At 47.1% G+C, this 57,671-nt stretch carries 53 protein-coding genes (1 of these 53 running past the window's edge); 23 read left to right on the plus strand and 30 right to left on the minus strand.

Annotated elements, in window-relative coordinates:
* Positions 1 to 462 precede the first annotated feature (462 nt).
* Positions 463 to 2,136 (plus strand): WD40 repeat domain-containing protein, encoded by a 1,674-nt coding sequence (locus H6H02_RS11500; protein ID WP_190817693.1) that lies wholly within the window; start codon positions 463 to 465, stop codon positions 2,134 to 2,136.
* Between the two features lie 7 nt (positions 2,137 to 2,143).
* On the opposite strand, the gene H6H02_RS27630 is transcribed toward H6H02_RS11500, so the two are convergent.
* The 8 genes from H6H02_RS27630 to H6H02_RS11535 all read right to left on the minus strand — a co-directional run bounded on the left by H6H02_RS27630 (position 2,144) and on the right by H6H02_RS11535 (position 13,828).
* On the minus strand, positions 2,144 to 2,278 hold the full coding sequence (locus H6H02_RS27630; RefSeq protein WP_277922550.1) for a hypothetical protein: 135 nt from the start codon (positions 2,276 to 2,278) through the stop codon (positions 2,144 to 2,146).
* Positions 2,278 to 2,568 (minus strand): PAAR domain-containing protein, encoded by a 291-nt coding sequence (locus H6H02_RS11505; protein WP_190412623.1) that lies wholly within the window; start codon positions 2,566 to 2,568, stop codon positions 2,278 to 2,280. Before H6H02_RS11505 ends, H6H02_RS27630 begins: the two co-directional genes overlap by 1 nt.
* A 105-nt stretch (positions 2,569 to 2,673) precedes the next feature.
* The gene (locus H6H02_RS11510) at positions 2,674 to 4,779 is read right to left on the minus strand and encodes a VgrG-related protein (RefSeq protein ID WP_190817695.1); all 2,106 of its coding nucleotides are present in this window, start codon (positions 4,777 to 4,779) and stop codon (positions 2,674 to 2,676) included.
* Between the two features lie 267 nt (positions 4,780 to 5,046).
* Positions 5,047 to 5,577, minus strand: a complete 531-nt coding sequence (locus H6H02_RS11515; RefSeq protein WP_190817697.1) for a hypothetical protein — start codon at positions 5,575 to 5,577, stop codon at positions 5,047 to 5,049.
* Between the two features lie 28 nt (positions 5,578 to 5,605).
* Positions 5,606 to 10,438, minus strand: a complete 4,833-nt coding sequence (locus H6H02_RS11520) for a hypothetical protein (RefSeq protein WP_190817700.1) — start codon at positions 10,436 to 10,438, stop codon at positions 5,606 to 5,608.
* Between the two features lie 19 nt (positions 10,439 to 10,457).
* Positions 10,458 to 11,048 carry a phage tail protein gene (locus H6H02_RS11525; protein WP_190817702.1) on the minus strand — a complete coding sequence of 197 codons (591 nt, stop codon included), beginning with the start codon at positions 11,046 to 11,048 and terminating at the stop codon, positions 10,458 to 10,460.
* Positions 11,048 to 11,335 (minus strand): hypothetical protein, encoded by a 288-nt coding sequence (locus H6H02_RS11530; RefSeq protein WP_199329125.1) that lies wholly within the window; start codon positions 11,333 to 11,335, stop codon positions 11,048 to 11,050. The genes H6H02_RS11525 and H6H02_RS11530 overlap by 1 nt, the downstream gene beginning before the upstream one ends.
* A gap of 141 nt (positions 11,336 to 11,476) precedes the next feature.
* The gene (locus tag H6H02_RS11535; RefSeq protein ID WP_190817704.1) at positions 11,477 to 13,828 is read right to left on the minus strand and encodes a substrate-binding domain-containing protein; all 2,352 of its coding nucleotides are present in this window, start codon (positions 13,826 to 13,828) and stop codon (positions 11,477 to 11,479) included.
* A gap of 72 nt (positions 13,829 to 13,900) precedes the next feature.
* Between H6H02_RS11535 and H6H02_RS11540 the strand changes: the two genes are divergently transcribed.
* The gene (locus H6H02_RS11540) at positions 13,901 to 14,110 is read left to right on the plus strand and encodes a Nif11-like leader peptide family natural product precursor (protein ID WP_190817706.1); all 210 of its coding nucleotides are present in this window, start codon (positions 13,901 to 13,903) and stop codon (positions 14,108 to 14,110) included.
* Positions 14,111 to 14,200: 90 nt separating this feature from the next.
* Here H6H02_RS11540 and H6H02_RS11545 read toward each other — a convergent pair whose 3' ends face one another.
* From H6H02_RS11545 to H6H02_RS11560, 4 genes are all read right to left on the minus strand, one after another.
* Positions 14,201 to 16,231, minus strand: a complete 2,031-nt coding sequence (locus tag H6H02_RS11545) for an ATP-binding protein (protein ID WP_190817708.1) — start codon at positions 16,229 to 16,231, stop codon at positions 14,201 to 14,203.
* Entirely contained in the window at positions 16,228 to 17,574 is a 1,347-nt protein-coding gene (locus H6H02_RS11550) for a DUF4255 domain-containing protein (protein ID WP_190817710.1), read from the minus strand. The genes H6H02_RS11545 and H6H02_RS11550 overlap by 4 nt, the downstream gene beginning before the upstream one ends.
* 98 nt (positions 17,575 to 17,672) lie before the next feature.
* Complete coding sequence (locus H6H02_RS11555) at positions 17,673 to 18,350, minus strand: response regulator transcription factor (RefSeq protein WP_190817712.1); 678 nt, start codon at positions 18,348 to 18,350, stop codon at positions 17,673 to 17,675.
* Between the two features lie 36 nt (positions 18,351 to 18,386).
* Complete coding sequence (locus H6H02_RS11560) at positions 18,387 to 19,541, minus strand: HAMP domain-containing sensor histidine kinase (RefSeq protein WP_190817714.1); 1,155 nt, start codon at positions 19,539 to 19,541, stop codon at positions 18,387 to 18,389.
* A gap of 240 nt (positions 19,542 to 19,781) precedes the next feature.
* Between H6H02_RS11560 and H6H02_RS11565 the strand changes: the two genes are divergently transcribed.
* From H6H02_RS11565 to H6H02_RS27885, 8 genes are all read left to right on the plus strand, one after another.
* The gene (locus tag H6H02_RS11565) at positions 19,782 to 20,330 is read left to right on the plus strand and encodes a Pvc16 family protein (protein ID WP_190817716.1); all 549 of its coding nucleotides are present in this window, start codon (positions 19,782 to 19,784) and stop codon (positions 20,328 to 20,330) included.
* A 100-nt stretch (positions 20,331 to 20,430) separates the two neighbouring features.
* Positions 20,431 to 22,149, plus strand: a complete 1,719-nt coding sequence (locus H6H02_RS11570; protein WP_190817718.1) for a phage tail sheath C-terminal domain-containing protein — start codon at positions 20,431 to 20,433, stop codon at positions 22,147 to 22,149.
* Between the two features lie 82 nt (positions 22,150 to 22,231).
* Positions 22,232 to 22,702, plus strand: a complete 471-nt coding sequence (locus H6H02_RS11575) for a phage tail protein (protein ID WP_190817732.1) — start codon at positions 22,232 to 22,234, stop codon at positions 22,700 to 22,702.
* A 102-nt stretch (positions 22,703 to 22,804) separates the two neighbouring features.
* Positions 22,805 to 23,305: a phage tail protein gene (locus H6H02_RS11580; protein ID WP_190817740.1), complete on the plus strand. Its 501-nt coding sequence runs from the start codon at positions 22,805 to 22,807 to the stop codon at positions 23,303 to 23,305.
* Positions 23,306 to 23,427: 122 nt separating this feature from the next.
* Positions 23,428 to 23,934 (plus strand): phage tail protein, encoded by a 507-nt coding sequence (locus H6H02_RS11585; protein WP_190817743.1) that lies wholly within the window; start codon positions 23,428 to 23,430, stop codon positions 23,932 to 23,934.
* Positions 23,921 to 24,280 (plus strand): hypothetical protein, encoded by a 360-nt coding sequence (locus tag H6H02_RS11590; protein ID WP_190534696.1) that lies wholly within the window; start codon positions 23,921 to 23,923, stop codon positions 24,278 to 24,280. The genes H6H02_RS11585 and H6H02_RS11590 overlap by 14 nt, the downstream gene beginning before the upstream one ends.
* 9 nt (positions 24,281 to 24,289) lie before the next feature.
* Positions 24,290 to 24,667 carry a phage tail assembly protein gene (locus H6H02_RS11595; RefSeq protein ID WP_190817746.1) on the plus strand — a complete coding sequence of 126 codons (378 nt, stop codon included), beginning with the start codon at positions 24,290 to 24,292 and terminating at the stop codon, positions 24,665 to 24,667.
* A gap of 14 nt (positions 24,668 to 24,681) precedes the next feature.
* Positions 24,682 to 24,810 (plus strand): DUF6760 family protein, encoded by a 129-nt coding sequence (locus H6H02_RS27885; RefSeq protein WP_347342606.1) that lies wholly within the window; start codon positions 24,682 to 24,684, stop codon positions 24,808 to 24,810.
* Positions 24,811 to 24,861: 51 nt separating this feature from the next.
* On the opposite strand, the gene H6H02_RS11600 is transcribed toward H6H02_RS27885, so the two are convergent.
* Positions 24,862 to 25,668: a DUF928 domain-containing protein gene (locus tag H6H02_RS11600; protein ID WP_190817748.1), complete on the minus strand. Its 807-nt coding sequence runs from the start codon at positions 25,666 to 25,668 to the stop codon at positions 24,862 to 24,864.
* Between the two features lie 545 nt (positions 25,669 to 26,213).
* Between H6H02_RS11600 and H6H02_RS11605 the strand changes: the two genes are divergently transcribed.
* From H6H02_RS11605 to H6H02_RS11615, 3 genes are all read left to right on the plus strand, one after another.
* Positions 26,214 to 28,574: a CHASE2 domain-containing protein gene (locus tag H6H02_RS11605; RefSeq protein WP_190817750.1), complete on the plus strand. Its 2,361-nt coding sequence runs from the start codon at positions 26,214 to 26,216 to the stop codon at positions 28,572 to 28,574.
* Positions 28,575 to 28,699: 125 nt separating this feature from the next.
* Positions 28,700 to 29,026, plus strand: a complete 327-nt coding sequence (locus H6H02_RS11610; protein WP_190817752.1) for an ArsR family transcriptional regulator — start codon at positions 28,700 to 28,702, stop codon at positions 29,024 to 29,026.
* Positions 29,027 to 29,313: 287 nt separating this feature from the next.
* Positions 29,314 to 30,075, plus strand: a complete 762-nt coding sequence (locus H6H02_RS11615) for a MinD/ParA family protein (RefSeq protein WP_190817754.1) — start codon at positions 29,314 to 29,316, stop codon at positions 30,073 to 30,075.
* A 91-nt stretch (positions 30,076 to 30,166) separates the two neighbouring features.
* On the opposite strand, the gene H6H02_RS11620 is transcribed toward H6H02_RS11615, so the two are convergent.
* The 3 genes from H6H02_RS11620 to H6H02_RS11630 form a co-directional block, all read right to left on the minus strand.
* Positions 30,167 to 30,385, minus strand: a complete 219-nt coding sequence (locus H6H02_RS11620; RefSeq protein ID WP_190412601.1) for a hypothetical protein — start codon at positions 30,383 to 30,385, stop codon at positions 30,167 to 30,169.
* A 209-nt stretch (positions 30,386 to 30,594) separates the two neighbouring features.
* A complete protein-coding gene (locus tag H6H02_RS11625; RefSeq protein WP_190817756.1) occupies positions 30,595 to 31,527 on the minus strand; it encodes an SH3 domain-containing protein in 933 nt (310 codons plus the stop codon).
* A 136-nt stretch (positions 31,528 to 31,663) separates the two neighbouring features.
* Positions 31,664 to 31,963 carry a hypothetical protein gene (locus H6H02_RS11630; RefSeq protein ID WP_190412599.1) on the minus strand — a complete coding sequence of 100 codons (300 nt, stop codon included), beginning with the start codon at positions 31,961 to 31,963 and terminating at the stop codon, positions 31,664 to 31,666.
* Positions 31,964 to 32,448: 485 nt separating this feature from the next.
* Between H6H02_RS11630 and H6H02_RS11635 the strand changes: the two genes are divergently transcribed.
* Positions 32,449 to 33,702 (plus strand): FtsX-like permease family protein, encoded by a 1,254-nt coding sequence (locus H6H02_RS11635; RefSeq protein WP_190817758.1) that lies wholly within the window; start codon positions 32,449 to 32,451, stop codon positions 33,700 to 33,702.
* 578 nt (positions 33,703 to 34,280) lie between these two features.
* Positions 34,281 to 34,973: an ABC transporter ATP-binding protein gene (locus tag H6H02_RS11640; protein WP_199329133.1), complete on the plus strand. Its 693-nt coding sequence runs from the start codon at positions 34,281 to 34,283 to the stop codon at positions 34,971 to 34,973.
* A gap of 198 nt (positions 34,974 to 35,171) precedes the next feature.
* Here H6H02_RS11640 and H6H02_RS11645 read toward each other — a convergent pair whose 3' ends face one another.
* Positions 35,172 to 36,188, minus strand: coding sequence for an SDR family oxidoreductase (locus H6H02_RS11645; protein WP_190817762.1), 1,017 nt, complete (start codon positions 36,186 to 36,188; stop codon positions 35,172 to 35,174).
* A gap of 376 nt (positions 36,189 to 36,564) precedes the next feature.
* On the opposite strand from H6H02_RS11645, the gene H6H02_RS11650 reads away from it, so the two are divergent.
* The 4 genes from H6H02_RS11650 to H6H02_RS11665 all read left to right on the plus strand — a co-directional run bounded on the left by H6H02_RS11650 (position 36,565) and on the right by H6H02_RS11665 (position 38,826).
* Positions 36,565 to 37,152 carry a Uma2 family endonuclease gene (locus H6H02_RS11650; RefSeq protein WP_190817764.1) on the plus strand — a complete coding sequence of 196 codons (588 nt, stop codon included), beginning with the start codon at positions 36,565 to 36,567 and terminating at the stop codon, positions 37,150 to 37,152.
* 135 nt (positions 37,153 to 37,287) lie between these two features.
* A complete protein-coding gene (locus H6H02_RS11655; protein WP_190817767.1) occupies positions 37,288 to 37,644 on the plus strand; it encodes a hypothetical protein in 357 nt (118 codons plus the stop codon).
* Between the two features lie 73 nt (positions 37,645 to 37,717).
* A complete protein-coding gene (locus H6H02_RS11660; protein ID WP_190817768.1) occupies positions 37,718 to 37,876 on the plus strand; it encodes a hypothetical protein in 159 nt (52 codons plus the stop codon).
* A gap of 233 nt (positions 37,877 to 38,109) precedes the next feature.
* On the plus strand, positions 38,110 to 38,826 hold the full coding sequence (locus tag H6H02_RS11665) for a class I SAM-dependent methyltransferase (protein ID WP_190817770.1): 717 nt from the start codon (positions 38,110 to 38,112) through the stop codon (positions 38,824 to 38,826).
* A 263-nt stretch (positions 38,827 to 39,089) separates the two neighbouring features.
* Here the strand turns inward: H6H02_RS11665 and H6H02_RS11670 are convergent, their stop codons facing one another.
* From H6H02_RS11670 to purS, 3 genes are all read right to left on the minus strand, one after another.
* Positions 39,090 to 40,202 (minus strand): iron-containing redox enzyme family protein, encoded by a 1,113-nt coding sequence (locus H6H02_RS11670; protein WP_190817772.1) that lies wholly within the window; start codon positions 40,200 to 40,202, stop codon positions 39,090 to 39,092.
* Positions 40,203 to 40,414: 212 nt separating this feature from the next.
* Positions 40,415 to 41,089 (minus strand): phosphoribosylformylglycinamidine synthase subunit PurQ, encoded by a 675-nt coding sequence (gene purQ, locus H6H02_RS11675; RefSeq protein WP_190817775.1) that lies wholly within the window; start codon positions 41,087 to 41,089, stop codon positions 40,415 to 40,417.
* A 108-nt stretch (positions 41,090 to 41,197) separates the two neighbouring features.
* Positions 41,198 to 41,485, minus strand: a complete 288-nt coding sequence (purS, locus tag H6H02_RS11680) for a phosphoribosylformylglycinamidine synthase subunit PurS (protein WP_190817777.1) — start codon at positions 41,483 to 41,485, stop codon at positions 41,198 to 41,200.
* Positions 41,486 to 41,646: 161 nt separating this feature from the next.
* Here purS and H6H02_RS11685 point away from each other — a divergent pair, with 161 nt between their 5' ends.
* Entirely contained in the window at positions 41,647 to 42,054 is a 408-nt protein-coding gene (locus H6H02_RS11685) for a Fur family transcriptional regulator (RefSeq protein WP_190817779.1), read from the plus strand.
* On the opposite strand, the gene H6H02_RS11690 is transcribed toward H6H02_RS11685, so the two are convergent.
* The gene (locus H6H02_RS11690) at positions 42,051 to 43,034 is read right to left on the minus strand and encodes an SPFH domain-containing protein (protein WP_190817781.1); all 984 of its coding nucleotides are present in this window, start codon (positions 43,032 to 43,034) and stop codon (positions 42,051 to 42,053) included. The genes H6H02_RS11685 and H6H02_RS11690 overlap by 4 nt on opposite strands.
* A gap of 45 nt (positions 43,035 to 43,079) precedes the next feature.
* Entirely contained in the window at positions 43,080 to 43,529 is a 450-nt protein-coding gene (locus H6H02_RS11695; protein WP_190818038.1) for an NfeD family protein, read from the minus strand.
* Between the two features lie 248 nt (positions 43,530 to 43,777).
* Between H6H02_RS11695 and H6H02_RS11700 the strand changes: the two genes are divergently transcribed.
* Together H6H02_RS11700 and H6H02_RS11705 are read left to right on the plus strand one after the other, a co-directional pair.
* Positions 43,778 to 45,925: a protein phosphatase 2C domain-containing protein gene (locus H6H02_RS11700; protein ID WP_242040674.1), complete on the plus strand. Its 2,148-nt coding sequence runs from the start codon at positions 43,778 to 43,780 to the stop codon at positions 45,923 to 45,925.
* Between the two features lie 181 nt (positions 45,926 to 46,106).
* Positions 46,107 to 46,331, plus strand: a complete 225-nt coding sequence (locus H6H02_RS11705; RefSeq protein ID WP_190817783.1) for a ferredoxin-thioredoxin reductase variable chain — start codon at positions 46,107 to 46,109, stop codon at positions 46,329 to 46,331.
* A gap of 77 nt (positions 46,332 to 46,408) precedes the next feature.
* Here H6H02_RS11705 and H6H02_RS11710 read toward each other — a convergent pair whose 3' ends face one another.
* The 6 genes from H6H02_RS11710 to H6H02_RS11735 all read right to left on the minus strand — a co-directional run bounded on the left by H6H02_RS11710 (position 46,409) and on the right by H6H02_RS11735 (position 52,088).
* Positions 46,409 to 46,633, minus strand: a complete 225-nt coding sequence (locus H6H02_RS11710) for a hypothetical protein (protein WP_190817786.1) — start codon at positions 46,631 to 46,633, stop codon at positions 46,409 to 46,411.
* Positions 46,634 to 46,695: 62 nt separating this feature from the next.
* On the minus strand, positions 46,696 to 47,487 hold the full coding sequence (locus tag H6H02_RS11715; protein ID WP_190817788.1) for a YdcF family protein: 792 nt from the start codon (positions 47,485 to 47,487) through the stop codon (positions 46,696 to 46,698).
* A 173-nt stretch (positions 47,488 to 47,660) separates the two neighbouring features.
* On the minus strand, positions 47,661 to 48,071 hold the full coding sequence (locus H6H02_RS11720) for a hypothetical protein (RefSeq protein WP_190817790.1): 411 nt from the start codon (positions 48,069 to 48,071) through the stop codon (positions 47,661 to 47,663).
* A 68-nt stretch (positions 48,072 to 48,139) separates the two neighbouring features.
* Positions 48,140 to 49,744, minus strand: a complete 1,605-nt coding sequence (locus H6H02_RS11725) for an AAA family ATPase (protein WP_190817792.1) — start codon at positions 49,742 to 49,744, stop codon at positions 48,140 to 48,142.
* Positions 49,745 to 49,917: 173 nt separating this feature from the next.
* On the minus strand, positions 49,918 to 50,529 hold the full coding sequence (locus H6H02_RS11730; protein ID WP_190817794.1) for a 50S ribosomal protein L25/general stress protein Ctc: 612 nt from the start codon (positions 50,527 to 50,529) through the stop codon (positions 49,918 to 49,920).
* A gap of 218 nt (positions 50,530 to 50,747) precedes the next feature.
* A complete protein-coding gene (locus H6H02_RS11735; protein ID WP_190817796.1) occupies positions 50,748 to 52,088 on the minus strand; it encodes an adenylosuccinate synthase in 1,341 nt (446 codons plus the stop codon).
* Positions 52,089 to 52,258: 170 nt separating this feature from the next.
* Between H6H02_RS11735 and H6H02_RS11740 the strand changes: the two genes are divergently transcribed.
* A complete protein-coding gene (locus H6H02_RS11740; protein ID WP_190817798.1) occupies positions 52,259 to 53,302 on the plus strand; it encodes an adenosine deaminase in 1,044 nt (347 codons plus the stop codon).
* 189 nt (positions 53,303 to 53,491) lie between these two features.
* On the opposite strand, the gene H6H02_RS11745 is transcribed toward H6H02_RS11740, so the two are convergent.
* Positions 53,492 to 56,233, minus strand: coding sequence for an EAL domain-containing protein (locus H6H02_RS11745; RefSeq protein ID WP_242040675.1), 2,742 nt, complete (start codon positions 56,231 to 56,233; stop codon positions 53,492 to 53,494).
* A 507-nt stretch (positions 56,234 to 56,740) separates the two neighbouring features.
* Positions 56,741 to 57,671, minus strand: the final stretch of a protein-coding gene (locus H6H02_RS11750; RefSeq protein ID WP_190817800.1) for an ATPase domain-containing protein. Its footprint extends 1,214 nt past the window's final position; 931 of the gene's 2,145 nt are visible here — the last part of the coding sequence; its start codon lies off the right edge, out of view — the gene reads right to left on this strand; its stop codon occupies positions 56,741 to 56,743.

Consider the following 57,671-nt stretch of genomic DNA (forward strand, 5'->3'; position numbering starts at 1 on the left):
GCTTACTATATACTTTTTACTCATTGGACAGCTCGGTGGTAGTTGGTTAAGACTTTTACCTTAAATACTACCCAATTTATACCCATCGATTTGCCCTTGACAGGCTACTACCCCGTGTTTAGTGGCTGACTAATAGTTGACTCTCTACCCAGTATCCTCTTTTTGATGGGAATGGAAGTTTTACAAAACCGGGATGCTCCTTGTGTGCGAGGCATACTCCAAGAATTAGTAGCGAATTGGTCAGCAGTTGAAGACAGAGGTTATTGTGGATCGGGATGCTTTCGCTCGCGGAGCGTTTAAGGCTTAGGGTGGGGAATTTTAGCGCCTGAACAAGACTTTTGAGGGGTGCTTAGAAGAGATTCTGCTGAAAATTAACATTAGTCTTTAGGAAAGTGCAAGCTAAAATCTGTGGTTTTCTTACAGATACAATTTAGACCTCGGATTTAAGAGTCTTTTATTATTATGACAGAGCAAATAAGGGAAACATTTATTTACAACGGAGAATTTTACTATTTAGCTGGTTTAGAATGTTCCTTAAAATATCCTGTTGAAGGGATTAATTCTATAGCAGAAGAACCTGTAGATTTTGATAAAATAGAAAATGAAATATTTGATTTTTTAAATGAAAAGTTAGTCTTATTAGACCTAAGAAGAGAAGGATTAATTACCCTGCAAAACTATGGGATGGAACCGTATGTATTTTCTACGGCTTGCAAGAGAGGGTTTTATTCAACCTATGAAATTCTTGATGAAGTATTGTTTTTGAAAGAAATGACCGTCGGTCATGTTAGTGGTGGTCATAAACCTATACAAGGAGTTATGCCAATCTACAATAACTATGGTGGTTTTTGTTATCAGAATCTTAAAGTTTTTACCCGTTTTACTGGGAGAATCACCTTAGGTAAAGACTTGATTGATGGAATATTTTTAAAATTTTTTTTGAAGATGACATTTTACAAAGGTCAATTAGTTGCGATTCAAGACCTTTCATTAGACATTTCCATTAGTGTTGCTGTTATCTTTGGCGGGTTAGAAGCTGTTAAGAGACGCTTGGCTAGTGCAGTGTCAGCGCAAAGAATCCTTGCATTAAGCGGTGCCCTCTATTATGGCGAATCAGGCTTAGATTTGGTGATTCCTGCTTTGCTGGATGAATCGGCACAGGTAATGTGGGCTGCGTACTCGCTACTGCGGACAAGGACAGAAACGAAAGTCAAAATTGCCTTGCAAGAATTCAATCCTTATCAATTTTTTGAATGTTTTTGTACCTTTGAGGGGCATTCTGACTATATTAGTTCGGTAGCGATCGCGCCGGATGGTAAAACCATTGCTAGCGGCAGTGGCGATATGAATATCAAAGTGTGGGATATTCTGACGGGCAAGTGCAGGGGCACCTTCGAGGGGCATTTAGCCTGTGTTGATTCCGTAGCAATCGCGCCAGATGGTAAGACTTTTGTCAGTGCTAGTAGGGACAACAACTTCTGTGGTAGAGGGGGCTTAAAGAGTATCAACGTATGGGATATTCTGACGGGCAAGTGTCAGCGCAGCCTACAGATACTAGGAATATTCCCAGATGGTAAAACTTTGATTCATGGTCGTCAGTACAAAACCATCAAAGCGTTGGATATAGAGACGAGGGAGTGCCTCCGCATGGTAAATAGGTTTTTATGGGATGTTTATTTCGTAGCAATAGCCCCGAACGATCAAACGATTGTTAGTAGCAATGATGACAACACCCTCGAAGTGTGGGATATCGAAGCGGGTAAGTGGAAGGGTTCGCTACAGGGGCATTCACGCCGAGTTTATTCCGTAGCAATCGCCCTAGATGGAAGGACGATTGTTAGTGGCAGTAAGGACAATACTATTAAAGTGTGGGATCTTGAGACGTGCGAGTGCAAGGGCACGCTAGAGGGGCATTCAGACTATGTTCTTTGCGTAGCAATAGCGACGGATGGTAAAACTATTGTCAGTGGCAGTAAGGACAACACTATTAAAGTGTGGGATCTTGAGACGTGCGAGTGCAGAGGTACGCTAGAGGGGCATTCAAACGCAGTGAGTTCCGTAGCAATAACCCCAGATGGAAAGACGATTGTTAGTGGCAGTTACGACAACACCATCAAAGTGTGGGGAATTCGATAAGGAAGTTTCAAGTATTCCCTGGCGAGGATGATTTTTGCAATTCAGGGATGCCCTCGTCGGGATTTGCCGACGCACCTTGGAGGCGGGAGCGATCGCTAACCCAAACTAGAAATAACGAATTCCACCTCTTATAGTTGCTCATTAAGGGGCAACTAATACGGTGACTCCTGTAGCAATCACAGGTAAAGAAATCGGAACTGGAGGCACCGTGGGAGTTGCTCCCACTGCCATTGTGCCCATATGCGCCACTGGACGCCCGCAAGCCAGAACGGTGACAGAACAAGGCATCGCGAGAGCGCCAGCAATTGACGGACCCGTGACAGCATCTCCCAGACAAGCGATAGGTCGCCCCATAACTAAAACGGTTGGTGCCCCCGGTCCGATAATGGGACTACCACTAGCGACATCGCCCAATACGGCTACTGGTAACATAGAACCTTCCTTAATCGTTAATCGAGAATGGCTAATTGTGTACCACGTTCCTATGGTTAGGCATTAGCCATTGGTCGCGATCGCAATTTCTTCTCCCCCCAATTGTTAACAATTCAGCCGAATCAGCGGTGCGGTCATACTGGCTGTGGCAGCTGCCATAATCGCCACCGCAGCACCTGCTTGCAGATTCAAAGCTGCGGCAGACTGTACGCTCACAGCAGCACCCGCCTGCGCCGACAAAGTACCGCCAGATTGCAGCGACAATGCCGCACCAGATTTCATAGTGGCAGCACCCCCAGACTTCAAATCTAAAACTCCGCCTGCTTGAGCGCTTAACTTGGCTGCGGTTTGAAGTTCTATGCCAGCAGGTGCGAGTTTTATACTCGTAGGCCCAGATTGCAGCAGAATTTCCATTGGTGCTGAAATACTTACTTTCTGCACTGCCTGCATCGTGATGCTATTAGTCATGTCATTCATCAGCAACTTCTGACCGCCAGTTGTTGTGATATCCAGCTTCTTATTGAGATCGTCGATGAGGATCTTATGACCGCCTTTGGTTTTAATTTCGATCTTCTTATTTTGATCGTCTAGGCGCACATAATGACCGTCAGTCGTTTTAATTTCCACAAACTTTTCGCTGTCATTCATGTGACATTTATGAGCGCCTATTGTCTCAATGTAGACGCCAGCTTTGCTAGTATCTTTATCCTCTTCCACAAACTGTAATTTATGCCCGGTACGGGTTTTAAATGTCCGCAGGCGGACTTTGCCTTCACCTGAAATTGTATTATTGACATCTTCCGGTGGTGCATCTGTACCGTTCCAGACTCCACCAATCACGTAGGGGCGATGAATATCGCCGTGTTCAAAGGCAACTAAGACCTCGTCATTGACCTCCGGCAAACAATCAAACCCGCGATCTACACCAGCTCCAGCTCCCACCACCCTTGCCCAGTTACTTTCGTGTTCCTCTGTTAAGGTGGGAAATTTCACTCTCACGCGACCCCATTTTTTGGGATCTTTGTTATTCGTGACAATCCCTACTAACAACGTTTGTCCTGCTTGGAGATGGGTTCGAGGAGACAGGGTTGCCAGAAGATCGTCCCCCCGCAATCCCCGAACGCTAAATTCGGTGGTGTAGAAACGTTCCTGATAAACGTGACGAGTTGTCGTGACGTAATAGTTGCCGCTGTATTTGCCCATACTTGCCAAGTCCACGACCCGTCCCGGTCGAATTCGCGGATCGCCCTCAGCTTTGGCATCAGCGTAGACAAATTCCCCCGATAACTCGTTATACAAAGCTTGGGCGATCGCGTCTGATTCTTTCTGAGAAGAGACTGGCTGATCGACAACAATCATCTTGGGGGTACTGCTAAAGCTAGTGCTAGTTGCTTTGCCCTTGCCTTGTTTGGTATCAGTAATGACTTGTGTTGTTTGACTGCTTTTAGTAGATGCAATCACCTGTTTACTTTTATAATCCCAAGCTCTTACCTCAACAGAATCTACCTGTTCGGCACTTGTTACCCGAACTTGGAAACTATGTATTTCTTGTAACCACTTGAGAGCCAAAGAAGCACCCGCCACCGGCTTGCGGAAGTGCAGTTTCCCATCTTGCACAAACAACTCAAAACCGTTCCGGGCTGCCCTTTCTCGCAAGAATTCCATGTTGGTTTGATTTTCTTGGAAAATATAGCCAACGGGATCGCCAAAGCCATAAGGCCCGCCACTTTCGTCAATGGTGCCCGCTGTAATCCCCAATTCACCGATAATTTGCCGAACAATATCGGTGTCGGTCATGTTTTGGAAAGAGCGGTTGTAGCGTCCCCGATGTAGGCGATGAGAAACGTCATACCCGCGAATCACGACCGGAGCTTGAGAGCCACTGGTAAAGTGGGTTTCAATTGCTGTAATCTCGCCATTCAGAATGTTGCCCTGCTGTGTATCGTCAAAATCAGCATCTTCTGTAGTGCTAGATTTAAAGCCAATCTGGACGGGTTTACCAATTGTTAATAGGTTTTCATAGCGCCAAAGTTCATCTCCTTCGCGCCCCGGAAAGTAGTCGTTCCGGATCACTAAGGTAAACATGGCTGGAAGATGGAGGCTTTCTTCTACGGAGATTTGAAGAATATCTTCCATCAAACTCGCAGGAGCATCATCTCCATCAATTTTTATTTGAGGATAGGATATGTACTTAACTGTATTCTGTGGCATTTGTAAGCAACACGTAAATGATTTTAGATTCTAAACTTTAGATTTTAGATTAATTAGATTTTAGATTAAAAGCTGACTGGCATTTTTTTAATGTTTGGTATTTAAACCATAGAGGCATTCTGCAATCTAAAATCTAAATTCAAAGTTTAGATTGCAAGTTTCAGCTAGTTTAGAAGAAACTTTACGCCCTCGCCCATTCTCCAAAGGTCGAACTACAATTTTTTTCTAACCGTTCTGCTTCCGCGCCATCCAACAAATGATTACCACTTATGTAGCTCTTCGAGTCCTGCTGTTTCGGCTTTCCCCAGCACGATTCACACTAGAAGGAGGTTCTGGAGAGCCTGGGGGGATGAGTATATCTACTTCGTGGAGGGTCAGGCTAGCTGAAGCACGCACTGGAGTGCCATCAGGTAGAAACATAGTGAGTTCGTAGCTGAGTGATTGCACAAAGCAACGGAGGTATTCTTGGGCACCCCAGGTAAATACATAGACGGGTGGGACATCTTGACCATCGGGAAACTCAACAGCTTTTTTCAATTTGTTGATGTACCAAAGCACACTTGTACCTTCTTCATAGGTATCAAACAAAATCTCTGAGATAGTGAGTTTGTAAGGATCTATACTTTGGAAGCTAACTTTCGGCAGTCCTCTAGCAGTACGTGCGCCTTGAGGGGCATTGATTTGAACGCTCCGGCTGAAGGAAAGCTTGGTGGGGTTGAACATGAACTCAATGGTGTCCACACCCTGCGCTGGAACCTTTGGAATAAGTTTTGCTTTGACCAGACGAGTGGTTGACATATTATTCTCCTTAATAATGGCAGTGACTTTACCAGGGCAGACGGCCTGAATAGTTATTTCCTCGACGTTCTCGTTCTATTTCCAACCGTTGCTGTATAAAACTATAAACCTCACGAGCTAGAAGCTCTAAATTGTCGGCAGCTTCTTCACTAGAGGCATCATCAATGATAGATACGCTTTGATCGATTGCTCCTACTTGGCTATCAGCGTCCCCCATTAACTGTATAAGCGCTTCCATTCCAGAGGTTGATGTGCGACGCGAGGGCATAGAATATGTCTGAATAACATTGCCCAAACTATTGTTTTGTGGGGAATTCATCAAGGGCTGGGAAATATTTGATTGGGAGCTGTTAGAGTCGGATGGTTTGGAAATTGTCGGCTTTTGCAGTGCATCCCACGTTCTCTGTTCTGAGAGAGGTTGTACAACGATTGATTCGCTTGCTTCAGGTGTATTCTCCTCTAGTAATTCAGAAATACTTGACCAAGATGTTGGTATCTCTCTGGTGTTTGTAGAACTGTTTGCGGAAGGTAGAGTGTCAGGAGAAGAGGAAAGGGAAGAAGGTGCCATTTGCACTTGTTCTACGCTGCTTGAAAATGCTGGGGCATCTTGATTTTCCTTCCATGACTCTTCTGGCATTCTCTGGATAGGAATAGACTGCTCCGAAGCAGTCGAGAAGTTTGAGGTACTCGGTGCAAGAAAGGATTCTTCAGCCTTCTTGCTTCCTATGTCTGCAAATGGGGAAGTAAGAAGATTGGATTGTTGAGCTAGAGGGCTGAGAATGGATAGATTTGTCAACACTTGAGGCAATTGAGGCAGTTGTTCACTCTCCTCAATCGACTCTGTTTTCATCAGAGGTTGTATAACGGTGGGTTCTGTAATTTGTGTGCTTTGGGGCACCTCTACAGGGGGATTGGCAAAACCAGCGATCGCTGGTTTTGCCAACTCAGTCAAATCTTCACTGATCGGTGCGGTTTCTCGTTTCGGTTGAAGGACTGTAGCATCTGGCGTTGTTGTACTTTCACGTATCTGTATGGAATCGGTAAAAGCGATCACTGGTTTTGCCTCAACCGGAAAATCTTCACTTGTCGGTGCGGTTGCTAATTTCGGTTGAAGGACTGTAGCATCTGGCGTTGTTGTACTTCCAGCTACTTGTATGGAATCGATGGAAGCGATCGCTGGTTTTGCCTCAACCGGAAAATCTTCACTTGTCGGTGCGGTTGCTAATTTCGGTTGAAGGACTGTAGCATCTGGCGTTGTTGTACTTCCAGCTACTTGTATGGAATCGATGGAAGCGATCGCTGGTTTTGCCTCAACCGGAAAATCTTCACTTGTCGGTGCGGTTTCTAATTTCGGTTGAATGACTATAGCGTCTGGCGTTGTTGTGATTTCAGGTACTTCTATGGAATCGGCGGAAGCGATCGCTGGTTTTGCCTCAACCGGAAAATCTTCACTTGTCGGTGCGGTTGCTAATTTCGGTTGAATGACTGTAGCATCTGGCGTTGTTGTACTTCCAGCTACTTGTATGGAATCGATGGAAGCGATCGCTGGTTTTGCCTCAACCGGAAAATCTTCACTTGTCGGTTCGGTTGCTAATTTCGGTTGAATGACTGTAGCATCTGGCGTTGTTGTACTTTCAGGTACTTGTATGGAATCGGTGGAAGCGATCGCTGGTTTTGCCTCAACCGGAAAATCTTCACTTGTCGGTGCGGTTGCTAATTTCGGTTGAATGACTGTAGCATCTGGCGTTGTTGTGCTTTCAGGTACTTCTATGGAATCGGCGGAAGCGATCGCTTCTGGTGCTAACCCAGTCAAATTTGCATTTGCTGGTTCAGTTTCTAATTTCGGATGAATGACTGTAGCGCCTATAATCGGCGTACTTTCAGGCATCGGTAGAGGAGAGTTGGTCGATTCGGTAGGTGCAATCGCCAAGTTGAAGCCTTCAGGCACTTTTGCAGATGATTCTGTTGGTAGTGGTAATTCAGCGATGGGTGCCAAGAATTCCGGCAACACTTCTCCCTTTGTTTGTGGAGATAATTCTCCCATCGGTTGTATTAACGTGGATTCTGTAGGCGTCGTTTCTTCTTGTACAGATTTTGGGGCGATCGCAGAGGTGGAAATCGGGAGAGACGAGCTTACCTGTGATGGAAATTCAGCCTTTAACTGCACCGTAGGCTCAAATTGTTCCAGGACTTCTGGCACTGGTGTTGTTGTTGAGTCAGACGGCTGTGAATCCAAGCTGGCTTGTACAAGGGTGGATATGTCAGGTGTAGTTTCAGGTAGCGCAGTAGCTGGTGTGGGAATCGAGGGTGCGGGGGCGAAGTTGTCAGTCACTTCTAAAGAGAAATTTTCCTCCATCTTTTGCAGCAGTGGGAGTTCACCTGGTTCTGTGGCTATTGAAAGCGCAGGTGCCTTTTGAACTATGGATTCTACCTCTGTTACAGGGGTTGTGCTGTCCGAACGGTCAACTGTTATATTCTCAGAAGCGATCGCTGGCATTTCAACTGATTCTGCCTCTGTCACCGCAGAAAATGACATTGGTGACTCAATCAATTCCGTAACATTCGATAACGTAGTTTCTGTGTGGTTTGCTGCTTGTGTTTCCGACAGAGGTTGTACAACAACTCGATCTGTAGTGACTTCTGGCACAGCCTTGGAAGTGGTCAAATTAGGGATTGCGGCTAAGTTTTCGTTTACTGCTGAAGTAAGTTTTAACTCAGTCTCTGGTGGCACAGATGCAGCTTGTGGTGCAATTAACGACTGAGGCATTTGTGCCTCTTGAGCCTCTTGAACTTGTAGTTCTGTCTTTGAAAGGGTTTGTCCCAAAGTTGGTTGGCTAGAAATTGTCTCTAGTGGTGCTGATGCTACATTTGGTGCTGTTTGTTCGGCAATCGCTGCTGCCCTTTGAATTGTGCTGGCTGAGGGCGAACTCGCGATCTCGTTGGTTATCTCAGTTACTGGTACTGCTATGGGTGTCGTTGGTTCGTCAATTTCTGCTGCCCGTTGAATTGTGCTGGCTGAGGGCGAACTCGCGATCGCATTGCTTATTTCAGTTACTGGTGCTGCAATAGTGACTGGTGTTGAATCTGGTGCAGTGGAAGCTTCAATCGCTGCTGTCCGTTGAATTGAGCTGGAAGAGGGCGAACTTGCGATCGCTTTGCTTATCTCAGTTACTGATGCTGAATCTGATGTTGGATCTGGTGCAATGGAAGCCTCAATCGTTGGTGTCCGTTGAATTGTGCTGGGTGAGGGCGAACTTGTGCTGGGTGAGGGCGAACTCGCGCTCTCATTGCTTATCTCAGAAGCTTGTGTTGAATCTAGTGCAGTGGAAGCCTCAATCGTTGGTGTCCGTTGAATTGTGCTGGCTGAGGGCGAATTAGCAATCTCGTTGCTTCTCTCAGTTGTTGGTGTTACATCCAGTGTGGAAGCCTCAATCGCTGCTGTCCGTTGAATTGAGCTGGAAGAGGGCGAACTTGCGCTCTCATTGCTTATTTCAATTCCTGTTGCTTCAATGGGTGCCGTGAGAGCATCTATTGGTGACTGAATTGAGCTGGAAGAGGGCGAATTAGCGATCTCGTTGCTTCTCTCAGTTGTTGGTGTTACACCCGGTGTGGAAGCCTCAATTGCTAGTGGCCTTTGAATTGTGCTGGCTGAGGACGAACTAGCCATCTCATTGCTTATTTCAGTGGCTAGTGATTCAATAGGTGTCGTTTGTTCGTCAATCGCTGGTGTCCTTTGAATTGTGCTGGGTGAGGGCGAACTCGCGATCGCATTGCTTATTTCAGTGCTTATCTCAATTGCTGGTGTTGCAATGGGTGCTTGTGCTGCATCTGGTGCCGTGGAAGCCTCAATCGCTGGTGTCCTTTGAATTGTGCTGGCTGAGGGCGAACTAGCGATCTCGCTGCTTATCTCAGAAGCTTGTGCTGCATCTGGTGCCGTGGAAGCCTCAATCGCTGGTGTCCTTTGAATTGTGCTGGGTGAGAGCGAACTAGCGATCGCATTTATCTCAGAAGCTTGTGTCGAATCTGGTGCCGTGGAAGCCTCAATCGCTGGTGTCCTTTGAATTGTGCTGGCTGAGGGCGAACTAGCAATCTCGTTGCTTATCTCAGAAGCTTGTGCTGCATCTGGTGCCGTGGAAGCCTCAATCGCTGGTGTCCTTTGAATTGTGCTGGCTGAGGGTGAACTTGCGATCGCATTGCTTATTTCAGTTTCTGGTGTTGAATTTGGTGCCGTGGAAACCTCAATCGCTGCTGTCCGTTGAATTGTGCTGGATGAGGGCGAACTAGCGATCGCATTGCTTATTTCAGTTTTTGGTGCTGCAATGGTTGCTGGTGTCGAATCTGGTGCCGTGGAAGCCTCAATCGCTGGTGTCCTTTGAATTGTGCTGGGTGAGGGCGAACTTGCGATCTCGTTGCTTATCTCAGAAGCTTGTGCTGCAATGGATGCCGTGGAAGTGTCAATTTCTGCTGCTTTTTGAGCTGGGGCTTCGGTGGCTAAAACGGGTTGTACTAATGTTGAATCGGTTGCCCGCCTGACTGGCAAAGCAGCATCTGCCGAGATCGGTGCCGTGTCAACATCGACTGCTTCGCTTAATTGTGAGCTTTGAGATTCTGCAAAAAAGGGTGAATTCTTGAAAGGATTATCTGGCGGAAATTCATCTGCCATTTCCTCAGAGAAAAAAGCGGAAGGATTGAAAACATTAATCGATCTTGCCCCCAACGGGTGCAAAAATTTAGGACTTAGTAAGTTCTGCCCTAACGGATTAGGTGGAAGCAAGGGGTTTTTGATACCAAGGGGTTCCTGGGGTATCGTTTCTCCATCGGGAAGATTGTTCCTTAGTTCTGTGCCCTCATGTTCCGCCATATTTTTGTTGTATTAATTTCTAGGCGAAGTATCCTAAACTATCGCGTCCACCGGAAATTGAAGAACCGCCAGTGCGTGACTTATCAACCTGTAAACCCTCGTATGACAGCGTTAACTCTTCAATCGCCACCGTATTGGAGTCTGCATTTAATGAGGCTGACTTCCAAGCAACAGGGACGGCACCAATCAGCGTCCAACATTGCATTGTTTCCCCTGCCGGGTTAAATACCAAAATATTAATGTTACGGCGTTCTTTCTTCGGTAGATTATTGCCTTGACTGCGCCCAACATCGCTTAATATTTTACTAATCCAATCCCAAAAAACTAAATCATTGGTGATACCACGCTTGAGGGTCACATCTGAAAATTCTGACTGACCTAGAAAAATTCTCTGTTGATCGTTGACACCGCCTTCATGGTGTTTTTGAGCTTTTATCGTGACACCTAATCCTTGGCATTCTGTGAAACAGGCAGTAATATTACTTTGAATTTCTACATAAAAGCGATTAGCAGTAACGTAGTTCAGTTCGCGGACGCTAGTACCATTTTTATTCTGTCCATTACTACGACTTGACGCAGACGACTGTGCTGGTGGCAGTGGGGTGGGCATCAGAAGTATCCTCCGTAGTTTCTACTGCGTTCCCTTTGACGACGTAAATCTTCAAGCATCAATTCATAAACGCGATCGCTCAATTGCCGCAGCAATAAAGGATCGCGCAGAACTTTAGCGGCTGTCTTTGAAACCGCAGTTTGGTTATCTTTATCGTTACTGGGAACTAAACCAGGTGCTGCGTACCCAGCCGGACGGGCGCTACTCCCAATAGGTTGGAGATGGGATTGTGTCCCCAGATTGGCGATCGCGCCGGGAAACGCTTGTTTGGAAGAATACCTGTTCATAAAAAAACCAGAACTTCCTGTTATTTTAGACCACCCGTTTTGGCTGATTGCTAGACAAAGGTCTAAATTTAGCTAATAGCTATTCGCCATTAACCTCTAGAAATCTAATTTAATCTAATCCAGCAGGTGATTATCTAAAAACTATTCTAGCGGTTGCAACGGCACCAGTCCTGCTTTGCTCAGCAGTCGCTGTGCCTCAAGAGTTCTCAGCAAATCGGCGAACTTTTGACCAGCCGGGATACGACGGTTATCTCCAGAATAAATAACCGTTATCGGATATGCCAAGGGGTAGGTGCTATTCTTGAAAAATTCTATATTAGGACGATAACTTCCTTTATCATCACAAAGGTCAGTTGTTGGCTCTACTGGTTTCCCATTGTCTTGAATTAACGCCTGGATTGCCGGTTTATTTCCATCTTTTAGAGCTAAGGGATAAGCCGAACATTGACCGAAAACTTTGCTGATTGTGCCAAAGGCAATTCCCCCGACCTCATCATCCTCAAAATCCCGAATCACCTGTCGCAGAGTCTCAAAGGTGGACATCGGCTTAATTTCTGGCTCGAAAGAATTTTTAAACAAAGGAGGTGTTTGTTCGCTCTTTTGAATTAATTTTCTAAATAGAGCAATTTTCTGTTCATCTTTGAGAACCCGTTGCTCAAATATTCGTACTGCCTCCGTTTCTTTCGGAATATAGAGTTTTACAGGTAAATCAGGTCCTCCTAAGACCTGCCAATTAGTAATTTCGCCAGTGTAAAGCTGACGCAATTGCTCAAAAGTAATTTGACCCTTGAGAGACTGAGGAAGACTTTTCTCTCTTTTGGCATAGCTGAAGGCAACAAACACGACCAGCCCATCGTAGGCAACTTGTTTATACTTCAATTCGCTGGTCAAATCGCTCACCAAGCTAGAGATTGCAAAGTCTACTTGCTGCGAACTGACTTTCGCGATCGCGTCCTCTCCGGAAGGCTCAGCTTGATAATTCAACTCTAATTTTGGTTGACGTTCTCTGAGTTTGTCTTCTAAAGTTTTATTCTTTGAGATGAGATTGGCGTGGCGCAGGATATAGCTCCATGTTCCGTCTTTTTCTGCTGTGTAAGTAAACTTACCCGCAGGAATACCAGGGATTTCCTTAATGCAACAAACCAGAAAATCATCATCAGCGGCACGATTACCCGCTTGCGACTTCGGAATCAGAAACCAGATGAGTATTCCCAACAAAGTCACTCCCAAAGCACCCAACAGCAGCCAGGGAGGACGGCGCAGCTTGGTTTTTTGCTCTTTTAGCGGCACTGTGTCTAGAACTACCAGATCGACTGGTTTCTCCGGCGGCAATTTCAACAGTGCTTGTCGTGCTTCCTCAGCACTCTCAAAACTGACATCTAGCCCTAAAAGGCGGAAAATGAACAGTTTGAGATGAGGTTCCACCACAGGCCATTGCTGCTCATCCTTGGGGTCAAGCAGTTGACCCGAAACGGGGTCAGTAGAGCGTCCTACTAACAGGTAAAAAGCCACGTATCCCAAAGCAACTAAGTCTTGGGCAACTGTAGGAATAATGGTTTGGGCAGTTGGCAGGTCAAACAGACGTTCCCAAAGCGCCAAATCGCATACATGAATAAAAAATTTCTGCTCGTCTGCCACCATCAGCAGACTATCTAAACTAATATTGCCGTGAGGAATTCCCTGCTGTACCTGACCGGAGGGCAGACTGAACTTTTGACCGTGGAGAAACTCCAGGGTTTGCAGGACTTGGTTGAGGACTTGGCGCACTTGCCGACTGGTCATCGCACCATTGGCAGCAAGGCAGGCATTTAGAGTTGGATGTGTATCTAAATTGCTTGTGGTAACAAGATAGCAGCGTTCCGCAATTGGGTCAGAAATGGCGTCCCAAGGGTGACGTAAGCGAACATCTTGGACTCTTCCATCTGCTAGAGTCAAACCGGCTGCTAACTCGAAGGTTTGCTGACGCAGGCGGGTTTCTTCCTCGTTGAAACAGCGGTCAGGAAGCAGGTACTCTTTAATCACGACTGGCTGCTGATCGGCAACCTGAATTCCCTTGTACAGTCGCCCCATTCCCCGGCGTCCCAATAAGCCTTCGATTCGATATTTTCCCCGACGCCCCCGGATCTCACTTTTCTCGGCTAAGGTGGCTGGGAAACTACATTCTGAGCAATATTTGGCGGTTGGATCTTGCTGAACCGTTTGTAGCGCTAAGGTACAGCTTAAGGCTTCACTATACTTGCAACGGTACTGTCTGTAGAGGTGGTCAACTCCGTGAACCTGCGTAGTAAATTGAGGCGGCGGTACTTCTGTTAGGTCTGATGGAGTCGTTGGTTCCTCTAGCGTTAGCGGATCGAGTTCGGTTTTGATTTCATCAACGACAGGCGCAATCCATTCGTATCGACTCAACCAACCGTATTGGAACAGTCTGAAATGGGGGGGGTTCCGCCGTAGAAACTCTCTCAGAAAAATTTTGGGAATGTTTGTCAGTGCCACCGAAAATTCTCCGGATAAGCGATAAGTGGATGGTAAGTTAACATTGATTTAACGTACTGGGAATATAGAGTGATGGCAAAAGAGGAAGTCATAAAACTTTTTAGAGCTGTTCAAACTGACCCTGCCTTACGGGAAAAGCTCAACTCTGCACCAGACTTGGAAACATTAGTCAAAATGGCTGAAGAATGTGGTTATAACTTTACAGTTGAAGAATGGAAAGATACAACTGGATTTAAAGTAGAAGAGTTGGAAGGAGAATTGTCAGAAATCCCTGGTTTATAAGTTTAATCAGCTGTAGAGAATAATTAAGGCGATCGCGTTAGCGAAGCGAGGCGTTAGCCTAGCGCCGACCTGTCGGTTCGCTTTCTCATTTCACACCCAGCCTTTCACTTCAGCATCGGTGAGAGGTCTTTCCAGTTTGACATATTCGCTTTTGGCCGCTTGCAAAATGTGTTGCATCCCGACCGGCTCATTCGCGTCTGCGGCAATAAAGGCTGCATTGAGGGCAATATTGCGAATATTTCCACCGGCGACATTTAGCCGTGCTAGCTTCACGGAATCTAGCCCTTCAGTAGGCGTTTCTGTGGGGAAGATCCGCTGCCAAATCTCAGCTCTTTGGGTGGCATCGGGGAAGGGAAACTGAACGATAAAACGAATCCGGCGCAGAAATGCCTGATCGAGAGAACCCTTTAAATTAGTCGTCAAAATTGCTAAGCCTCGGTAGGCTTCCATGCGTTGTAGCAGGTAGGCAACTTCAATATTGGCATGGCGATCGTGGCTGTCTTTTACCTCAGAACGCTTGCCAAATAGGGCGTCAGCTTCGTCGAACAGCAGAATGGCTCCACCGGCTTCTGCGGCATCAAATACGCGCCGCAGGTTCTTTTCTGTCTCCCCAATATACTTACTAACGACGGAACTCAGGTCGATGCGATAAAGGTCTAGCCGCAACTCTCCAGCTAGTACATCTGCTGCCATTGTTTTGCCAGTGCCGCTGCCTCCGGCAAATAAGGCGCTGATGCCCAAGCCGCGTCCGCTACCACCAAAACCCCAACTTTCGTACACTTTGGCACGTTGCCGAACGTGGGCAGCAACGTCGCGCAATACCTGTCGTTGTGCTTCTGGCAATACCAGCTCATCCCAACTGGCTCCCGGGATAATGGGTTGAGCCAGGTCATTGAGCCTCTGACGAGCTTGTGAGCGACAGGTATCCCACAAGCGGGTGCTGAGCGTTTCTGGAGGACTGAGGACTGAGGACTGAGGACTGAGTGAAACGAGAGATTCTTTATTCTCCCCGGCTCCCCTCCCTTTTGCCTCAGTACAAACAGCGTAAATAGAGGGGGCGCTAAGGCTGAAATGGGAGACTAGCTTGTCTAGATGCCCGTTCAAGCTTTCTGCTTCTTCACCCAGGGCATCTTGCCAAATCGCCCGCTGTTCGGGGACGGTTGGCTTGCTAACATCAATCGTAATTGAGGGACGCTGCCGCGATCGCCGTCTTTCCGGACTGATGACGATGACCGGACTGGTGATTCCTTCAATCAACGTGGCAATAACATTTTCTCGCGCTGGATCGCTTGTCTCGACATCATCACAGTCGAGTAACAGGACACTCTCACTTAAAATGGCTTCCCGATTCCATAGCCGCAGGATGCTGTTAAAGTCGCTGGGACTGGTGGGAATTGCTTGGGCGGACATCGCATATAAGTTGAGCTGTAAAAGAGCGCAAGTTGCAGATGCGATCGCTCGTTTGCTGGCAGTCTCATCTCCACATAACTGCACGACAGGTAACGCCGAACCTTGTTGCGATGCCTGTAACCACGTCCCTGCCAGTTGTTCTGCCACTTGTCGGTGGGATGGCACCAAACTTTGAACCGAGCGGTGCAATGGCTCTACAATCCCCATGAGCCGTTCATCTAGATGTTGCACGCCAGCGATGTAGTGCAATATTCGCTCGTCAATTCGCAGGGGACTGGAGGTGAGTGTATTTCCTGTCCCAACTTCAATCAGTTGCCAGCGACGCAATGATGCCGCCGGGGTTAGTGCATCCCAGTGGGAGGCAGATAGAATCGCCAGCGCTAAGCTCATTGTCGGATACGCCTGCCGTTCGTTGCCTTGAGCGATCGCGCACAAGGAAGAAAAGCTGGGGTCAAGTTCCATCCCCACGCACAACAGCAGGATATCCCGCTCAAAATCTGACAAACCGAAGGTTTTGCACAGTTGTTCTAATGCTGCTGGAGGCGAAAGGTTCCAAGTAAGAGGGGGAAAATCTTCTTCCGGTTCCTGAGCTTTTTCCTCCCCTCGCATCCTTGCGACTTGACGTTCTAACGCCTGACGCACGCGAGCAACTTGTCCCATAAAGTAGCCCTGATTAGCTGCTTGCCAGCGATCGCTAGTCGTGGTCATCATACAATCGCTACCTTTGGGTCAATATACTGCTGGAAGGTCGGGCTATCTTTGTCCGTATCTACGCTCAACATACTTTCCGCTCCATCTACGTGTACCCGCACCAAATACTCTCCTGGCTTCACATCCCGAACCGGAACGATTACCGAGGTTGTATCGGCTCGACGCGGTAAAGCATCAAACAGATAAGCGCCTGGATTATCGATTGACCGTTCGTTCAGCGCCACCACCACTCGCTGCTTGTTGCCGATCGTAAGATTGACTTGCAGCGTTAGGTTCGCCGAGCGCAGTTCATCTCCACTTCCCTGAATGTTGGAGATACTTACTTCTGTAATCGTTGGACGCAATACAAACGGTGCTACATTCGACTCGATACTGCGCTGGAGAGTGGGCTGGAGGCTTAACGCGGGGGTCGAGTTGCTTCTGGCTGTTGCGCCGTTCGATTCGGCACCACCGTTCGCCACAGGGGCGCTGGGGCTTGAGAGGTGATGAATCACCTGTAGACTTTGTACGCCCGCGCGGAGCGACTCGGCAGAGAAGGCACTTAGGGGCAATGTGACTTGGGTTTCGTGAACGTCTGAAGGCGTCGCTTCCGCCTCACCAAGACGCACCCGCGTGATGTTGCCATTCAAATTTTTACCCCGAATCAGTAACGTGCTGTCTGCCAAGATTGCCTGAAACCTGCCCGCTTGCGACACTACCTCCTGAATCACCGGCTGATTAGAAAATGGCACCACACCGCTGAACTTGTATTCGCGCACGGGTAAGGCTTTCTGGGCGGATTCTTCCCCTTCTATCATGACGACAGTCGCTCGGTAAGCAACAGAGAGGGTGTATGGGGTTTGGAAGAATACCGACCAAACCTTAGATAAATCTTCTAAAGATAAATCCATTGGCACGAAGCTAATTTCTTCGAGCTGTTCGGAGAGGTTCGAGTCGGCTAAGTAGGTAAAGTTAGAATCAGCGATCGTGTCCCAAATCATTTCCTGGGTGAGAATTGAGCGATCTTTAAGGGTACGAACGACGCTGCCTAAAAGTCGTTGCGGTTCTAACTCAACCTCATTGCCATAGAGACTAATCATATAATGCAGATCGAGAGCATTGTGCGATCGCTTTGCCATTTCGCCCTTGCGATTGCGATTCCGCACATCAGCGCTGCTGCGCCACACAGGATTGAGACTCACTTGATAGAGGTAGATGTTCACTCCCGATTCTGGTGTGCCACTTCCTAAGTTACTGGGTCGCACCGTTGTCACTCTTGCGCCATCTACGTCTATTTGTACAACAGCCTGCAAAGTTCTTTGCAAAGCAGCAGTGACAGTAGCGATCGCTAAATAATTGCTCATAAAAAATTTCAGCAATCAGCTTCGTGAAAAGCTGATTTATTAGGTTTCACAGTTTAGCTTGATAAAGGTTTTTCTTGATCATGACTAGATTCTGACCATTAAGCACTGACTAATCCGAGTTTTAAGGCTTTTACAATGGCTTGCGTCCGGCTGGTGACACTGAGTTTTTCAAAAATTGCTGTTAAGTGAGCTTTAACCGTAGCAACTGTAATGTAAAGGCGGCGAGCAATTTCTTCATTAGAAGAGCCTTCAACCAGCCAGTGTAAGACTTCTCGCTCTCGTTCGGTTAAGTGAATGCTCCGACCGGAAAGATGCGATCGCCCTGCATAAAATTGAAATAACCGAAAGAAGCAAGCTGCAACTTCTGGCGATAAGTACACTTCATTTTTCATAACGGTGTTAATTGCTTCGCACAGTTGAGTTGCCACCCGGTCTTTAAACACGTACCCGCTAGCACCCGCCTGCATCGCCCGAAACACCCATTCGTCTTCCCGGTGTCCTGAGAGAACTAACACTTTCCCCTTATAGGACATTTCTCCCAAACCGATCAAGGCAGTAATTCCATCTCCAGGGGGCAATTCCATATCCAGCAAAATCATCGCTGGCTTTTGCTCAGCGGTTAATTTTAATGCTTGCTCTACAGAAGCCGCCTCACCAACAATCTCAAATCGAAAAGCTCCGTTATTACTCAAGAAGTCAAGTAGAGTCCGTATCCCCGCTCGAAAGCGCGGTTCATCATCCACGAGCAGAATTGAAACTGGCGGTTGTGCAGACATTTTAGATCGCCTCAATGCGACTGTTCGTTTTAATTGCTATCGAGGTAGGGTAAAAGAAAATTGTGCCCCACCAGAAGGCAAGTTTTCTACCCAAATGGTTCCTTGATGGTCGAGGATAATTTTTTTAGCGATCGCCAAACCCAACCCCGTACCCCCTGGACGTTTAGAATAAAAAGGTGTGAATACTTGTTTCAAGTCTTCTTCAGAAAGTCCGGAACCGCTATCAGAAACTTCAATAATCACTTCAGATTGAAAGACTTGCCAATTACAAGTAATCATTCCTCCCGGCGGGCTAAAATGAACTGCATTACTCAATAGGTTGTCAAAGACCTGTTTCATCTGCCATCGATCTCCCGTCAGCGTGACCGGCTTCTCTGGATAGCGGATATGCAGTTGTTTCTCTTCTAACCAAGGTTGCAGACCTTGGATACTTTCAGCCAATGTTTTCCTCAGCTCATAAGGTGCTACCTGTAGTTTTGCCTGTTGTCCGCAGTAAACCAAATCCGTTAAGTTTTCAATTAACTCATTCACAGTTTCGCGAACAATCCCAGCCTGCTCTTGCAAGCAGCCGGATGGCAACCCTAAACATAAATTTTCGGCGTAAAGACTAATCAGTGCCAAGGGATTTCGCAGTTGATGTTCTGTACGACCTAGCACTTGCTCAAGTAACTGAATCTCAGTTTTTTGACGAGAACATTCGCGAGACATCAGCAGGTAGTGACTCAGTAATTGAGCCTGTTTCTCTACGCCTTGCTGTTGCAGCAAAGAAAGCGGATTTTTACTCCATAACAGCAAATACCCAGCTTCTTTGGCTTTCTGCTCGCTGAGAGGGCAAACGTAAGTGTTGTAGCTACAAGCGGCGTCAGCAGATGCACTTTTAGCACACTTGGTGACTTCGCTCAACTTCAGCACAGGGAGGGAATCTTCCCACTGCACCTCAGCGAAAAATTTGGGCAACTCTGCGTAATTTCCCTGGCGTTCGTCTGGATAGTAGGCTACTAATTGACGCTTTTGGGTATCTGAATCTTGGTAGACAATCCAGGCTGCTACAACAGGTAGTTGTGCGGCTATCTGTTCGAGATGGAGCTTGCAAATACTCCTAAGATCGGCACGGTACGGTGTACCTACCGAACCGAGTGTGGAGGAAGGTGGATGCACCTGTACAGCAAACCGTTTTATTCCAACCTTCATCTGTAACTCCCCGACATACAGGATATTTCAGTAATGTTGAATCGGATGTAGGCACCACTGACTTTTTACTTTGCAGAGTTTGTCATCTTCCGCAAGAAATAAATGACAAATCTAGCTTAGTCGGGGATTTCAGTCTTTATCCGTATTTACACACATTTTTTAAAGTTTCGACCAAAGTCTAATAAACACTCTGGGGTTGTGTTTCTAATCTAGACCTATACAGCCTAAACACCCAGTCTTATGATCCCTGCTACTGCCCAGACTTTGGCAGAAATCCTGGCTGAGGGGATTTCCCTGCTCAGTACAGAGCAAATTGATTTCAACCACCCTGGTAGGCGGGAGGATGTAAGACCAGTACTGAACCTGTTCTGCTACAACATCGGGGAAAACAGTCAGGTAGACCACAGGATTAACCAGGAAAAACCGCATCCACCCACTTTTGGGAAGTATTCCCCGTTATGGTTTGACATTTCGTTCCTAGTCAGTGCCTGGGATCATACTGCCCTAGGAGAACAGCGTCTGCTGTCAGAAGCATTGATGCTGTTGTTACGTTACCGCTGGCTACCAGAAGAATTGCTCGCTCCTTCATTACGGGGTTATGGCAGCTTATCAATGACCATTTCTGCTGTCGGGCTTATTGATGCCGTCGCTCTATGGCGTGCGCTGGGGGTTCCATTACGTCCAGCTTTATATGTAACCGTGACAGTTCCCTTTAACCGACTAGGACAAGGAGAACCGAACACACCTATAGAAGTAGTAGGGAATGGGGTAGTTCGTAGTAGGTCGTAACTAATTACCTCCTACTCTAGGGGCGACCTGGTGGGTCGCCCCTACCGATTCCCAATTACCAATTACCGATTACCCACCACTAATCAAGGAAGACTACGCTATGCCAATGGATTATTTTGCTCCTGGTGTCTACGTCGAAGAAGTAGACCGTGGCAGCCGCCCGATTGAAGGGGTGAGTATGAGTGTTGCTGGGTTTGTTGGCTTTACCGAGGATGTCCGCGGTGATGCCGAACTGTTCAAACCCATGATGATCACCAATTGGAGCCAATTCCTAGAGTATTTTGCCAAACAAGGCTCCGATGGTTACACAGACTTCAACGCCTACCTCCCCTTTGCCGTCAATGGCTGGTTTATGAACGGTGGTGGACGTTGTTGGGTGACTAGCATTGGTACCAAACTCCCCGGTTCACAACCACCGCCACTAGAAGAAACAGCCACGAAGCTCAGAACCTCTGGAAATCGTCCCTCTTTAATGTTTGCCATTAAGCCATCCGAAGGCGAAGAAGATGGCAGCTCCGCTCTTGCCCTACCCGGCGGACGAGTTAATGTTTCAATCCTCCCCGATGAACCTAAAGCCCCGGAAGATCCAGAGGCAGAACCCCCACTCAACACAGGTGAATACTTTAAAGTCATTGTTAGTAGCGGTGGCGAGAAACTCGAAGAGTACAGCCACCTGACAATGAACCCGGATGTCGAGGCACAAGTGGGTACCTATGCCGTCACTGCGATCAATGAAGGGATTGGCGACCAGCAGGCATCTCAATTTTTGTCCGTCACCGATATGTCCACCAGCGGACAACCCCTGTCCCGGCGACCTGTCAACGGCACCTATGAAGTCAGCCCTCCACCCGTCATTTCCAGCCCTGAGCGCTTTCCACGGGATGTGAATGGGGTGCGCGATGACCGCACGGGCGTCCAAGGGATTTTTGAAATTGACGAAGTTTCCATGATTGCCTGCCCCGACCTAATGCTGGCATACCAACGCGGTCTGCTGGATTTGGATCAGGTTCACGGCATCATGGAAATGATGGTTAGTATGTGCGAAAACAACGCACCCAGCCCCAACTACCGCATGGTTGTTCTCGACCCACCACCTTGCAAGGGAGGTGGCGATCCTGTACCCCCTGAGCAACAAAAGCCTCAGCACGTCGCTCAGTGGTTAAGTAACTTCAATCGTCGTTCTATGTTCGGGGCATTGTATTATCCCTGGATTAAAGTGGCGAACCCACGCAATGCCGGACGACCGATTTTGGTTCCTCCCTGCGGTCACATGATGGGGATTTGGTGCCGTACCGATGAGACTCGTGGCGTTTTTAAAGCACCCGCTAACGAAGTTCCTCGCGGTGTCCTGGGTCTAGCCTACGAGACTAACTTCCGCGAACAGGAACTGTTGAACCCTGTGGGGATTAACTGTATCCGCAACTTCGCTAACTACAACCGAGGCTTCCAAGTTTGGGGCGCACGGACTCTGGTAGAACCCGCCAATGTCCAATGGCGCTATATCAGCGTCCGCCGTCTGATTAGCTACATCGAGCGCTCGATTGAAATCGGTACCCAGTGGGTTGTGTTTGAGCCTAACGATCAAGATTTGTGGGCGCGAGTTACCCGCACCGTTAGCAATTTCCTCGAACGGCTATGGCGTGCAGGGGCGTTGTTTGGCGGTTCGCCTGGTGAATCTTTCTACGTCAAGTGCGATGCCAGTATCAATACCCACGAGACAATCATGCTGGGTCGTCTGTATGTCGAAATTGGCGTTTGCCCAGTCCGACCAGCGGAATTTGTGATCTTCCGCATCAGTCAGTGGTCTCCTAACCAATAGGTTAAAGTCCTCAGTTTAGATATCAGCTCTCAGGCTGATATCTAAACTAATATTGAAAAAATTTGTAAGGAGGTTTTGAACAATGGCGATTATTACCGTTGAGAATTTTGAATTAGAAATTAAGGGAGTCGGTGACGGTTTACAGTTTAAAAGTGTTGACTTACCAGCATATAAGACTGACGTTCAACACGGTGATGCCCTAATGTCTGGTGCCAAGGGTTCTGTACGGCAGACGCTTACTAAGAAAAGGGAGGCAGCGGTTCAAATCACCGTAGTAACCCTAGCGAGTGGAGATGCAAAGAGTACTAGCTCGTTGATGCGAAAGTGGCTGTTACAGTGTATGCCGAAGGCAGAGGATGGTGGCGGCTTTCCTACAAGTGCCAGAATGGCAGAAGGCGTAATTAAATCTTATAACTCAGCCGGAGAAATGGTAGATTCGTGGAAGATGAGCGGAGTTTGGATTTGTAAATATCAAATCGGAAAACTCAGTGCCGAAGGCGGATTGCTAGAAGAAACTTTTACGCTACAGGTTGACCAGTTCGATCCAGCTTGATCTATTTAAGTCTGGGCGTTTGACCCAATCCTCTTAATTTAAATTGGTTTGCAATCTGCAAACCCCAAAGTCATTCTTTTGTAATTGATTGGAAGGTTATTTATGGCTGATGCCGTTGAATTGCTATCTAGTGATAACTTCGATGTAGCAATTGGTGATATCAAAGACATCATTGTCAAAGAAGTCAGTGGGATGTCAGTAGAAATGTCCCCAAAGGGTGCTGATAATGCCATCGGTTCTGGCCCGAAGGGAAAATCTCTGGTTCTTAGTGTTCCAAGTCAACCGAAGTATGGCGAGATAACGCTCGTTTTGGTGCCAGGAGCGCATCAGGGTGGAAATGACGATAAGCTGTGGACGTGGTACAAGGATTGCGCCTCGAAAGCTAACCTTGGGGAAGCAGCAAAAGCGCGAACCTTACGTAAAGAAATGACAATTAATGTCTATTACTCTGGTTCAGATCAGAAGGTAGGGTTAACGTACAGCTTTGTAGGGGTGCTTCCCAATAGTTTTGATGTTCCTAAGCGGGACGCAGGGAGTAGCGAACTAGAGACTTGGACGCTTAAGCTTAACTATGAGCGGATGAAGTTTACTGTATCTGCATAGAATGAATCCTCAAGGCAACTCCCTGTAAAACTGCGCTGGTGAGGTGAGATGCGATCGCAGTCTTATTCACCAGTCATTGATTATCAGCTTGAAAGCTCATTGGTTGTAAGGTGGTATCAACTGTGACAGACTTCCCTGAAATCCTCACTACTTGCCGATTTTTTCTAGAACTAAAACTCAATGGCAGCAATGATGCAGTAGACGGCTACTTTATGGATTGTAGCGGTTTTAAGTCTACCCAACAGGTGATAGAAATCTCTGAGGTGACACCTCAGAAGTGGGGAAAAGATGGAGAGTCGAAGGGTCGAATTGTCACTACAAAAATTCCGGGTAAGGTTAGTTACAGCAATATTACTCTGCGCCGGGGTCTGACTTGTTCGATGACGTTATGGAACTGGATTCAAGCTGTGCAGGATGGAGACTGGGCTGAACAAAGACGAGATGGTTCTTTGGTGATTTATAATCAAGCGGCGGAAGAACAGTTTAGATTTGAGTTTCAACGGGCGTGGCCTACTAGCTATAAAATTTCTGATGTGAATGCGGCTGGGGGTGAGCTGGAGATTGAAGAAATAGAAATGACAGTTGAACAGTTAAAACGGATTCAAGTAGCAAGGAATGATTCAAACTGAGTTTGAATTTACTTTACCGAAGGGATACCTTGATGCGGATGGCAATCTGCATCGCAAAGGTGTAATGCGTTTGTCGAGGGCGATGGATGAGATTGTCCCTTTGCGAGATCCGCGTGTTAAATCAAATCCTGCCTACGCTACAGTGATTATTTTGTCTCGCGTGATTGTCCGCTTGGGAGCGTTGGAGGAGGTCACGCCTTCAGTTGTTGAAGGCTTTTTTGCGTGTGATCTGAATTATCTCCAGAAATTTTATCGTCAAATTAATGACCTAGAACAGGAAAATGCAGGATTGAAAGAAGCCACAAACCCTCCTGCAAATTCTGCACTAGCTTCTGATTCCGAGTAACCCGACGAGATGGACAGCGATCGCATCCAAACAGAATTTGAATTTGTCCTCCCTAGAGGATTGGTCGATGCTCAAGGGGGCGTTCATCGCCAGGGGGTGATGCGCCTGGCAACGGCAAAAGATGAAATGTGCGTCCAAAAAGACCGGGGCGTTCAGGATAATCCAGCTTATGGAGTCTTGGTGATGTTCTCGCGGGTGATTACCTGTATCGGCACTGTAACAGAGGTAACGCCTACGCTGTTGGAGGGTCTTTTCTCGCGGGATTTGGCATATTTGCGGGAGTTTTACAATCGCATTAACCAGGAGGGGGAAGCTTACATTCCGGTTCAGTGTCCCCAGTGCAATCGTCAATTTCAGGTGGAGCTTTCTCTATCGGGGGAATTCTAGGCTACCCCTCGGATATACTACGCCAAGAGGTAGCCTTGATAGCGTTCCACTTTCACTGGTCTTTAGAGGATATCCTCAATCTGGAACATCGCGATCGCCGGGATTGGGTGACAGAAATTAGTCAGCTGATGCAACCAGAATAAAGAAGGAGCAAGGGTCAAGCCCTTACCCCTAACTCACTGCAATGCTTTCCTTTACGGTGTTGGTTTCTGAGTGATATCTACTATTAAGGGTTCTTTAGCCACTGTGCCGAGATTAACTGACTTTAACAAGTCTTGCCAATCGGTCTCTAAGGTTAAATCGCTAGGATTGGCGTTACGTAAGTCAGCTAGAGATGAAAGAGTGTCAAGCCACATCCCAGCATCTGCATAGATTGCTGGGCGATCGCGCGGTGCTGCTTTCTGTAAGGCATTTCTCAAAACGGAACTTGGTTGGACTCGTTGAATCCACCCTTCTACAACAATATCTGCCCCCCGATCTTCGGGGTCGCAAATCACTGATAACGACCAACGGTATGTTTTGCCAACAACCAGCGGTGGTGCATCCTTTTGAGGAAGGCTAACACTAACAACACCTCCCACATTTGGAATCGGCAATGTTGTTTCGTATTTTACCTGCTCACTGGTTTCCCCGTTATACAGAATAAACTCTGCTTCCTGAACGGAAGCTTCAGGAAGAGCAACAAATAAAGTCGGATGAGCAGCTACAGTTAATCCTATATTTGTGCTGGGCAACAATGCCATGAGCGACTTTCCTTCGGCAGCGCAGGTGCTGCTACCACGCGATGCTCCGGGTTCTCTAGTCCGGGGTGCCCCAACCCTTCTTGGCAGCCTAAATTTTAGGCGACCTGCTACACGCATTTCTCTGCGGTTCAGGCTGGGTTGTTGAATCGGTTGGCTTTTTGTGGTGGCGGTGGCTGGAAAGCTGGTAGCGATCGCACTAAGCCCCACCAACAAGGCTAAGGAGAGTGTTGTGAAATACACAGAATACTTATTCACCATAATCTTTTAGTTGTTGCAGTGGGTTTACCTGGCGAACAGCGATCGGAGCGCATACAAGGGGAAGAAACTACTTCTCGAAGCGATCGCCTCTATGAGGCATCGTACTTCGTAAAATAAACTCGACCGCGACCGTAGCGGTTTTAGACAAAGACTCTTTTATCTTCAACAAAGTTTCCGATTTTTCCAGACAAGTCTCTAGAAATCAATTATTTATTTTGTCAGATTTATTGCCTCAGTGGGCACTTGAAAGCTCCGGTTTTTGCTTAGCACAAAATTTGATGCTATAACTACTATAAAATTATCTCTCAAATCGTCACTTTTTCTTTGAATACCAAAAAAATATCTATTTATCTAGTTTTTTTTCAAAAACTTCATGAAGTTTTGTAGGCAATTCATTCTTTGATTTTCAACAGCTCACTGGTCTGTTTAAACAATTTTTAAAGGCAAAAGGATATAGATAAATTCTTAATCTTAAATTCCTCTTTTAAAGTTACATGTTGAGCGAAAATAAGAACTCTAGCCCCTAGAGAGGAGGCGTCAATTATATGGTTTCTCGGCTTAGTTCAAAGATTCGCTCCCTGCTGTCAAATACAAGCAACCTACGCACAGCAGCTTTAAATTTTGGGGGACAAGTCGTTCTCACCAGTGTTGTGGCAACAAGCTTGGTCGTGGGAGCGAGGCAGATAGGGATACTTCAGGGACAAGAGCTGGGTGCTTTTGACCAGCTGACTCGGATGCGTCGTGATGAAGGTCCAGATAATCGCCTGTTGCTGGTGGAGATTACTGAGGGAGATATCCAAACTGAGAAAGGGTGGCCTATCTCGGATGCCACAATTGCCAAAGCGTTAGAGAAACTAGAGCAGTATGAACCGAGAGCCATCGGTATAGATATTATTCGGGATGTTCCGGTCAAAGAGGGGAATGCCAATTTATTGAAGATCCTCAAAGGAAGCGATCGCATTATTACGATCTGCCAACTCAGTGATGGTAAACAGGCAGGATTTCCGCCACCGCCTGGAATCTCACCAGACCAAGTGGGATTTGCTGATTTCGTCAAAGAACCTGATGGATGGGTTCGCCGCAGTCTCTTAGTGGCAAATCCTCCAGTCCCGAACGCTCCCTTAGAGAACCCCCATCTTTGTAGCGATCCCGAAGAGCAACTCACCTCCTTGGATTTGACCCTAGCACTCATGTACCTGCAAGCTGAGGGAATCGAAGCAGAACCTTCAGATGACGGGAACCTGAAGATCGGTTCCACTCTCTTCAAAAGCCCCGATCCGAATGCTGGCGGATACCGGAACGCCGACACGGAAGGGTTGCAGATGTTGATTAACTACCGTTCGGCAAATCTGCCTGCCCAAAAGATAACGCTCACAGATGTACTCAAGGGCAAGATCGATCCGGCTTTAGTCAAAGATCGGGTTGTTTTAGTTGGCTACACCGCAGTCAGCGTGAATGACGACTTCAACACGCCCTACAGTGCGGCTCAAGAAGGCACTCAGAAAATGCCCGGAGTGGTCATTCATGCTCAGGTTGTGAGTCAGATCCTCAGTGCAGTTCTGGATAAACGACCGCTATTTTGGTACTGGAGTGAGTGGGGCGAAATTGGATGGATTTGGGCCTGGTCGTTGGTGGGAGGCTTAGTGGCATGGCGGATTCGGCGTCCCTTGCTCTTGGTGATTGCGGGAGGAAGCGCGATCGCCCTCTTGTTTGGAACTTGTTATGTTTTGTTTCTCAAAGCAGGATGGATACCCCTCGTGCCCCCAGCATTGGCACTGGTGACAACGGCAGTCGGCGTCGTTTTGATAGATAGAGGATACGCCAAAGCCATCTATCAAGGCGTCAAAGGGTTTTTAAAAATCGATATTGAGATTGACCAGGAAAAGAAAGAACGCCAAGTAGCGGAAATTACAGAAAGTGACTACTTCCAAGAATTGCAGGAAAAGGCGAAAAATCTCAGGAGTCGAGAAAGTAATCCTTCTGAAAAAACAACTTTTAAATTAAAAGTCGAGAGGTCAGAAGCGGCTGAAACAACGGCAGAAACTGACTACTTACAACAGTTGCAGCAAAAGGGAAAAAGTTTCAGGAATCGATCCAATGATGGGGAAGCAGAAGCTACCACTGAGTCAACCGTTGAAATCCCAGAAACCTCTGAAACAACGACAGAAATCGACTATTTACAGCAGTTGCAGCAAAAGGGGCAAGAGTTAAGAAATCGCTCCAATGATGGGGAAGCAGAAGCTACCACTGAGCCAACTGTTGAAATACCAGAAGCTACGCAGGCAAGCCAAGCCACTGAAACAACAGCAGAAATCGACTACTTACAGCAGTTACAGAAAAAGGGTAAAAAGTTAAGAAATCGGCATCATGATGGGCAAGCAGAAGCTGTTGCGGAATCAAACGTTGAAATACCAGAAGTTGCATTGGCAAGCCAAATTACTTCTCCTGTCGAAGAATTAAGCAATCAGCAGGACGGACAGGGAGAAGCCGCAATTGAGCCAAATACTTCAACCCCAAAAGTCATCCAACCAAACCAAGAAGCTGAAGAAACCGAAGAACTCGACTACTTCCAGCAGTTGCAGCAACGAGCAACCTTGAGAAATTGGGAGGAAGATAGGCGACCACAAGCTGCCACTGAGTTAAATACCTCAATACCAGAAGTCACACCAGCAAGCCAAGAAACTGAAAGCGAAGAACTCGATTACTTTCAGCAGTTGCAGCAACGAGCAAACTTAAGAAATTCGAGCAGCGACGGGCACGCAGAAACCACTACCGAGTCAAATTCTTCAACAATAGAAGTTCTAGAGGCTAGCCAGGAAGCTGAACTCAGTGAAGAACTCGACTACTTCCAGCAGTTGCAGCAACGGGCAAAAACCGTGAGAAGTGCAGAGACTGAATCTACCTGATGGCGGTATGGCAGTGAGATAAACCGCTATTAGAGGACATCTATCGATAGATCGAACTGAGGATGCTACGCGGAATCCGTAAGTTCGCGATTCACATCATTCGCTAAAGGGAAAGGAAGGAAAAGATGAATCAGGATCGAATCAATCAATCACCCGCAGATTCCAGCGGACACCAGACTGATATTGGTCTGAATATGCTTGATGTAATGAATTTGCCCGATGACCTGCGAAAACTCGTCAACTGGATAATGCGTCAGAAAACCGTAACCTTGCCGGAAGCCGCAGCTCACACCGGCGAGGATGAGGAAGTTGTCCACACCCAGTTAGAAGCTCTGGTAGCTCAAGGCTTCGTGCAAGAACTAAAAGAGGGAGAAACGCTCTGCTACAGAACTCGCCTTGCCCCCAAACAGCGAAGCAAGCTATCTACAAATATCTGGGAGAACCTGGAGTGAGTAAACGTAATAAGCCTCTATCAGGTTGCGGGAATCACGCCAAAAATGCAAGTTTCTACTACCTTGATAAGGTGTAATCTCATTTGGATTGTGAGGTGCTACATTAACACTTCTCTCAGCCCCTCGCTAACGCTTGAAAAAAGGGTAGCTGAGAATCGATATGTTGCAACCAAACCACAAATGGTATAGAAATTAAGCCCCACGGTTCATTCGTCGCGCCCTGGAATGGGCTTTTTCGATTGTTTTCTGTTAAGGATGAAGAATCCTCTCACACATTGAGGTAAAGTATGTCAAAAATTGTGTCCATCCACTCATTTCGGGGTGGCACTGGCAAATCGAATTCGACGGCTAATCTGGCAGCTTTAGTCGCTCGCTTTGGGTATCGCGTTGGTATCGTTGACACCGATATTCAATCGCCAGGAATCCATGTGCTTTTCGGTTTCGATGAGCAGAAGATGGAACACTCTCTCAATGACTACCTATGGGGTCGTTGTTTAATTGAAGAAGCTGCCTACGATGTCACCTCAATTTTAAGAAAGACCGGCGTTAAAGGCGGCAGCATTCATCTGATTCCTTCTAGTATCAAAGCGGGGGATATTACTAGAGTGCTGCGTGAGGGATTTGATTTTGGTCTCCTCAATGATGGTTTTCAAGATATCATTGAAACCCTGAATCTGGATTACTTATTTATTGATACCCATCCAGGCCTTAACGAAGAAACGCTGCTTTCTATTACTATCTCTGATATCTTGGTGCTAATTTTGCGCCCAGACCGCCAAGACTTTCAGGGGACTGCCGTGACGGTGGAGGTGGCTCGGAAACTACAGGTGCCGAAGATGTTGCTGCTAGTAAATAAGGCGCTACCCGTTTTGGATTTTGATGCCTTGAAGCTACAGGTAGAAAAAACCTACAATGCTCCGGTGGCTGGAATTTTGCCGCTTTCAGAAGAGATGATTCAAATGGCAAGTAGCGATCTCTTTTGCCTGCGGTTTCCAGAGCATCCCTTGAGTAAGGTGATGGAAAAGGTTGCCAAGATGATTACGGCTTAATATGATTTGTAGGGACGGGTTTAACAAAATATTGGCGATCAGCCAAGCATATTGATATACCCCCCTGCACTATGGACTGTTGCCAATATAATTAATTGCCCGTAACCATTCGCAAAATAGTTTGGGGAAGTTGGGTTATCTGCTGCCAAAGGTCTTGAGGACCAATGCCAAAGAAAAGTTGTAAAACAAGAACAACTGCCGCAATTAAAATGGCTGTGCCAATGCTGGCTTTCACTACCTTAATGAGTAATGTAAAGACTAACCAGGATACGATAAGTGCGGCAATTAGAATGATTAAATCTACTGGCATAGACGTTGCTCTCAAAGGTATTAATCGGGCTGGGAGATTGTAGCAAGTTAACAGAATTTTTGCTGGTCGAAGATACAGATATCCTTTTCGTGAAGTCACCTTTGCGAACTTCATTGACCTCGCTTCAAGCTTTAGTCTGCGGGAAACTTGCTTTTAATTCCCAGTCGTCTGTCTAATTTTCCTCGAAATAGCGATACTTTTACCTTAATTTACTCTCCACCAGATATATAAAGCAGACGCCATTGCCCTTTCGCTTTGCCAAAGGCGGCTCGATATTCTAGGGGAGAATAAGCAAAACGATTGGAAATGTAGCCCGGTTTTCCATTTGGCAAAATCACCGCAGTCCACCCGTTGATGGAACTGTAATCTTCGCCTCGTTGCGCCCGTTCTCTGGCGCGTTGTTCTTCGATTTGACGATTGACTTTGACGACTTCGTTTGAGAGTAAGCCGACTACTGGACTCTCTAGGCTAGGTTGCGATCGCACGTTCACATTTTCACCTACAACGATGACGCGGCTTAATTCGTAGGAAACGCCATCGGCAGAATTTGGTGCGGGATACTGTCGAGCAAAATCGCGCGGTACGGTGTTACAAATCCAACCTGGAGATTGGAGGTCAACGTCCGGTTGCCTCTGGTTAGTGGTTTGAAAACAACCGGCAGCTAGGGCTTTTTCTAGCCATCCCCAGATTGGGGCATTGTGATTTTCTAGCTTCAAATCGGGGAGGGTGCTGATGCCGTGACCAATGCCAATTTGGTTGAGGGGCAAAATGGATTGCACAAACTCAGCATCGCGCAATCGCACTGCTTCCCGCAACTGTTGCCGAAATTGAGCGAAGTCACTTCCTGGGTTTACTTCATCTACCAGAACGATGCGTTGATGGGGAAACTCATCTAGCTTTGGCTGTATTGCCACATCCGTTTGAGTCGTTGTCTGTGGGGTTGTGGCTTCAACTGCATCGTTGTTGGTTTTAACGGTGGAAGCGATCGCAGTTGCTTCTGGGATCGAAGTTGATTCCGGTATATTTGTTTCTATGCTTTGTTGGTTCTGTGCCCCAGTTTGGCGACCGGCTGTTGCTAGAGTGGCACCAGTAATTGCCGAAATCGCAACTGCCCCCATAATCAAAAAGTATATTTTTTTCATAACTAATGCCGATAACGTCTTTTTGTTACCTACAGTTGAGACGCTAGGATTTCAGGCAAAGTTATTAAATTTTTGTTTTTAAATACATGAATATGCCGGGAGGCCGATGATTGGCGCTCCCAGCAAAGGTCGTATATTATTTCTCTTCTACATACATTGGAGGCTCAATCGCAAAATTGTTTAGCTGCCCCGCTTCATCCAGGATGTAACCCTCGGTCGTATCTAAACCAGTTCCTTCTTCTTGTTCTCTAGCTGCTTCAACTTGGTGTTTATTCAGCTCTTTGTCCACATTAGATGGAATCACCGCATCTGCTGCATTCACGCCCAATACTGATTGCGATAATTGAACTCCAATGTGGTTGTTTCCTGGTGCCCCTCTTCCCGGTTCTGCTTCGCTAGGATCTTCTGGCAATACTGGATTTTGTTCGTCGCTCATGAATTTTTCTCCTATGTTATTTTAAGTTGAGCGTAGTCTGTTTATTACGATGTTTCTATTTATGAAGGTAGCTTAGTTAGTATCGCTCTTTACTCTTTCGCGGGTATTAAATTGGTAAAGGCAAAGGTAGAGAGCGCAGCGGCATTGTTTGATAGCCAGAGGCTTGGCTTAACGCTGGATAGGCGAGATTTCCTCTGACACGGAAAAGACGCGATCGCATTGAACTCCTCTCAGCACGTCGGTAATTATAGGGAAATCGCAGCCAGAACCAAGCTTAATCCTTTCACAGTAAAATAAATTTAAAAAATCCATCTTAGTGCGGATATATCGGTAAGCACAATGAATAGGATTAGCAAATCTGATTGTTCTAAGAAATCGGGTTTGGGGTACTGTAACGCAATTTTCAGTTTATTTCGCTCGTTTTGCGGAAATTGTCTTTCAATTTTCCGGTTTTATAATAAACACGCTAGTAAACAACTCCTTTCATGGCATCAATCGCCCGCAAAAACCTATTTGAGGATATTCCCCGCTTCCTGGCAGCTCAGGCGGGGATTATGTTTGCAGTTAGCTTAGTCACTATTCAAACGGGTATTTTCAATGGATTTACTCGCGCCACGACTTTGCTAATCGACAATTCCAATGCTGATATCTGGGTATCCTCAGCGGATATGATTCACATGGAGCTGACACTACCCATACCCGCGCAGCGAGTTGTTGAGGCTCGACGGGTAGAAGGCGTAGAACAAGCTGAACCGCTGATTGTCCAAGCATCTTTGTGGCGAGATTCTCGGAACAAGATTTCACCGATGAGAATCATCGGATTCAATCCAGCCGGAGAATTATTTAGTCCAGGGAAAGTTATTCAAGGAAGTTTGAGTGCCTTAAAGCAGCCTTACACGGTGATGCTGGATAAATCTAATTTGCGTCCTTTGAACATCAAACAAATTGGCGATGTTGCTGAAGTTGGCTCATTTAAGGCACAGTTAGTTGCTCTGACGCAAGACACTCAATCAATTACATCGAATACTTTTTTGTTCACCTCGTTGGAGACTGCCAACGCTTACGCAAATTCCCGCGTAACGACGAGTTTAAACTGCAAGCTCCAATCGGGTGACATAAAGTGTACCAGTGCGTCGGCGAGTTTTAATAACCCACCCGCTGCGAATAATCTATCTGCTCCTGCACCCCAGAAATTAACTCCTACTGATTTAATCACCTATGTATTGGTGCAGGCAAAGCCCGGTCAAGATTTACAGCAACTCAAGAAAAAGTTAGAAGCAGCACTACCAGATACCCGCGCTTATACGAAGGCCGAAATGGCATCGCAGACGCGGGTTTTCTGGCAGCAGCGCACGGGAATTGGGTTTATTTTGGGCTTGGGTGCCGTTGTTGGCATTATTATCGGGATGGCGATCGCAGGTCAGATCCTCTACGCTTCTGTATCTGACCACTTAAAGGAGTATGGTACGCTCAAGGCGATGGGGGCTTCTGATTGGAAGATTTACAGTGTGATTGTCGAGCAGGCGCTCTGGATGGCAGTTCTGGGCTATATTCCCAGCATGGTTCTTTGCCTGGGGTTGGGAGCTTGGACGTTTGCTACTCAGGGAATCATCATTTTAATCACGCCTGGAAGTGCGATCGCCATCTTTGGGATTACGACACTGATGTGTGTCACTTCAGCTATCTTCGCCATCCAAAGAGTGACTCGTGTCGATCCGGCTATTGTTTTTAAGGCATGATTTTAGAATTTTGCCGCTTTAGGATAATATTCGATGGGTTTTCAGGAACCTGATATACTCAATGACCATCAATAATAAATGTAGATGTCTGTTTTATCCTAGCTGATAGTGAGTTTAACTTTATATTGGCAACAGGGCGGACAATTAGAAATTAAAAATTTATACAAACCTATTTTGGAGAGTGTGCGTACTTTAAGTAGGTGAGTATAATTCAACCTCACTTGAAGCGGTGCGTGGGACAGGGTTCGTGCTATCAGGAGGCACACCTACTATTGAGTCCCTAGTGTCAATCTCTATCAATAGATTGATTTCTGCTCGCTATTCACGCTATTCAATAGTCGAACAGTTTTGATCTGGAGTTGGAGGCATTAATGTTCAGTTCCTTCTGAAAGCCTGCATCCCTGATTCTTTCCTTCGATGCTTCCGTTGAAATTTTGTCCGGAGTATGGTTACTTAAGACAGATTGAATTGAGTAACTCATTGTAGTTTAGACATAGCGAATAGAAATATTGATGATTCTTTCCCAAAGCAACCGTACTCAATTTGCCAGTGTCCGAAATCTAGATGCTATTCCTTCTATGAGTTCGCTTCAGGCTCACAGAAAAGCCATTATCGGCATCGGAGTAGAAATGGTATTCCAGTCGGGAGGATCGCGTTTCCAAGCCCTTAAAAAGGTGAATCTGGAAATCTTCAAGGGCGATATTCAACTATTGATGGGGCCATCCGGATCGGGTAAAACGACCTTACTATCAATTTTAGCTGGGATTTTGACGCCGACGGCTGGCAGCGTACACTTGCTGGGTGAAGAGATTACAAGGATGTCTCGGAACCAGTTAGCAAGGTTCCGGCTGGCAAATATTGGCTTTATTTTTCAAGGCTTTAACTTGTTTCCGGCGCTGACTGCGGCTGAGAATGTAGAAGTAGCACTGCATCTCAAAGGGATTCGGGGACGAATGGCACGGCAACAGGCACAAGTTTTGCTAGAACAGGTGGGATTGGCGGATAAAGCGAAAAATTTACCCCGCGATTTGTCTGGAGGACAAAAACAACGGGTGGCGATTGCTCGTGCTTTAGCTGGCAATCCTCAGTTGATTATGGCAGATGAGCCTACGGCAGCTTTAGATTCTCACTCCGGACACGCTGTGATTGAGTTACTGCGTCAGCTTGCGAAGGAAGGCGGTTGCACGGTTCTGATGGTGACACACGATAGTCGAATTATGGATGTTGCCGATCGAGTCTTGCATCTAGAAGATGGAAGGTTGAAGGCATAACATCTAATTTTTTAATCGGGTCATTGATAGTTTGTTGCTTGTTAGGAATGGGGAATTAGAAATGAAATTCGGTCTGCCTTTTTTCTAATTCCCCATTCGTTTTAAGAATTATGAGAGCGATCGCAGCTTTAGATGAGAAGGCGGCTGGGGTTGGATGCGATCGCTTATCAACCGAGTAGTGTCCCTGATGCGATCGCCTTAAATATCATTTCCGGGAAAAAACCCTTTGAAGACTGCTGCAACTCCTAACGCCGCAGCTGCCGCAGCACCCCATTTAATCGGTGGATTTTTATCTAGCCAGTCAGTAAAGGCGGGTATCGTTAGGTTGCCAAAATCTCCTTCAACTTTGTCGTGAGCAGGGATTGGCTCGTAGAGATTATCCGGCGCGTCTTCAAACTTTGGTTCATTGGTGCGTTGCCCCTCAAAACCGATAAGAACCAAAATTTGATCCACCAGTCCGGGTGAGATTCGCTGAACCACATCTAACATCCGACCCACATCTCCCACAATGAAGTCACGAGTAGGGTGTTCAGCTACGTAAAGGATCGCATCGGCAACCAGGCTTGCCTCATAATACGGCGGTATTCCCGTCGGTTTGACGCCTAATTTCGTGCGACCGTTGTTGTAGAAGGGCGTGTTGATCACGGATGGCTTCACACTCGTTACGCTAATGGGAATTCCCTCATGTTGCAGCTCAACGCGCAGAGATTCCAGAAAACCTTCGACACCGTGCTTTGCGGAGGAGTAGGCACTCTGGAGGGGTAATGAACGCCTGCCTTCCATTGAAGAGATGTGGATCAGTGCCCCGCGCCCTTCACGCTTGAGATGGGGTAGCGCCGCCATTGCACCGTATACCTGCCCCATTAGGCTAATGTCAATGATGCGCTTAAACTCTTCCGGTGTTGTATTCTCGAAAGTTGCAAAAACGCCCGTGGCGGGGCAATGTACCCAGGTGTCGAGTCGCCCGTATACCTGCACGGTTTTATCTGCGATCGCTTTTACTTGCTCGAAATCTGTGACATCAGCAATAACCGCGACTGCCTCGCCGCCTTTTTGGTGTATTTCATCTACCAAAGACTTTAACCCTGATTCACTGCGAGCCGAGACTACTAATTTTGCGCCTCGTTGGGCAAACTGCAAAGCTGTCTCGCGCCCGATGCCGCTAGAAGCACCAACGACGGCGACAACTTGCTCTGTGATTGGCTTTAGTTGCATTCTTTCTCATCCTTTTATTAAAGTTGCTGACGACAAACCATTCACCTTTGCAGCTGAATTGCATCCAGGAACGTTGGCTTAGTTGTCAAATGTTAAGTTCTATTAACTAAATTAATCGGCTCACGGCGGGTTACATCAGTCTCAGGGTTGACAATAGGGATAGGCGTAGTACCCCTTGCCTTTATTTGGCGATCGCTGGGTTACTTCGCTCTTTTACAGAAATCAGTCTCAAATTAATGCAGGTACTCTACGACTAAATTTTCCCGAATTTAGAAAAAAGTATTGCTAATGTGGGAGCAAAAAAGAGCGATCGCTCTTTTATAGCAGAGCGATAATAAACTAGAAAATCCAAGAAAGTTAATACTTTGATGACTTTATGAACACAGCAACAATTACCTTACCTTCTACCCTCAAATTAACGATTGACTTGACAGACGAGCAGTTTTTCCAGTTATGTCAGAACAATCGGGATTTAAGATTTGAGCGCATAGCATCGGGAGAACTAATAATTATGCCCCCTACAGTTAGAGAAACCGGAAATCGGAACATCGATTTATCCTATCAACTCCAAGCTTGGAGCCGACAAAACAATCTAGGGCTTGCCTTCGATTCTTCAAGTGGCTTCAAACTGCCGAAAGGTGCAGATCGTTCACCCGATGCATCTTGGGTAAGACGCGATCGCTGGGATGTTTTAACCCCCGAAGAACAACAGGGATTTGCGCCTCTATGTCCTGATTTTGTGGTTGAGTTACTTTCTCTTAGCGATTCGGTGAAAATTGCACAGGCGAAAATGGGAGAGTATATGGACAATGGCGCTCGTTTAGGTTGGTTGATCAACCGGAAAAACCAGCGAGTAGAAATCTATCGTCAAGGACAGGATGTGGAGATTTTAGAAAATCCGGCAACTTTATCAGGGGAAGAGATGTTACCTGGCTTTGTATTAGATTTAACCCAAATTATGTAGTTTTAGACGAGAACGTACAGTTTTTGTAGGATAGAGAGCGCCCAAATATGTAAATAAATATTATAAACCGTAGTAAGTGCTTACAGATGATGGCAAAAAGTCTTGTAAAATTTTGCCATTCGATATAATGAATGGATGTTGGACTTTAATACCCTCTCTGAGTTTTCACGCGCCCACTGTATCGCCATTTGCGCGTTTCTGGTTCCAGCCAACTTGGGTGGTACCATCTCAACCCTGATTCTTGCTGCACTTTGTCGTCCTCCAGTTCAGGTGTGGCGTAGTGCTGGAGTGGCAACCGTATTTGCTCTGGTGATGGTGCTGCACGTATTTACTTGGTTCCAGGTTGGGGTAGTGATGCTTCCCACCTATATCCTGCTGTGCTTGGGAAGCACCTGCCTGGTCACGAATATTATAGCGATCGCCTACAACTACAATACCGTTGTCCTCCGCAAACATTACCCTAAGACTTCCAGCGCTATCAACCACCCTTAAAACAGCCTCCTCGCGTTAGTGTTGCCTCACCTTTGGTTTGGACTTACGGTGAATCCAGCAACAATGTCAGGCAATGCTGGCTTCGCAAGAGGTATACGTCCGCACAGATGTAATCCAAACTTGTGTCAAAAAAGATAGCTTGCAGCTTGCTACCAAACGCCTGCTATTCTGCAATAAAGTTTATACCCGTGTAGTCAATCGTGACATTAAGCGACTAGCAACAGTTGCTTAACTTTTTAAAGCTGCATTCATTACTTAATAAGGAATCATATCTAATGGCTAATTGCTTTTGAACAATTAGCCATTTTTTGCTTTAAAAACCAGTTTTTTTTAAGCCTAAAAAACACCTTAGAAAATTATAAATAAATGTAAATAAATGTCAATGCCTTTGGGCATAATTCTCTTGATAGATCACAAAACCACAGAGGATGAATTAAGTTTGTTATAGTTGTTACATAGAAAAATATGCTAATTTCCTCTAGACCAGTAAAAGATGTATTTTATTGCCCAGAAGAGTCTAATTTTTATTCTCAATGTTTAGAAAGTTTAGTTTTAAATGAGGGCGCTCATGGTAAAACCATCATCGAATTTGGTGCAGGAGATGGAACCCCAGTCATTAACTCTTTAATGAGAACCAGATTTGATGGAATCATACATGGATTTGAACTCAATGAGTTAGCCTGGAAAACTGCAAAATCAAATATTCAGGAATACGAACTCAGCGCTCAATATATCATCCACAATACCTCTTTCTTTGAAGCGTCTCTCCCCAAGGCTGATTATCTGATTTCAAATCCACCATATCTTCCAGCACCAGACGAGAATATTTACCAACCTCTGTTACATGGCGGTACAGATGGTTCTAAAATTGCCAAACAGCTTTTATCTTTGGATTATGAAAATGTCTTACTGATGCTCTCTAGTTATTCTAATCCAGAGGGCTTTATTAACTATGCAATTATGCAAGGATATTCCATTGCTAATTTTATAGTTTCCCCGCTAAACTTTGGCTATTACAGCTCTGAGCCAAAAGTTAAAAACACAATTAGAGAATTACGAGAAAAGAAGATGGCGTTCTATTCAGGAAACATCTATCTTTTGGCTGGAGTTTTGTTTAAAAAGCACCATAAATGTCAGGTAGATTTATCTACCGAGTTAATTCAGATCATGACAGCTTTGTAAAAGTTTTGGCTAGAAAGTAGGGAAAAGTGCGATCGCTAAAAGTAGCTTTTCCTGAACTCAGAAACTTGCTTTAGACAAGGACGGACGAAGGGGTATTGAGAATTTAACAGTTCTCAGCACCCCCTTCTTATTGCTTATCTAAACTGCTTATCTAAACCAAAGTATAAATAGACAAATTTATTCCCGTTCCCAAGAGTCAGCCTAGAGAACGAGAAAGGGATGGACTATTAATAAGGCGACAAGTCTTTTAAGCAAATTTTCTTTTATCGATTGACCTCTCGATCGGCTTCTCTTGCTGAACGCGCGATCGCTACACCAGCGCGATCGCCCATTAGCTTTTCTTGGTCATATCCGAGGACAATTTCCCAAGCATCATTCGGATACTTGTCAACCAACGGCAGTGCCACATCATCTAACATCCATTGACCGTGACGTTCGTCTTCCCGAATGTGCAACTCCCAGTAACCCATTGCTGCATCAGAAAGGTTCAACCGTTGTGCTGCTGCTAGATAGGTTTTGTACGCCGCAGGGCCTGCCACTTCAAAATAAGTCAATCCACCGCAGTAACGCAAGAAATAAATTTTGCGCTCGGTAACGAGAAAGTTATGATTGGCGCAGGCTAGCACTTCCCAGGGAACTAAATCAAAGTAGCCTTCTGGCTCTGTATTCATGCCAAACTCGTCAAGCATCTGGGCAAAAAAGGTAGAGTGCTTGCGGGAAAGGCGACCGTTACCGTACTCTTCCAGCAGCACTCTGATGAGGGTACATTGCACTGCGTTGGCAGCACCCCCTAGAATACGCGAAAGGCGGCTGCCTTCGACTAAACCATCGAAAGAACCAATTGCCAAGATTCGGCGATAACCTGCCTCTGTCGTTTCCTCACGCAAATACCGACTATCTTCTGATAGGGGAGGATCTAAGTCGGCTGCGCCCCGCTCACTCAGGGCTTGCTTAACATCGGCTGGTGCAAGTTTTTGGAGTGCTTCTACGTCAAAGTGTGCTACTTCCCACTGCTGCCAAGCTGACTCAATTTGGTTGCGAACTTTTTGTAACCAGATTGAACGCTCGTTAGTGTAATGGCGCAAATCGTCATACCAAAACAGCTTGAGCCGATTGATTCGATACAGAACGCGCTGCAAAAACAGGTGAGCTGCTTCAATTGGCTCATCGCCACTTTCTACCTTATAAGCAGCCTCAATTGCGGTAGCGATCGCACTTTCAACGTCTTTTGCTAGTTCAGGCTGTGCCGCCAGTTTGTTGTCTAAATCTTCCATTTCGAGCAGCTTTATAAATTGCTGCTCGTGTCCGTTGTAGTTTGTAGGTGTTCGTTGAATCGTTGCCGAACTCGTCGGCTGAAAATCAGTAATTGCGACCATAATTGCCCATGAATTCCGTCTTTGCACTTTTTTGATGCTAGTGCTGTCTGGTAGGAACAATTCTCGGTCTGTGGGTGGAACTTGCCACAGCCAAACGTATTTCTACCTAAATACATAGGTACTTGAAGATTAATCATAAAAACATAAAGACACCAAGAGAGTACGAATTCTATCTTGGTGTCTTGCCACTTCCGAATGCTACCAACAACAGGCTACGCGATCGCTACCACCGCAGACAGTAATCCTTGAAATAACCCAAGACCATCGGTACCGCCCAAAATCGGGTCTGAGGCACGTTCTGGATGAGGCATCATTCCTAGCACATTTCTTTCTTTATTGCAAATACCTGCAATATTATTTAAAGAACCATTATGATTCTCTCCGTGATAGCGGAAGAGGATTTGCTGGTTATCTTCTAGTTGTGTCAAAGTATCGGCATCGGCGTAGTATCGCCCCTCGCCGTGAGCAATTGGGAGGGTAATGACTTGCCCGGTAGAATAAGCTTGTGTCCAAGGGAGATGGGTGTGTTCGACTTTTAGGGGAACGCGATCGCAAATAAAATGCAAATCTTGATTTCGGGTAAGCGCCCCTGGCAAGAGTCCCGCTTCTGTCAGCACCTGAAACCCGTTGCAGATACCCAAGACAAACTTCCCTTGCTGGGCGTGTTTAATCGTTGCTTGCATCACCGGAGAGAAACGAGCGATCGCGCCACATCGCAGATAATCGCCGTAGCTGAAGCCACCCGGAATCACTACCACATCGAGATCGGAAATATCCGTGTCTTCATGCCAAACCATCCGCGTCGGCTGATGTAGCAAATCGCGAGTCACATAAGCGACATCGCGATCGCAATTAGAACCCGGAAACACAACAACCCCAAATTTCATATTGCTAATCGCTAATGGAAGATTGGCTAAACAGAAGTCATCAGTAGCAATCGGTTCTTCACAAATGAGCGAGCGCTACTAACTATTAACTACCTAGCCCCTATTATCCTAAAAGAATATCTCCGTCTCTATCTGACCGGACATCTCCGTTAGGTCAAATCGATAATTTTCTGTTACCGGATTCGTCAACAACTGATCGCACATCCGATCCAATTGATGCCGCGCCTCATCCTCACTCTCTGCCATCAGAGTCAGCTCAATGTACTTTCCGATTCGCACCTGATCGACATTGTCATATCCCATATGCTCTAATCCAGACTGTACCGCCGTGCCTGCTGGGTCTAAAACCGAAGGGCGTAGAGTCACGTAGATTTTCGCTTGGTATTTCCGATTCATAGACATCCTTATAAATTATTCCCTTAGATAGGTGATATTTGTTTTATTCTAAGGGGGGAAGGGTGTGAGCTGCGTGAAGTTCTCACGATTTAAGGTGGAAAGAGATAAAGATATCAGCAACAACCTGAAACATATTAAGGATATCTAGAAAACTGAAAACCATGAAAGCCCAACGCACCCGCAGTCAAGAGCGTATTCTGAATCTGCTCAAGACGCTGAACCGAGCTGTCTCAGCTCAAGATATTTATGTAGAACTTCGCAATCGTAGCCAAAGCATGGGACTAGCAACCGTCTATCGTTCCCTAGAAGCCTTAAAACTGGACGGCGTCGTGCAGGTACGGACGTTGGCAAGTGGCGAATCCCTTTACAGTTCCGTGCAACAAGACAAGCACCACCTGACTTGTTTGCAGTGCGGAGACTCGATTCCCATCAATCAATGTCCAGTCCATGAGCTGGAGACCCAGCTGCAACAATCGCACTCGTTTAAAATTTTCTACCATACTCTGGAGTTTTTTGGACTGTGCGATCGCTGCTGTGTCGCTCAAGTTGCCAGCGATGCCCTGGATTAACTGTCCTCGCCTAAATCTAAAAATTGAGCTTGGTTCGTGTCTCCAACAATCGAGCGGATGCCTTCCAACGTTGCTGGAATGGTGCGCGGGTCCATAAACATCACCTTGCTGCTGCCGCTCTTGCCAATCGCCATCCCCATTTCCAGATAATTCTGAGCCAGTAGGTACTGGAGAGCTTCCTGAGCATTAGGGTCGGTTTTGAGCGTTTTGGAAATCACTTGCAGCGCTTCAGCAGTAGCCTGGGCCTTGAGAACTTGCTGCTGCCGTTCCGCCTGCGCTTTCAGAACAATCGTCTTTTGTTGCCCTTCCGCCTCTAGAATCGCGGATTTTTGACGAGCTTCTGCTTCCAAAACTTGCGCCTCAGCCTTCCCTTTAGCCGAATTCACGGCTGACTCGCGTTCGCCCTCAGAGGTGAGAATTGCCGCCCGCTTGCGACGTTCCGCCGACATCTGCAATTCCATCGATTCTTGCACAGCCTTGGAGGGAACGATATCTCGCAGTTCTACCCGCGTCACCTTCACTCCCCAAGGATCGGTAGATTCGTCCAGTTCTCTGAGCAAAAGTTCGTTAATTTGAGTCCGGGCAGTAAAGGTTTCATCCAGTTCCAGCTTGCCCATTTCCGAGCGAATCTGCGTCAGCACCAAATTCACCATTGCTGACTGGAGATTTTCCACTTTGTAGTAGGCTTTCTCCAAATCCAGAATCCGCCAATACACAACAGCATCAGCGGTAATCGAAACGTTGTCGCGGGTAATACATTGTTGGGGGGGAATATCGAGAACTCTTTCCCGAACAGTTGCTTGGTAAGCGACTCTTTCGTAAACCGGGATCACGAAATTCAGACCGGGTTTGAGTTTTTTGCCGCTATATTTACCTAAAGTTTCGACTAAAGCTTCGTTTCCTTGAGTAACCACCTTGACGCCTGAGAGGGCAGATCCGCCTAAAACTAAAGCGATTAGTAACCCAAAAAATCCTTCCATTGTGAACCTCGTTTTTACAATATCGCAGATTGATAAACCCTAGAATTAGGATTTCAATAGGTGTTCTGGCAGCACGATGAGAGTTGTGCCTTCCCGCCTGACGACGTATACTCTTTGGTTGGGCGCGATCGCTAGTTTCTCATCTTCACACCGTGCCTTCCAAGAATTTCCTTCGTAGAGTACTCGCCCCATCTCTCCTGGCAAAATCTCTGTTAAAGTCTGACCCTCGGTTGCATCTTCAATCGAAGACACCTTTCGCCTCGGTATCAAGCGATGGCTGAGGTAAATCAAAGCAAGGGAAAACACTATCCAAAGCACCACCTGTAAAGCCGTCGGCACTGGGAGCAGCATGACTAACAGTGCCACCACGAAGGCGCTGATTCCCATCATGAAAGCGGTAAAAGCTGTTGGGACAACTAGCTCTACTGAGCAAAGGATCGCTCCTACCAGTAACCACAACAAAGTTGGGCTGAATCCCAAAGGCTGGATCGACATCTGGATGAGAAAAGGAGAATCAAACAACCCTGCTAGAAACCAAATCGTCATAAAACTCAATCCCTTCTTGATATCCCGGTAAGGATAGTTATCAAGGTAAGATGAACTATTCCAATGAAAGCCAGTTAGGATTGGGAAGGCATCTTGCCTGTTTGTTTACTACAACATTTCATCTATAAATTTCCCAGAACCCAGTGGAATTTTTCCTTAAGAATCTCTTGGAAGCTTTTTTATAAAAATTTCGGTTTATGAACAGTTCCCAGTTGAAGAGCGATCGCTATCTTTGGGCAACTGGCTCAGTTGCTGCAACGATCCCGGTCGGAGAATTGGTGCAAGACAGATATCAAGTTGTTGCACCTCAGATTTGGCTTGATACTCAACCAACACTGCCGCCTCAGATCCCCGAACAGTTCCCGGATAATCTTTACCCTTACCTACGCTTGTCTCCCCAGCGGTTTCATCTCCCCGAAGTTTATGGATATGCAGCGGTAGGAAATCCTCCCTCCCAGGCTGAGATTCTGTTGCTGGAAAATGTCCCGATGGATGCTACAGGCAAGCTATTTCCTTCCATTTTAGATGTTTTGCCCCAAGCATCGGCAGTCCGCCAGATTTACTGGCTGTGGCAAATTCTGGAACTTTGGACGCCACTGGCGGAACTGGGGGTAGCTTCTAGCCTTTTAGCTGCGGACAATCTCCGAGTAGAAGGGTGGCGGCTACGGCTGTTGGAACTTTACGCCGATCCCGTCAGCGAACCCGATATTGAAGTTGCTCATACAAGCAACGGGAATGGCGTCTCCGACCGCAGGCAAGGCGGAGGAAGTCGGCAAGAGGAGAAAAAATTTCTGCCGCTCACATTGAGCCTTGAGCCTTTTGCTTCTCACGCCTTAGCGGAACCGACCGGGGAACAAATGGTCGCGGGGTTTGAGCCAAGTTTCCGGGATCTGGGTCTGGTTATCGCGAGTTGGTGCCGATTAATCCAGGCATCAGCGGTGACGCCACTTTTAGAAATTTGCGAACTGATGCAAGCCAAAGATGTGACCGAAAACGCGATCGCTGAACGGCTAAATCAGCTATTACTGGAGCAGGCAGCGGAACTCCCCTTGCGCTTGCGGGTTGCCGGTGCCACTGATACGGGTCCCCAACACGACCACAACGAAGATAGCTGCTATCCCACCGCCCGGGATTTACTAGCCGCAGACTTCACCCAAACAACTGACCCACTGATTCCCCACTTGAGCATCGTTTGCGACGGGATTGGCGGTCATGAAGGTGGAGAAGTTGCCAGCCAGCTAGCAGTACAATCCCTGAAACTGCAAGTGCGGGCGCTTTTGGCGGAAGTGGCAGAGCAAACGGAAATCGTGCCGCCAGACCTGGTGAAAGAGCAACTTGCAGCAAGTATCCGGGTAGTCAATAACCTTATTTGTGCCCGCAATGACGAACAAGGACGAGAGTCCAGACGACGGATGGGAACGACGCTGGTGATGGCTCTCCAGCTGCCCCAGAAGGTGGCGACGGCTAACTCTGGTTTAGGGAATGCCCACGAACTCTATATCGCCCATGTTGGAGATAGCCGCGCCTACTGGATTACCCCCCATTCCTGCCAGCTGCTGACAGTAGACGATGACGTTGCTGCTAGGGAAGTGCGAATGGGGCGCAGTCTCTACCGCGAGGCATTACAGCGCCCCGATGCCGGGGCGCTCACCCAAGCGCTAGGCACGAGGGATGCCGAGTTTCTTCGTCCGAATGTGCAACGCTTCATTGTGGAAGAAGACGGACTGCTGCTGCTGTGTTCTGATGGTCTGAGCGACAATAACTGGGTTGAGCGTTCTTGGGCAGATTATGTAGAGCCGGTGCTTCAGGCTAAAATCCCCCTGGAGGCGGCAGTCCAGTCCTGGATTGACTTAGCGAATCAGAAGAACGGTCACGATAATACTTCAGTTGTGATTACTTACTGCCGCATTTCCCCAGAGTATCCGGTGCTACTGAATTTTGGCGAGATCGAGAATCTCAGCTTGATGCCAAGACCCAGCCTGCAACCCGAAGCTGAAGACGTGAAGTATGTGGAAGCGGTGCCGGTTCAGATCGTTCCGGCAAAGCCAAATCAACTGCGCCGAGGGAAAGGGTTGGTCGTGGCAGTAGGAGTCTTGTTGCTGCTGATGGGGGGTAGTGCGGCTGGGTTATATGCCTGGTGGAAATACAATCCTCAAGGATTCCAGCAAATGCGCGATCGCTTATTCAACCCCACATCATTGCCCGTTCCAGTCCCCGAAGCTCCATCTCCCGCGTCGACTGTGCCACCATCACCGCTGAACTCTCCATCTCCATCCACACAAGTGCCGCCCCCTCCCGAAAATTCAGCGTCGCCAGTTCCGTCAGTACCCCCTCCAAGTCCATAAAGAGGAAGTTACCGTCCTGTGCAAGAATATTAAGGTTGTTTAAAATAGCACAATGCTTGGGTACTGGTAAGAGCCAAGCGTCTTGATAGGCAATGCTCCCAGCTCACGCTTGGTGGAAGCAGTTATTCCTCAAAAGAAGGCTGCACCAGTTTGACTCAGATACCCAACCGGAGATCAAGAAATGAAAGTAGGCGATCGCGTCCGCGTTATCAAATCTGTGATTGTTTACCACCATCCTGAAAATAAGGGTAAGCCTTTTGATGTCAAGGATCGGGAAGGAGAAGTGGTCGCAATCGTTCACGAATGGCAAGGCAGACCCGTCAGCGCCAACCTTCCAGTTTTTGTCCAGTTTGACAAAAAATTTAAAGGTCACTTCCGCGAGGATGAGCTAGAAACTCTAAATTAGGCTGATGGTCAATGGCTCATATTCGCGATTAGCCATGAGCCATTGACCATGAACCATTGACCATCAGCCATTGACTATCATTGCCTACCGCGATTAAACCAGCCGAATATATTGATGTCACCCCGCATTCTCTGCAACTCTTGCCGGTTAGCTTCCGCTGTCATTTGATACCACTGACAGTAACGCTCAAGTTCCTTTCGGTACTCGGCTTCCCGGTAAAAGTCATGAGTCATTTGGTAGGTGGCAAAGATGTCCGCTACGGGTGGAGGTGCTGGAATAAAGTGTGGGAATTCTTTTGGCATTTTTGAAGGTTGGAAGGTTGAAGGTAGGAAAAATAATCGCTTCAAACTACTGTCTAAACTTTTTAAAGCCAGCCTTTAAGGCGATAGATCCCTGTTCCAATGTATTCTTTTAACGCTCTGGTTGACCTGTGTAACCGCTCGGCATCTGGTAAAGCATTCAGGATTCGAGCTTGCAGGCTCCTGTTGGATTCGAGAAGGTCTGCTTCTGTCACCAAAAAGTCGGTGGGGGCAGGGATCGCTTGAATTCCCTGACGCTTGAAAATCAAGAGCGATCGCGGCATATGCATTGCCGAAGTAACTAATAATACGCGGCGAATCCCTTGCTTTTCTAAAATTTGCCGCACATTCACCGCATTTTCATAAGTGTTCAAAGAGCTAGGATCTTGAAGAATGGCAGATTTAGGGACGCCTAATGTTTCTAAAATTACAGCCATATCCCCAGATTCGGGTGCCCCACTGCCCCGCCAGTCGATACGTCCGCCGCTAGCAATCACGAGAGGAGCTTTGCCTTCGCGGTATAACTGGGCACCATAGAAGACGCGATCGCCTTCTTCGCTCAAATCTACACTCGGTCGCGGCGGCGAAGCCGATTTCGTGGCACCGCCCAAGATAACAATCGCCTCAGCAGTTGGGAGTTCTGCCGGTGGGAGATTTTGCCATTCTAGCGATCGCAATAACGAGTTCTCCACCCAGCCATTACTGCCCGCCAGCAAGGCAATCAATGCTAGAACAATCGGCACCCCTGCCCAACGAGGGCGTTTCCACAGCAATACCAGCGCCACAATCATCAGCACGCAGGCAAGACCCAAAGGATAGATAAATAGCGGTAGCAGTTTTGAGAGAAATAAAAACATAGAACAAGGTAATTAGTAATTGCTATACCATTTCACCTTAAAGCCGCTAAAAATCAATGCCTAGGCGTGTCTACGGACAAGACTTGTACAAGCCAAAATCTAAAATCCAAAATCTAAAAGCGGATAACTTCCTGTCTCCCCTTTTGCGCCTCTACTTTGCATCCCTAGCAGGATTATTCTTCCTGATTATCTTCTGTGTTGTCTTCCTGGTTATCTTCTGTGTTGTAGGCTGTAGTGTTTTGTTGGTTATTTCCTTGGCTGCCCCGGTCGCGACGACCACTTAAGCTACGATATTGTTTTTTGGGTTTACCATAGCGTTTTCTGCTTGCCGAATTATTCCGATTCCGCCCATTGGAACCTTCTTTCTTCTCCTCTGAGCGTAGCTGTCGGGGTTCATCTTTGGCTTTTGACCAGGCAACCACCCATGCCCCCGCGAAACCCCCAACCGCCCCCAGAAAGATGCTCAAGGGAACCCGATACCCCAGCATTACAAAGCCAATCAGAAAAAACAACCAGTACTTCAACCCAGCGGAGAACCCATTGGAGAGTCCTAGGGATCTGAACCCAGTGCCTTTGTTCGTCATAAGTGTCTGGTTAATCGAAGAGTGGCTAATCGAAATGTGGTTGAATCCTTCAATTAGCCACTTTTCAATTAGCTATTTAATTGTGACTCCCAATCTTGAGTCGTGTCTAAAGTTTTCACATAAGCTTGTTCCGATTGGCTAAAAGGTTCAGCAGCGGCTTGTTGCTTCGCCAATAGGTCAACGGTAGCATCAGAGATATCACCAGTACGGGAGGAGAGACGCTCCTGGCAAACTTCCATCGGTGCCGTGCAGTGGAGGATTTGCAAAGGGATTTGGTGAGCTGTGGCTTGCGCGATCGCATCTTCTCTCAACTTCTGCCGGTCGTACTTCGCATCCAAAATCACCGACCAACCCTGGCTTGTCAGCATTATCCCCAATTCCAACAACCGGCTGTAAGTCTTCTGAGTCATCTCATCGGAATAAAGGTCTGCCCCCCCTGGTTGTTCCAAGGGAACGCCGCCTAAATGTTTCCGCAGCGCATCCGAACGGATGTGAATTGCCCCCAAGCGCCGCGCCTGGAGTCGCGCTACCGTACTCTTCCCAGAACCCGATAGACCCGACATCAAAAACAGCTTTCCTTGGCGCGAGGAGCCACTGACAGCGGCATACGCCGGAGACGGCGAGGAGCCACTAATAGTGGCATACGCCGGGGACGGCGATCGCGTGTATTCCCACGCTAGTTGGTAATATTGGGCAGCAGTGGCGGCGGCTTTTTCCTTATCCGCTGCGGGAACAGCCGGATCGTCCAACAAGAAAGAAGTCACCTTCGCTCGTACATAAGCTTGACGGCTCAAGTACAACGGCAACACCTGCAACCCCTCCCAATCTCCCATCTGCTCGACATAAGTATTCAAATAGGCATTGCCAAGGTCTGGACGCGATCGCGCATCCATATCCATCACTGCATAGGCAATGTCGAACATGACATCGACAAAGCGAAACGGCTCGTTAAATTCAATGCAATCAAATAGCAGAATCTTGTCTTGCCAGAGGCAAATATTTCTCAGATGCAAATCCCCGTGGCATTCCCGAATCCAATTATTTTGAATTCTGCTTTTAAATAACTTCTCTCTATCAGCAAAGAAAGAGTCTGTATACTGCCTGGTTTCCTCGTAATGTTCCTGAGTTTGCGGTCCACCAATATAATTTTCAGTTTGCCGATAATTTTCATCAATGGCATCCCGAATTTGAGCCACTTCACCAAATTTACGAATATAGTCATCTGTGTGGGCTTTTTCATGGAATTTGGCAACAACCCGTCCCAAATCCTCCATGAGTTTTTCCGTCAGCAAGTCTTGCTCAAACAGATTGCTGAATAAGCCATCTTGGGGAAACTGACGCATTTTCAGCACATATTCCACCGGCTCACCCGTGCCATTTAGATGAAATTGATCGCCTATCTGAGTAATCGGCAAAATTTCTAAATAAATTTCCGATGCACCGCGCTGATTCAGCCGGATCTCTTCATTACAAAAATGCTGCCTTAGCTCTAACGTTGAATAGTTTAAAAAGCCAAAATTCATCGGCTTTTTAACTTTATAAACCAAATCACCCGTCAACAACACATAAGAAACGTGTGTCTGAATCAGCTCAATGGGTTGCGTCACCGGATGAGGATAAAAACTGGGCTGCAACATCTGCTGAATTAAAGGAGGAAAAGAAGCTTCTGTCATATTTTTTGCGTTTGCGTTCTATTTCTTTGCATTCTATAGGGCTGACGCGCATCCCTCTGGCGCATTCGCGTTCGCAAAGCGGCGCGGATGCGTCTTTGTGGTTAAAAAAAAGCCAGGGGCTTAACCCCTGGTCTTCAAGGCAATGAGAAACAAACTGGCGAAAAGCCATTGCCTCATGCTTCGGATTCAGTTTCCGACTCCTCAGTTTCTTCAGCTTCAACCTCGACGCGAGGCTGGAGGACACTTACAGTCACTTGATCTGGCTCACCAAGGGCTGTTACTCCTTGCGGCAAAACGAGTTCGCCGAGATGCAGTTTATCTCCAATGTGCAAATTAGAGACATCTATCTCAATGGATTCTGGGATGCTTTCAGGCGCACACCGCACCTGAAGTTCAGTGAGTACGGGGTCTAATACGCCGCCCTCTTGTTTAACACCATAGGCTTCTCCCACATAATGCAGGGGAACTTGCACATCAAGGTCGCCATGAGCCGCGACTGCAAAAAAGCTGAGGTGATACAGGGAGGTTCTTTTCCAAGGATGCGTCTGTACTTCTTTGAGCAGTGTTTTACCACTCCAAGAAATGTCAGGAATGTTGAGCTGAATCAAGGTGTTATTAACGGAGGCACCTTTGAGTAAAGTTTCAGCTTTTTTGGCTTCCAAAGTCAGCTCAACGGATTCAGTTCCTTTGTGCCCGTATAAAACGGCTGGAACTAATCCACTGCGACGAAGGGCATTCGGCTTGCTCCCTTCAGGGCGCTTTTGACATTCAACTGTATGATCCATCTTCGTTGTTTGTGAGTTGCTAATAGTGAGAAGGTGGTAGATAGAGAGTTTTGAGTTTTGAGTTTTGAATTTTGCGTAAAAAATACTCAATTCAACATTCAATACTCAACACTTTCCAATTACCGATGTGATGTTACCGGCGTAAGGTGGGAGATAGAGAGTTTTGAGTTTTGAATTTTGAGTAAAAAATACTCAATCCAACACTCAACACTTTCCGATTACCGATGTGATGTTACCGGCGTGCCGTTGGCGTGCAATAGCGCCCGCTTGGGACCGTGGATCGGATCTTCTACTATAATCGTTTGATCGCGGCTGGCACCGAGGGAGACGATTGCAATTGGGACATCCATCAACTCTGCCAGGAACTTGAGATAATCCAACGCCTGCTGGGGTAAGTCTTCCAGGGTACGACAGTCAGCAGTGGATTGTTTCCATCCGGGCAGAGTTTTGTAGATCGGCTGACAGCGGGAGAATTGCCGAGAGTTCGTGGGGAAATCTTGGGTGCGATCGCCATCAATTTCGTAGGCGACGCAGACGTTAATTTCCTCTAGTTCGTCGAGAACATCTAGTTTGGTGATCGCGAGACAATCGAGACCGTTAATCCGCACAGCATAACGACCGATTACTGCATCAAACCAGCCACAGCGGCGCTTGCGCCCTGTCGTGGTGCCAAATTCCGCCCCGCGATCGCACAACATTTCTCCGACGCTGCCATTCTGTTCGGTGGGAAACGGCCCTTCTCCTACCCGCGTCGTGTATGCTTTGGCTACTCCAATCACGCGGTCGATCATCGTTGGCCCTACCCCAGCACCCACGCAAGCTCCCCCAGCGACTGGGTTTGAGGAGGTAACATAAGGATAGGTTCCGTGATCCAAGTCTAAGAGCGTTCCTTGGGCACCCTCAAACAAAACATTGCGTCGTCGCCCAATCGCGTCGTAAATCTTTAAGGAACTGTCCACGATGTGCGGACGCAAACGCTCGGCGTACCCCAGGTACTGCTCGATCACGCTTTCTGCATCCAAGGGCGGTAAGTTGTAAAGCTTTTCTAAAATGACGTTTTTATAATCGATCGTCCATCGCACCTGTTCGCGCAACCCCTCGGTATCCATCAAGTCTAAGACCCGAATCCCAGTTCGCTCCGACTTATCTGCATAAGTAGGGCCAATACCGCGTCCGGTCGTACCGATTTTATAGCTACCGCGTCGCTCCTCGGATGCCTGGTCAATTAACCTGTGATAAGGCATTGTGACGTGGGCATTCTGAGAGATCAGTAGATTGCGGGTGGATATCTTCAGAGCTTCTAATTGATCCAGCTCTTCAATCAGAACCTGCGGATCGATAACCGTTCCACAACCAATAATGCACTCGGTGTCAGGATATAAAATTCCAGACGGAATCAGGTGCAGTTTAAAGGTCTGCTCCTCCACCACAACGGTGTGCCCAGCATTGACACCCCCTTGGTAACGTACTACGACATCCGCTGATTTGCTAAGTAAATCAGTTATCTTACCTTTGCCTTCATCGCCCCACTGGGCACCGATCACAACTACGTTAGCCAAGGGTTTATTAAAAGAGCTAGAGTTTTCACAAATTACAATTATTAACAGATGGTGCTACCGCTGTCAACTTCAGGTTAACAATTCGCAGCTTCACATCTATAAAGGGGCGCACCACGCACCCCTAGCAACGAACAAGATAACAACTCCACAACTACTGGCAAGAGGTTCCTGTGTCTTTATATGCTGAATTACATCGCCATCTTGGCGGTTCTGTTGTGCCTCGTATTCTTTGGCGGTATTTCCATCGCAGCGATTCTGAACTGGCTCAACGATTTCCGAACTATCCAGAGTTTGAAGAATTTTATACACGACCCCGCAATACGCTAGATGAGTATTTAGAATTACATACGCTGGTGGAAAGTACGCAAACGGCAGAAACTTTGCCCTACTTCATCTATCGGCTGATTCGGGGTGCTTATATCTTTGAGAATTTGGCTTATTTGGAGTTGCGATATACACCGTATCTGCGAACGTCTGAGCATTTAAGCCAATCAGAACGAATTGACCAAATGGCGACAATTGTGGATATTGTCGGTAACGCTAGCCGGGTGCCTGAGTATCCGATTGTTACTAGCCAAATTCTGTGTATGCACTCGCGGCTACCTTATGAGGTAAACCGGGCGATTGTTGATTTGGCAGCACAGAAAAAAGAGTATGTCTGCGCCGTGGACATGGCGGGAGGAGATGCCCAAATTTCCGAGCGTCTAGATGAGTTTGTCCAATTGTACAAAGATGCGCGATCGCTCGGCGTCAAAACTACAGGTCATCTCTACGAAACGCCTTCTGGCTGTTATCCGGAACTGCTGCCCTATCTGATGCGAATCGGTCATGGCATCCAGATTCCCCTCCTATACCCAGAATTATTGCCACAATTGGCTCAACAAAATCAGTGTTTGGAAGTATGCCCCACCACGTACCTAAAAACAGGCACGCTGGAAGATATGCGTCAACTCAAACGGGTATTTGACCGCTGTTTTGAAGCGGGTGTAGATATTGCCATCTGCACCGATAATGCTGGGTTACATAATGTACGTCTGCCCTTTGAATATGAAAATCTGCTGACACTGGACATTATTGATTTTGAACAGTTGCAAGCTTGTCAGGAGGCAGCTTTCCGCCATGCCTTTGCTTGGCCTTACAGCCAGCGTCCGGCGTCGCTTTTGACAGGATTGCTGCACCCAGAATCTCCGAATATTTTAGCAGTGACTAGTTAGAACCTTCTCCGAGTAATCGCTAACGATTTTCAGTCGAACCAAATACGGCACAATAATCTAATCTAGCCTTCTTCCCGATGCTGATTTCTCTCGGCAAGTCTTCCAAACACTTATCTTCAAATAGCCAAAATCGAGTTGTCAGAAATCAGTCAATTCCAGACTTGCGAGTTGGATAAATAAATGAGTGTTTTAGCTGGCGATGAGCGATCGCGCTGTGTCAGCATCAACAGGCTTAGAGAAGAAATATCCTTGCGCGTATTCGCATTGCAGCGATCGCAGTTGAGCAAGTTGCTCTACGGTTTCCACACCCTCTGCGATCGCATTCATTCCCAAATTGTGAGCCAGCATCACGATTGTCCGAACAATCTCTAAGCTTTCATTATCCACTGCCATCTGACTGACGAAGGAGCGGTCAATTTTTAGCTTATCGATGGGGAAACGACGCAAGTAACTTAAGGATGAATAACCCGTCCCGAAGTCATCCATATACAACTGAACGCCCAGCTTTCTTAGTCGCCAAAGCATCGCCGATGCGGATTCCACATTTTCCATAATCGCGCTTTCGGTAATCTCTAGCTTTAAACTGCTAGCATCCACTCCTGTTTCCGCAAAAATCTCAGCGATACGTTCCACTAAATCGGGCTGAGAAAACTGTTTACCCGAAAGATTCACGCTAATACTCAAAGGAATGGAACTCGGAAATTGCGTCTGCCATTCGTGCAATTTGGCACAAGCTTCGCGCAGTACCCACCAGCCAATCCGAGTAATTAATCCGGTTTCTTCTGCAACCGGAATAAACTCTCCTGGAGAAACAAAACCTCGTTCTGGATGTTGCCAACGTAACAGCGCTTCAAAACTAACAATCTGATTCGTTTTTAGACAGACAATCGGTTGATAGTGAAGTAAAAACTCCCCCCGTTCAATTGCTCGTTGCAAATCGGTTTCTAACTGAAGCAGAGCTACTGCACGGGCGTGCATATTTTTATCAAAGACCTCATAACGAGCTTTCCCCAGCGCCTTTGCTCGATACATGGCAATATCGGCATCGCGCAGGAGATCCTCTGGGTGGTCATAACCCCCATAGTCAGAGCCAGAAGATCCCGCCCCTACAGCAATGCCAATACTGGCGGTGGAAAAGACTTCATGCCCGTCTAAATTTAACGGCAAGGTCAGTTCTTGATGGATGCGATCGGCAACATGGGTAGCATCACCGATGCCATTGATATTTTCCAGCAAAATTGCAAATTCATCTCCACCCAGACGCGCTACCGTATCGCCGTGGCGAAGGCTTTTTTCTAAGCGTTTAGCGATCGCAATCAGCATTTGGTCGCCGACAATATGCCCAAGACTGTCATTGACATTTTTAAATCGGTCAAGATCCAAAAACAGGACAGCAAATAAATAATTCTCAGAATGCTTAGCCCGCTCAAGCGCCCGATGCAAGCGCTCCATGAACAAAGCTCGGTTGGGCAAATCGGTGAGAACATCATAAAACGCATTGTGCAGCAGTTGATCTTCCGCTTGCTTGCGCTCTGTAATATCCATTTGAATGCCGACAAAATGAGTAACAATGCCCTCGCTGTTGTAAATCGGCGAGACATTTAACTCATTCCAAAAATGGGTGCCATCTTTACGGTAGTTGCGTAAAATAACACTCGAAGTTTTTCCCAACCGCAGCGCCGCCCGCAGTTCCTGTAACGCCGGTTGATTGGTGTCCTCTCCTTGCAGAAAACGGCAATTTCGTCCGGTGACTTCCGCCGCTGTGTAACCCGTGATCCGCTCAAAAGCCGGATTCACGTAGATAACAGGTAAATCGGGCAGTCTGGCGTCAACGATAACAATCCCATTACTACTAGCAGCGATCGCGCGATCGCGCAATCGGGAAGTCTCCTCGACTCGTTGACGTTCTGTCACATCCCGAATCACCAACACCCAATTGCTTGTTCCTAAACCCGCCTTGGCAATCAATGGTTGAGCAACGACTTCAAAAACCTGGCGCTGTGCCCCCTCCAGCACAACCTCATGGCAAAACTTCCCCTCGCTGGGTGCTTGTAGCAGTACCTCCAAAGACTGCTCTCCTAAAGAAGTCACAAGATTGTCAGGAGTAGCACTCTGGTTTTGCAGGAGTGCCAGATATTTCCAAGCCGCCTGGTTCGCCAAAACAACCCGCTGATTGGCATCCAGGAGTAGCACGCCCTCCGGCAAATTTTCGACCAAGCTCTCTAAATGTTGTTGTTCGACAGCTAGCAGCGATCGCAACCGCTGCATTGAGACCGAAGCCTGATTTGCCACCGTATACAACAATCGTACCTGCTCTTCCGTAAAAGCTCCTTCTGCTTGAGCTGCTACAAATAGCAGCCCCACCACTTGGTTGCCTTCAGCATTGATAATCGGAACTTGGAAAGACGAACCCAAACTGCGAATTGGCGATCGCGTTTCATCAAACCCCTGTGACTCTAAGGTTGTAATCGGACATTGCTCCGCCTCTAATGGGGTATTTTTCCCCCTCATCCGAATAAAAGTTTTGAGCAGCCGCTGTTGAATTTCCTCCTGAACTTCCGGCGTGAGAGTGCAATTCGGTTGGATGAAAACATGGCACAAGTCCTCAGTCATCAAGATGCTAGCTGAGACATCATGGGGCACAGCACGATACAAGTGTGCCAACATCAGTCGCACCAATTCTTCGTAGTTTAAGGTGTAACCCAGTTGCCAAAAAAGCTCGTACAGCATCTCCAAAGTGCGGAAGCGCATCTGACTCGCCTCCAACTCCCGTGTCTGCTGTTCCAAAGCACTGACCAAACGCTGTCGCTCCATCATGGACTCTATATACTTCAACTCGAAGCCATCCACGGGTTGCAGAACCCGATAATCCTGAATTTCTAATTGTTCTATCTTTAGGAGGAGGTCTTCCTCATCGATTTTTTTCAACATAGTACGAGGATTTTTATAATTCCAGCAAAAATTTATAAGGTGGGGAACGGAGCTACAAGCAGTTGGCGCTAAGGCAAGTAAAAAACAGCGTCAAGGTCGCTCTTCACTAATGCCCACAAAGCGATCGCCAGTCCGCAAACGTACTACAAATCATGGCTAGCAATAGATGCAGCCAAAAATCCCAGAATTTGGCTGACACCCTTGGCGTTGTCTTTACGGAATAACTCCCTGTATTGCTATATTTATCCTGATAGATACTCCCTTAGCGATTTCCGAGAGAGTTTACAAAGGCTTTTTATTGGTTTTGTCGCAGAAAAAACTGACCCTGGTCAACTTGTCTAATGATATTGTTCCCTGTTTTGTAGTATTCGTCGATACACTACGTCAAGAATGGGGGGTTCTACCCATACCGAGTTGATTGAGTTGGTGGACTGGTATACGGCTTCCCAGCCCTCTTTCTCGTTACCCGGAAAAAGGCGCTCTTACTGAAAGCCACCCGATATAAATTTAAATTTCTCCGTAGAATCCTTCTTGGACGCTAACGCCCTTGCCTTGGCGAATCGTGTAGGGATAGGGGCGGGTGTCAGCGTGAGTTCCTCTAGATTTACGGGCTTGAAGTACCCGAAAACCTTGCCCCGACTGCCCCATCTCACCCCAGTTCGGAACGTACACATCCAGAACAACATCGTAACTATTGAGCAGGCTGTAAAGAATGCTCTCATTGAGTGTTTTGGGGAGAATCGTATCAAATAATGCCACATCCAGTTGCCGCAGCAGACGGTTCTTGCGTTCGATGAAGGTGATGAACTCATCCGGAGCATACTGGACAGCAAGCGGGGTGAGAGAATCTGTAATCAACCGACAGGGTTTGGGCATTGCCCGTAGGTGACGCTCGATATCGTAGAGAAAGCGTTCCATATCAGTCAGGTCAATATATTCTTCCCTAGAGAAAGGATGAGTATCTAAAATACGCAGGTGTTGCGATCGCAAATAGGACTCGATCTCAACTCCGAACACTTCCATTTGTTGGCGTAGCAAGTAGCTAGGAGCCTCTGTAGCAATAAAAAGAGCGCTTTCCCCTCGTTGCAATCCCTCAATGGCAAACTGCTGGGCGAGCGTCGTCTTACCGACTCCCTGTTCGCCCCGCACCAACCAAGCAGAACCGTAGAAAACTCCTTCCCGCGCGATCGCGTTTAACGGGGAGAAAGCCAGCAGTGGCGGTGTCTTCATTCTGCTAGTTTTTTGCTCAGTCGGTGCCAGATATAACACCTCGATGCCCTGATGACCGATTTCCATACGGTGGCGACCCGGTACATGGTCAGCGGTTCGCATTTTGTAAACTTCAATGTAGCGTCTGCGCTGAAGACCATTTACGTCTGTGGAAAGGACAATCGTGCCATCCACCACAGTTTCTTCCACCCCAAAGCGAGAAAGGCGG

The organism is Coleofasciculus sp. FACHB-1120, assembly GCF_014698845.1.
GTDB lineage: Bacteria > Cyanobacteriota > Cyanobacteriia > Cyanobacteriales > FACHB-T130 > FACHB-T130.

Excerpts from the sequence above, each read along its gene's own strand:
- H6H02_RS11500 (WP_190817693.1), top strand. The coding sequence starts at position 463 with ATGACAGAGCAAATAAGGGAAACATTTATTTACAACGGAGAATTTTAC.
- H6H02_RS27630 (WP_277922550.1), bottom strand. The coding sequence starts at position 2,278 with ATGAGCAACTATAAGAGGTGGAATTCGTTATTTCTAGTTTGGGTTAGC.
- H6H02_RS11505 (WP_190412623.1), bottom strand. The coding sequence starts at position 2,568 with ATGTTACCAGTAGCCGTATTGGGCGATGTCGCTAGTGGTAGTCCCATT.
- H6H02_RS11510 (WP_190817695.1), bottom strand. The coding sequence starts at position 4,779 with ATGCCACAGAATACAGTTAAGTACATATCCTATCCTCAAATAAAAATT.
- H6H02_RS11515 (WP_190817697.1), bottom strand. The coding sequence starts at position 5,577 with ATGTCAACCACTCGTCTGGTCAAAGCAAAACTTATTCCAAAGGTTCCA.
- H6H02_RS11520 (WP_190817700.1), bottom strand. The coding sequence starts at position 10,438 with ATGGCGGAACATGAGGGCACAGAACTAAGGAACAATCTTCCCGATGGA.
- H6H02_RS11525 (WP_190817702.1), bottom strand. The coding sequence starts at position 11,048 with ATGCCCACCCCACTGCCACCAGCACAGTCGTCTGCGTCAAGTCGTAGT.
- H6H02_RS11530 (WP_199329125.1), bottom strand. The coding sequence starts at position 11,335 with ATGAACAGGTATTCTTCCAAACAAGCGTTTCCCGGCGCGATCGCCAAT.
- H6H02_RS11540 (WP_190817706.1), top strand. The coding sequence starts at position 13,901 with ATGGCAAAAGAGGAAGTCATAAAACTTTTTAGAGCTGTTCAAACTGAC.
- H6H02_RS11545 (WP_190817708.1), bottom strand. The coding sequence starts at position 16,231 with ATGATGACCACGACTAGCGATCGCTGGCAAGCAGCTAATCAGGGCTAC.
- H6H02_RS11550 (WP_190817710.1), bottom strand. The coding sequence starts at position 17,574 with ATGAGCAATTATTTAGCGATCGCTACTGTCACTGCTGCTTTGCAAAGA.
- H6H02_RS11555 (WP_190817712.1), bottom strand. The coding sequence starts at position 18,350 with ATGTCTGCACAACCGCCAGTTTCAATTCTGCTCGTGGATGATGAACCG.
- H6H02_RS11560 (WP_190817714.1), bottom strand. The coding sequence starts at position 19,541 with ATGAAGGTTGGAATAAAACGGTTTGCTGTACAGGTGCATCCACCTTCC.
- H6H02_RS11565 (WP_190817716.1), top strand. The coding sequence starts at position 19,782 with ATGATCCCTGCTACTGCCCAGACTTTGGCAGAAATCCTGGCTGAGGGG.
- H6H02_RS11570 (WP_190817718.1), top strand. The coding sequence starts at position 20,431 with ATGCCAATGGATTATTTTGCTCCTGGTGTCTACGTCGAAGAAGTAGAC.
- H6H02_RS11575 (WP_190817732.1), top strand. The coding sequence starts at position 22,232 with ATGGCGATTATTACCGTTGAGAATTTTGAATTAGAAATTAAGGGAGTC.
- H6H02_RS11580 (WP_190817740.1), top strand. The coding sequence starts at position 22,805 with ATGGCTGATGCCGTTGAATTGCTATCTAGTGATAACTTCGATGTAGCA.
- H6H02_RS11590 (WP_190534696.1), top strand. The coding sequence starts at position 23,921 with ATGATTCAAACTGAGTTTGAATTTACTTTACCGAAGGGATACCTTGAT.
- H6H02_RS11595 (WP_190817746.1), top strand. The coding sequence starts at position 24,290 with ATGGACAGCGATCGCATCCAAACAGAATTTGAATTTGTCCTCCCTAGA.
- H6H02_RS11600 (WP_190817748.1), bottom strand. The coding sequence starts at position 25,668 with ATGGTGAATAAGTATTCTGTGTATTTCACAACACTCTCCTTAGCCTTG.
- H6H02_RS11605 (WP_190817750.1), top strand. The coding sequence starts at position 26,214 with ATGGTTTCTCGGCTTAGTTCAAAGATTCGCTCCCTGCTGTCAAATACA.
- H6H02_RS11610 (WP_190817752.1), top strand. The coding sequence starts at position 28,700 with ATGAATCAGGATCGAATCAATCAATCACCCGCAGATTCCAGCGGACAC.
- H6H02_RS11615 (WP_190817754.1), top strand. The coding sequence starts at position 29,314 with ATGTCAAAAATTGTGTCCATCCACTCATTTCGGGGTGGCACTGGCAAA.
- H6H02_RS11620 (WP_190412601.1), bottom strand. The coding sequence starts at position 30,385 with ATGCCAGTAGATTTAATCATTCTAATTGCCGCACTTATCGTATCCTGG.
- H6H02_RS11625 (WP_190817756.1), bottom strand. The coding sequence starts at position 31,527 with ATGAAAAAAATATACTTTTTGATTATGGGGGCAGTTGCGATTTCGGCA.
- H6H02_RS11630 (WP_190412599.1), bottom strand. The coding sequence starts at position 31,963 with ATGAGCGACGAACAAAATCCAGTATTGCCAGAAGATCCTAGCGAAGCA.
- H6H02_RS11635 (WP_190817758.1), top strand. The coding sequence starts at position 32,449 with ATGGCATCAATCGCCCGCAAAAACCTATTTGAGGATATTCCCCGCTTC.
- H6H02_RS11640 (WP_199329133.1), top strand. The coding sequence starts at position 34,281 with ATGAGTTCGCTTCAGGCTCACAGAAAAGCCATTATCGGCATCGGAGTA.
- H6H02_RS11645 (WP_190817762.1), bottom strand. The coding sequence starts at position 36,188 with ATGCAACTAAAGCCAATCACAGAGCAAGTTGTCGCCGTCGTTGGTGCT.
- H6H02_RS11650 (WP_190817764.1), top strand. The coding sequence starts at position 36,565 with ATGAACACAGCAACAATTACCTTACCTTCTACCCTCAAATTAACGATT.
- H6H02_RS11655 (WP_190817767.1), top strand. The coding sequence starts at position 37,288 with ATGTTGGACTTTAATACCCTCTCTGAGTTTTCACGCGCCCACTGTATC.
- H6H02_RS11660 (WP_190817768.1), top strand. The coding sequence starts at position 37,718 with ATGCTGGCTTCGCAAGAGGTATACGTCCGCACAGATGTAATCCAAACT.
- H6H02_RS11665 (WP_190817770.1), top strand. The coding sequence starts at position 38,110 with ATGCTAATTTCCTCTAGACCAGTAAAAGATGTATTTTATTGCCCAGAA.
- H6H02_RS11670 (WP_190817772.1), bottom strand. The coding sequence starts at position 40,202 with ATGGTCGCAATTACTGATTTTCAGCCGACGAGTTCGGCAACGATTCAA.
- purQ (WP_190817775.1), bottom strand. The coding sequence starts at position 41,089 with ATGAAATTTGGGGTTGTTGTGTTTCCGGGTTCTAATTGCGATCGCGAT.
- purS (WP_190817777.1), bottom strand. The coding sequence starts at position 41,485 with ATGAATCGGAAATACCAAGCGAAAATCTACGTGACTCTACGCCCTTCG.
- H6H02_RS11685 (WP_190817779.1), top strand. The coding sequence starts at position 41,647 with ATGAAAGCCCAACGCACCCGCAGTCAAGAGCGTATTCTGAATCTGCTC.
- H6H02_RS11690 (WP_190817781.1), bottom strand. The coding sequence starts at position 43,034 with ATGGAAGGATTTTTTGGGTTACTAATCGCTTTAGTTTTAGGCGGATCT.
- H6H02_RS11695 (WP_190818038.1), bottom strand. The coding sequence starts at position 43,529 with ATGTCGATCCAGCCTTTGGGATTCAGCCCAACTTTGTTGTGGTTACTG.
- H6H02_RS11700 (WP_242040674.1), top strand. The coding sequence starts at position 43,778 with ATGAACAGTTCCCAGTTGAAGAGCGATCGCTATCTTTGGGCAACTGGC.
- H6H02_RS11705 (WP_190817783.1), top strand. The coding sequence starts at position 46,107 with ATGAAAGTAGGCGATCGCGTCCGCGTTATCAAATCTGTGATTGTTTAC.
- H6H02_RS11710 (WP_190817786.1), bottom strand. The coding sequence starts at position 46,633 with ATGCCAAAAGAATTCCCACACTTTATTCCAGCACCTCCACCCGTAGCG.
- H6H02_RS11715 (WP_190817788.1), bottom strand. The coding sequence starts at position 47,487 with ATGTTTTTATTTCTCTCAAAACTGCTACCGCTATTTATCTATCCTTTG.
- H6H02_RS11720 (WP_190817790.1), bottom strand. The coding sequence starts at position 48,071 with ATGACGAACAAAGGCACTGGGTTCAGATCCCTAGGACTCTCCAATGGG.
- H6H02_RS11725 (WP_190817792.1), bottom strand. The coding sequence starts at position 49,744 with ATGACAGAAGCTTCTTTTCCTCCTTTAATTCAGCAGATGTTGCAGCCC.
- H6H02_RS11730 (WP_190817794.1), bottom strand. The coding sequence starts at position 50,529 with ATGGATCATACAGTTGAATGTCAAAAGCGCCCTGAAGGGAGCAAGCCG.
- H6H02_RS11745 (WP_242040675.1), bottom strand. The coding sequence starts at position 56,233 with ATGTTGAAAAAAATCGATGAGGAAGACCTCCTCCTAAAGATAGAACAA.